Below are 53,484 nucleotides of genomic sequence, written 5' to 3'. Positions count from 1 at the left end.
TGGCGGCTCACCCTGGCGGGTGCGGTCTTTGCCGTGCTGCCCGATGCCGACTTCGCCCTCGTCACGCTCGGGATCGACCGGTACGGCGGCCCCTACGGGCACCGGGGCTTCACGCACTCCATCGGCTTCGCCCTGGCCCTGGGGGCCTTTGGCGCCCTGTGGGCGGGGCCCGGGCGAGGCCGGCAGCTCGGCGCGGCGGCCTTCCTGGCGCTGTGCACGCTCTCGCATCCCTGGCTCGACGGCTTGCTGGACCGGGGCATCTGCAACGCCTGGCTCTGGCCGCTCGACGACGCGCGCATCTGCCTGGACTGGCGGCCGGTACCGATGCGTGGCGTGCCGCTGTTCGGCATGGAGCGTCTGCGCAGGGAACTGATCTGGATCGGCATCCCGCTGGTCGTGTCCAGCCTCGCGGCGGTGTGGCTGCGCTGGGGCTGGCGGCGACTGCGCACTGCCGCTCCCACAATGCCCGCTCGCACCGTAGCTCGCGGGGCAAAGGCATTCCCATGAGTGGCATGCCACGCTACATGGCGCCTCGGCCGATGCAGCGCGCCGCTTCGGCCGCGCTGCATCGGGAACTAATCGCCACGCGCGAGGCCCTGCGATCGGGCGCTCACCTCGACCGGGCACCGCGTGAACAGCGCGAACGCCGCGCCCTGGCCGCTCGGGTGTTCCTGCTGGCGCTGCAATTGCGCTGGCATGGGTGCTCAGAGCCGTCCGTCAGAAGCCCAACACCTTCACCATCGCCGCCGCCCGGGGCCGGCTGATCCGAGGGTGCGGGCTCAGCCGCTCAGTCCAGCGGCAGCGCGCTCGTGCACTTCAGCTCGTTCAGGCAGATGCTGGAGCGCACGCTGCTCACGCCCGGCAGCTGCGCCAGCGTGCCGAGCAGGAAGTCCGACAGGCTCTTGAGGTCGTGCGCCACGATCTTGCAGACGTAGTCGAAATCGCCCGTCACCGCATAGCACTCCAGCACCTGCGGCATCTTGCCCACGGTGCGCTGGAACTTCAGCACCTCCTTGTGCTGCCCGCGCTCCATCGACACGTGCACGAAGGCGGTCACGCCCAGGCCCAGCCGGTGCGCGTCCAGCCGTGCCTCATAGCGCTGGATGTAGCCCGCGCTCTCCAGCCGCTTGTGGCGCCGGTTGCTCTGCGCCGGCGAGAGGTGCACCGCTTGCGCCAGCTCCTGGTTGCTGATGCGCCCGTTGGCCTGCAGGGCCGACAGGATGCGCCGGTCCAGCCGGTCGAGCGATGAGGGATGCAAGGAATCTTCGGTCAAGTCGTTGTTCATGCAAGGGTTTCTTCAATGGAAGGCAATCCGTGGCCCGATATGAGAGCAAATTGTCTCCGATACGGCGCAAACTGCACAGCTGTTGCCAGGGCCACGTTCGAGCCCGCACACCACAACGAAGGAGACCACCCCATGACCCCCCTGGATGCACAAACCGCCCGCGAGCAACTGAGCCATCTGCCCGCCTGGGCGCTGGACAGCGAGCGCGGCGCGATCTCGCGCAGCTTGCGTTTTGCCAACTTCGCCGAGGCCTTCGGCTTCATGGCGCAGATGGCCCTGGTGTCGGAGCGGCTGGACCACCACCCCGAGTGGTTCAACGTCTACAACCGCGTGGACATCACCCTCACCACGCACGACGCCAACGGACTGTCGGAGCGCGACATCACCTGGGCCAGGGCCGCCGACGGCGCCTACGCCGCGTTCACGCGCAACGGAGGCTGAGATGCTGACCGACACCGCCGCACCCAAACACGGCCTGGCCGCCGGAGACGCCGGCCGCCCCGAGAACGCCGACTGGACCATCTCGCAAGGCTGGGAGCACTACACCCCCGCCGACCACGCCACCTGGAAGACGCTGTATGAGCGCCAGACGAAGCTGCTGCCCGGGCGCGCCTGCGACGAGTTCGTGCAAGGCATGCGCGACCTGCCCATCGGCGCCGATGAAATCCCCGACTTTCGCCACCTCTCCGAGGTGCTGATGCCGCGCACCGGCTGGCAGGTGGTGGCCGTGCCGGGCCTGGTGCCCGACGACGTGTTCTTCGACCACCTGGCCAACCGCCGCTTCCCGGCGGGCAACTTCATCCGCAAGCCGCACGAGCTGGACTACCTCGAAGAGCCCGACGTGTTCCACGACGTGTTCGGCCACGTGCCCATGCTCATGAACCCGGCCATCGCCGACTTCATCCAGGCCTACGGCCAGGGCGGCCTGCGGGCGCAGAAGCTGGGCAACCTGAGTCAGCTCGCGCGGGTGTACTGGTACACGGTGGAATTCGGCCTGCTGCAGCAAGGCGACGGCCTGCGCCTGTATGGCTCGGGCATCGCCTCGTCCTACACCGAGTCGCAGTTCTGCCTGGACAGCCCCTCGCCCAACCGCATCCGCTTCGACCTGGAGCGCGTGATGCGCACCAACTACCGCATCGACGATTTCCAGGAAACCTATTTCGTGATCCGCGATCTGGACGAACTGCTCGAATTCACCCGCATCGACTTCGCGCCGCTGTACGAAAGCGCCACGCGAGCCCCCGAGCTGCAACCCGGCGACGTGCTGCCCACCGACCAGGTGTTCAGCCGCGGCGACGGCAGCTACCACCACGCCAGAAAACAAGGAACCGCCACATGAGCAAAGTCGTGATCGTCACCGGCGCGGCCGGCAACCTCGGGCAGGCCGTGGCCCACGCCTTCGGGGCGCGGGGCTACCGGCTGGCCTTGTTCGACCTGAACGCCGAAGCGCTGCGCCGTGCCTACGGGCCCGACAGCGCCGACCAGCTGTGCGTGCCACTCAACCTGCTGGACAAGCTCCAGGTGGAGGCGGCGGTGCAGCAGGTGGCCGGGAAATTCGGCGGTGTTGACGTGTTGTGCCACCTGGCCGGCGGCTTTCGCATGGGCGAAGAGGTGCACACCACCAGCGCCCAGACGCTGGACTTCCTGCTCGACATCAACCTGCGTGCGCTGCTGCCCATCAGCGCGGCCGTGGTGCCGCGCATGGTGGCCGGGGGGGGCGGCGGGCGCATCGTCACCGTGGGCGCCATGGGCGCGCAGCGCGGCGGCGCGCAGATGGGCGCCTACGCGGCGTCCAAGAGCGCGCTGATGCGCATGACGGAGTCCATGTCGGCCGAGCTCAAGGGCCGGGGCATCAACGTCAACTGCGTGCTGCCCTCCATCATCGACACCCCGGAAAACCGCGCCGCCATGCCCGATGCCGACCCCACGCAGTGGGTGGCGCCGCAGGCGCTGGCCGACGTGATGGTGTTCCTGGCCTCCGACGCCGCCCGCGCCGTGCACGGCGCGTCGATTCCCGTCACCGGGTTGGTCTGATCCGCTCAGGTCGCCGGGTAGGCGGAGTACTGGTCGGCCACCGCCCACCACCGCCCGTCCTCTTTCACGAAGAAGTACATGTCGCGCCCGCCCATGTGAACCGTCTGGCCGTTCATGTCGAAGGACATGTCGAAGTCGTAGGCGACGACGGCCGAATCGCCATAGACGTGGATGACGGGATCGATCTCCGTCCAGTGGTGGATGCGGGTGGACGTGGCGAAGCCCTTCCAGCCCGCCACGCAGGCCGCGCCGCCGTTGATGCGCTCGCGCTCGGTGGCCGTGATGGCGATCATGTTGCGGTGGAAATAGCGCGCAAGGTCGTCCGGGTCGCCCTGGGTCCAGGCGTCGTTGAGGGCGCGCAGTGTGGTCCAGATGTCCTGCTGTACCGGGTCGTTGAATGGGGGCGTGGGCATGGTGCGGCTCCTTGGGGGTGTCGGTCAGTTGATGTGAAGCAGAGACTGAAAGCCGTCGCTCGCCAGCGTCTGGCGCAAGCCCGAGACCAGATCGGGAGCGTCGACAAACGGGTGATCGCGGTACAGAGCGGTGTTGGTGTCGCCCACCAGGCGCTCAAACGCCTTGCGGCCCTGGACTGAAATGTCCTTGATGCGGATGTAGTGCGATCTGGCGAACACCAGTTGCCCGGGGTCCACCACGCCGTCACGCACGAAAGCCCGGGTCTTGCGCGCGCAGCGGCAGGGGTTGCGCGGGTTCACCAGGCCGCAGCGGTCTTGCATGAAGGCGCTCAGGTCCTTGCGTGCACGGGACAGCAACTGGCGGAAGTTGTCTTTGCTGATGTCCAGCACCTGGCTGCCCACGGTGTCGTTCACCTCGAACACCTCGCCCAGCACGAACACCAGACGCTGTTGGCGGTCCAGGCACAAAAGCATGCCCATCATGCAACTGAGTTTGGCTTCTTCCACCAGCAAATGCCGCTCGGGCGCGGAGCCATGCTCGGCGCCCAGGTCTTCGTCCGAGGCCTGCGCCAGGTAGTCGGCATAGCAGTCAAAACCCTGTACCGCGATCTCCGGGCGGCTGCGCTTGCGGTCCAGAAGGAGGTTGAAGGCGATGCGGTAGGCCCAGGTGCTGAAGGCGCTGTGGCCTCGAAAAGTGGACAGGTGGGTGACGATCTTCAGCAGACTTTCCTGTGTGGCTTCTTCGGCGTCCTGCGGTTGCTGGAGCATGCGCAGCGCCACGTTGTACAGCCACGCCTGGTGGCGGCGCAGCAAGGTGTCCAGCGAAGCCACGTCGCCCGACAGCGCGAGCTCCACCAGGCGCTCGTCGGTGGTGTGCGTGGCGGGGGCGTGACCCACGGGAAGGGGCGGGGCAGAGGGCTTTTCGTGTTCCATGCCTGATTAGACGGGATGGCGGCCCCCACTGTGACAGTTGCCCGAGCGGCTGAGGCCGCCCGTGCACCGTCACACCGCCGTGTCGCTCGCGGCGGTGGCGGGTGCCGCGCGTTCCAACAGCGGCGGGTGCGTCACCAGGCTTTTCAACGTCGGCTGGGCCTGGGCCAGCACCGCTTCGGGTGGTCGCGGTCGGCACAGTTCGGCATCCATGGCGAAGGCGGCTTCGATGGCGCTGGCCATGGCGAGCAGGCGGTCGTCGGCGCGCAGCGGGGCGATGAGCTGCAGGCCGAAGGGCATGCCCTGTTCGTCCACGCCGCAGGGCAGCGACAGCGCGGGGTTGGTGGCCAGGGTGACCATGTAGGTCAGCCCCAGCCACTCGTAGTAGTTGCGCATGGCCTGGCCATCGATGCACTCGGCGTACAGCTCGCTCCAGGGGAAGGGCGAGATGGGGGTGACCGGGGCCACGATCAGGTCGACCTGCTCGAAGGCGCGTTCAAAACGCCGTGCGATGCGCGTCTGTTCCAGGTGGGCCCAGGCGCGGTCGCCCAGTGTGATGGCGTGGGCCATTTCCACGTTGGCGCGCACGTTGGGGCCGAGCGACTGCGGGTCTTGGCGGTAGGTGTCGGCGAAGGCCGCCACGAAGCTCTCGGCGCGCAGGATGTCAAAGCAGCGGTGGCCGTCGGGCAGGCTCAGATCCAGCGGCTCGCAGGAGCGGGTGTGGCGCGCGAGCGCGGCCACGCGCTGGCGGAATGTGCGGCGGATGGACGGGTCCACCGCGCAGGCGCCGAAGTCTTCCACCGTGCCGATGCGCAGGCTGGCCAAGTCCAGCTCCCGCACGGGCCAGCCCTGGCAGACGCCGGACACGCTGAGCGGGTCCATGGGGTGGCGGCCCACGCTGGCCGAGAGCATGAGCGCGGTGTCGGCCACCGTGCGGCCCATGGGGCCAAGCACCGAGATCACCGACCAGCCCAGCGGGCGCGCGTCGTTGGCCACCACGCCGGGCGAGGGCCGCAGGCCCACCACGCCGCACAGCGCGGCCGGGATGCGCAGCGAGCCGCCGGTGTCGGAGCCGGTGCACAGGGGCAGCATGTCGGTGGCCAGCGCGGCGGCCGATCCGCCCGACGAACCGCCCGCGTTGAGCAGCGGGTTGAAGGGGTTGCCGGTGGCGCCCCATACCGGGTTGCGCGTGTTGGCGCCGGCGCCCATGTCCGGCACGTTGGTCTTGGCGGTGACGATGGCGCCGGCCGCGCGCAGCCGGGCCACGAGCGCGTTGTCTTGCTGGGGCACGTTGCCGCGCCGCCCCACGTTGCCGCTGGTGGTGAGCAGGCCGGCGGTGTCCTGCAGGTCTTTCACACCCAGGGGCAGGCCGTGCAGCGCGCCCAGCGCTTCGCCGCGCAACACCTGGGCCTCGGCGGTTCGGGCGGCGGCGCGGGCGCGCTCGTGGTCGGTGGCGCAGATCGCGTTCACCGCCGGGTTCACCGCTTCGATGCGCGCGATGCAGGCTTCGAGCAGCTCCACCGGCGAAATCTCTTTGTTGCCGATGCGTCGGCGCAGTTCGACCGCGCTCAGATGGACCAAGGACATCCGTTCACTCCAGGGGGATGTTGGCCTTGTGCACGTAGGCGCGCAGCAGCGGCAGTTCGCGCGCCACGCGCGTGTCGTAGGTGCTGCCTGGCTCGTAGGCCACTTCCACGCCGATCTTCTCCAGCTCGGCCCGGGTGGCCGGGTCTTTCACCGTGTCGGCCAGCGCCTTGCCCAGGGCCGCACGCACCGGCTCGGGCAGGCCACGCGGCGCGACGATCGCGATCCACGGCACCATCTCGTAGTCGGGGAAACCAGCCTCGGCGATGGTGGGCACGGTGGGCATCTGTGGCGAGCGTTTCTTGGACGTGACCGCCAGCGCCTTCACCTTGCCCGCGGCCATCTGCGGCATGGCGGCCACGTTGGTGTCGAAGCTCAGCGGGATCTGCCCGCCGATCAGGTCCGTCATGGCCGGGGCGCTGCCCTTGTAGGCAATGTGCACCAGGTTGGCGCCGGCCATCACCTTGAGCATTTCGCCGGCCAGGTGCGCGGTGGTGCCGTTGCCGAAAGAGCCGAAGTTCAGCCCGCTGGGCTCGCGTTTGGCCAGGGCCAGCAGTTCGGGCAGGTTGCTCGCCGCCACCTTGGGGTTGGCCAGCAGCACCAGCGGCGAGCTGCCGATGGTGCCGATGGACTCGAAGCCCTTCTGCGGGTCGTAGGGCAGCTGGCGCTTGATCGCGGCGTTCACCGTGAAGGTGGTGTTCGACGAGATCAGCAGCGTGTAGCCGTCGGCCGGCGCCTTGGCCACCAGCGTGGCGCCGATGGCGGTGCCCGCACCCGGGCGGTTTTCCACGATCACGTTTTGCCCCAGGCGTTTGCCCAGCGGCTCCATGAGCTTGCGGGCGATGGTGTCGGTGGCGCCGCCGGGCGGGTAGGGCACCACCAGGGTGACGATCTTTTCAGGGTAGGCGGCGTGCGCCAGCAGCGGCAGGGCCAGCAGGGCGGCGGCCAGGCGCGCGGTGCGCCGTGTGAACGTGATCAGCTTCATGGGGCTTTCCTTCGGGGGGTGGGTGGGGGAGCCAGGCGCTCGCAGCGTTGCACCAGCAGGCCGGCCAACTGGTCCAGCTGGGCCGCCATGGCCGCGTCGGCCGGGCCGAACAGGCGCACCAGGCCCATGCCGCGCAGGGTGGACATCACGAGATCGATCAGGGCCGGGGTGTCGGGCGAGGCCGACAGCTCGGGAAACACGGTGAGGAAACGCTGGCGGAGCTGGTCCTGCTGCGTCTGGCGCAGGCCGGCGATGTAGCGCGTGATCTCGGGGTCGGCGCCGCAGCCCATGTAGACCTGCCAGGCCACCAGAAAACGCTCGGGCTCGTAGATGCGTTGCCACAGCAGTTGCAGCGTCTGCCGGGCGCGCTCGCCCAGGGGCAGCTCGGCCGCCGGCCACCCGGGCGCGTTGTAGTCGCTGGCCGCCACCAGTTCGTCCACCACCCGCATCATCAGCACCGACTTGGTCCCGAAGTGGTGCTGAAACGCCCCCGGCGTGAGGCCGGCGGCCTTGGCCACTTCAAACACCGAAGCACCCTGGTAACCCTTGTCGCGCACCACCTGGATGGCGGCCCGGATCAGCTGCGCGCGCGTGGCTTCGCTGCGTTCGGCGTGGTGGGCTCGGTTGCGCGTCTTGGCGGGCGTGGGGGTGTCGGTGGTCATGAAGAAAGAATATGCATTACGTGTGTAATGTGTATTGGGGTTTCCCCTTCACTTGGTGCAAAACCCCCTTCGCGGTGGTGGATGGAAAATATGATGATCGTCATATGCTTGGCTACAATGCCGCCATGGCAACCGCACCCGGCCGCAAGGCCCTGACCCATGAACGCATCGTCGACACCGCGGCGCGGGCGATCCGGCGCGCTGGCTTCGCTGGGGTCGGCGTGGCCGACATCATGAAAGAGGCCGGCCTGACGCACGGCGGCTTCTACGCCCACTTCCCGTCGCGCGACGCGCTGCTGGTCGAGGCCCTGGCCCATGCCGGGCGGCAAAGCGCCGAGCGCCTGAGCCAGGGCCATGCCCTGCGCCAGGGGCGCGGCGCCAGCCCGTTCCGCGCGCTCGTTGACAGCTATCTCTCGGACCGCCACCTGAGCGGCACCGAAAACGGGTGCGCGGTGGCGGCGCTGGTGTCAGAGATGCCGCGCCAGTCGGCCGACGTGCGTGCCGCGGCCGTGCAGCGCGTGCGCAGCCTGGTGGCGCTGGTCGCACAAACCCTGCCTGCCGACACGGCGCCCGACAGCGCCGCCGCCATCGCCAGCCAGATGGTGGGCGCGCTGCAGCTCGCGCGGGCCCTGGGTGACAACGCCGAAGGCCGGGCCTTGCTGGCCGCCAACCGCAACGCCTTGCTGGCGCGCTACGACGCTCCCCCACCGGCGGCCTGAGCCATGTCCGCCATGCACCCGCCCGCCAGGGCATTCCTTTCGGCTTGATCAGAAATATGACGGTCGTCATAAAAATGAGCGCCGCACCGGGCCGTTCCCAAGCCAGCCCGCACCGCAGTGCAACACACGGAGACACCCCATGACCGCAACCATCGCCCAGGCCCGCGTGCAGCAGATGCTGCACGCGCCGCTGCTGCCCACGCTGCTGCGTCTGGCCACGCCCAACGTGATGGGCCTGTTCGCGACCACGATCGTGATCGGCTACGACGGCTACATCCTCGGCCGGCTGGGGCCCGACGCGCTCGCCGGCATCGCGCTGGTGTTCCCGCTGTCCATGCTGATGCTGCAGATGTCGGCGGGCGGCATCGGCGGCGCGACCACCGCCGCCGTGGCGCGGGCCCTGGGCGCCGGGCGCAGCCAGGACGCCAGCCGCCTGGCGCAGCAGGCGCTGCTCCTCGCCGCCCTGCTGGCGGGGTTGTTCATGCTGGTCATGCTCGGTTTCGGGCGCGGCATCTTTGGCACCATGGGCGGGCGCGGCGCCGCGCTCGAAGCCGCGCTCGTGTATTCGAACGTGCTGTTCAGCGGCGCGCTGCTCATCTGGTCCACCAACGTGCTGGCCGCCGTGGTGCGCGGCGCGGGCAACATGGTGCTGCCCTCGCTGATGCTGCTGGGCACGGCGCTGCTGCACCTGGCGTTGTGCCCGCTGCTGGTGTTCGGCTGGGGGCCGGTGGCTGGCCTGGGCATGGCCGGCGCGGCCGCCAGCACGCTGGCCGTGAATGCCGTCGCCACGCTGGTGATGGCGGCCCACCTGTGGCGCCGCGATGGCGCCGTGCAACTGCGGGCCTCGCCCTGGCGCCTGCACCTGCCGCTGCTGCGCGACATCCTGCGCGTGGGCCTGCCCGCTTCGTTGAGCCCGGTGATCAGCAACGCCTCCATCGCCGTGACCACGGCCTTCGTCGGCAGCTACGGCACGGCCGCGCTCGCGGGCTACGGCGTGGCGGCGCGGCTCGAATACATCCTGGTGCCGATCGCCTTCGGCTTCGGCACCGCGCTGACCGCGATGGTGGCCACCAACATGGGCGCGGGGCAGACGGTGCGCGCGGTGCGCGTGGCCTGGGCCGGCGGCGCGCTGGTGGCCGCGATCACAGGTGCCATCGGCCTGGCCACGGCCATCGCACCGGCGTTGTGGATGGGTCTCTTCACCACCGATGCCGACGTGCTGGCGGTGGGCGCCACCTACCTCAACATCGTGGGCGGCTGCTACGCCTTTTTCGGGCTCGGCCTTGCGCTGTTCTTTGCGTCGCAGGGGGCAGGCCGCATGTTCTGGCCGCTGGCGGGCAGCATGGGCCGCCTCGTGATCCTGGTGGTCGGCGGCTGGCTCTGCGTGCACGTGTTCCAGACTCCTGCGAGCGGCCTCTTTGCCGTCGTCGCACTCAGCCTGGTCGTCTACGGTTCCACCCTCGCCATCGCGATCCGCATGGGGAGCTGGGCGCGCTGATGTCGGCGGGTAACATGCCCGCATGACCCGACTGCACACCGAGTACCAACGCCTGTACCTGCCCCCCGGCGTCGGGGTGGACGACACCGCGCCCCCGCGCTTCATCGACAGCGACGGTCGCACGCGCACCATGGTGCTGGCGCTCGGCCACCCGGCCGACTGGGCCAGCCTCTCGCCCGTCTGGCGCGGCGTGCAGGCCGATCTGGCTCTGCCCGCGCCGGCCATCGCCGTCAATGGCGTGGACGCCTTCGAGCTCTGGTTTTCACTGGCCCAGCCCGTGTCGGTGGCCGAGGCCGCCGCCTTTCTGCAGGGCCTGCGCCAGCGCTACCTGCCCGAGCTCGCGCCCAAGCGGCTGCGCACGCTGCCGGCCGGCGCGGGCGACGCGCCACCCGCCGCGTGGATTCCCGCGCTGCAGGCCGCCACCGGCCAGTGGTCCGCCTTCGTCGCGCCGGATCTGGCCGCCGTGTTTGGCGACGACCCGTCGCTCGACTTCCAGCCTGGCAACGACGCCCAGGCCGAGTTGTTGAGCCGCCTCGTCAGCACCCCGCTGGACGCATTTCAAACCGCGCTGGCGCTGCTGCGGCCCGCAGCGCAACCCGCCGCCACCACGGCCGTGCCCGCGAGCGGCGCGGCCGCATCCCCGCAGGCCACGCCCAGCGCCACCCACGCCGCGCTGGCCGGCCCGTACCAGGACCCCCAGCGCTTCCTGCTCGACGTCATGAACGACCCCACCGTGGCGCTGTCCCTGCGCATTGAAGCCGCCAAAGCCCTGCTGCCGCACGGCGCCCCTGGGGCTCCCGCCGGCGCCGCCTGAGCCATGGGCCACACCGGCATGCCCCAGGCCAGCGAGCTGACCCCCGCATCCTTGATCGCGCAAGCGCTCAGCAACCCCGTCAACGCCGAACTGTTGCAGCGGCTGGACAGCCTGCGCCTGCCCCAGTGTCACCTGACCGCCGGCTGCCTGTTTCAGGCCGTGTGGAACCGGCAGACCGGCCGGGCGCCCGACTGGGGCGTGAAGGACTACGACGTTTTCTACTTCGACGCCACCGACCTCTCGTGGGAGGCCGAAGACCGCGTGATCCGCGCCGTGCAGGCGCTCACCGCCGACCTGCGCGTGGCCGTGGAAGTGAAGAACCAGGCGCGCGTGCACCTGTGGTATCGCAACCGCTTCCAGGCCGACTACCCCCAGCTCACCCGCACCACCGACGGCATCGACCGCTACCTCATCGCCTGCACCTGCGTGGGCATCGACACCCGCAGCCGCGCCCTGTACGCGCCCAACGGGCTGGACGAACTGCAACGCGGCATCCTGCGCATGAATCCGCGCTTTGCGCAGCCCGCCATGTTTCGCGACAAGGCGCGCAGCTACCAGGAACGCTGGCCGTGGCTGAGCATCGTTTGAGCATCGACCACCTCTTCGTGTGCATCGAGCCCGGCGGGCCCGAGATCGACGCCCTGCAACGCATGGGCCTGCAAGAGACCTACCGCCGCGCGCACCCCGGGCAGGGCACGGCCAACGTGTGCTTTGCGTTCGACAACCTGTACCTGGAGTTGCTCTGGCTCACCAGCGAAGCCGAAGCCCGCAGCCCGGCCATCGCGCGCACCCGCCTGTGGGAGCGCAGCCAGTGGCGCCCGCTGGGCGCCTGCCCGTTCGGCATGGCGTTTCGCGGCGACCTCGCCAGCGCGGGCGTGCCCACCTGGGACTACCGGCCGCCGTACCTGTCAGCGGGCATGGCCATCCCGGTGGCGACAGCCAGCGACGACCCGGCGTTGCCCATGGTCTTCGTCTCGCCCGGCCACGAGCGGCCCGTCGAATGGCCTTCCGCGCGGCGCGGCACCCTGCAACAAAGCGGCGGCTGGGGCGAGGTGCTGTGGGTGGACATCGGCCTGCCGCCACGCGCCGCTGCGGCTTCGCTGCTGCGCACTGTGGCGTCCGCCAGCAGCCCGCTGTGCATCACCGCGCGGCAAGACGGCCGCCACTGCCTGCGCCTCGCGTTGGCCGATGCGCAGGGGCAGCACACCCACACGCTGGACCTCGCCTCCACCGGCCTCGGGCGCTGGCGCGTCTCGCTCATCGACGAAACGCTGCCCGCGCGATCATGGCAACGCGCCTGGGCCGCCCTCGGCCTGACCGCGCCGGATGGCCTGATGCAGCGCCTGCTGGACGCCTGGGCCGAACCGCAGCGCCACTACCACACGCAGCAGCACCTGCGCGAATGCCTGGCCCTGCTGGAACCCGCGCTGTGCCTGGCGCAACACCCCGGCGAAGTCGAGCTCGCGCTCTGGTTCCACGACGCGGTGTACGACCCGCAGGGCAAAGACAACGAAGCCCGCAGCGCCGACTGGGCCACCGAAGCCCTAGCCCAGGCTGGCGCGGGCAGCGCGGTGCAGCAGCGGGTGCGCGCGCTCATCATGGCCACCTGCCACGACGCCGAACCGACCGACCCCGACGCCCGCCTGCTGGTGGACATCGACCTCGCCATCCTCGGCGCCGAGCCGGTGCGCTTTGCCGAATACGACGCCCAGGTGCGCGCCGAATACCGCTGGGTGCCGAGCTGGCTCTACCGGCGCAAACGAAAGGAAGTGCTGGCGGGGTTTCTGGCGCGGTCAACGATCTTTGGGACCGAGCGGTTTCGGGAACGGCCTGAGGGGCAGGCGCGGGAGAACCTGCGAAGCGCTGTGTAGGTGAAGGGCTGGTTGCGAGCCAGGGCAGACTACAGCCCAAGCCTTCATGTGCCGGGTGGCGGCTCTGGAGATCAACACCTGCCCTCATTGCCGCATGGGGCGGCTGCGTCTGGTGCAATAGCTGGCACCGCAGGCAGTGATAGCCCCGCACCGTGCCGCTGTCTGTCGAAGGCCGCCATGAGCGCGGGGTGACACCAAGCCGCGATGAAGGATGGGAGGACACCACTCAGCGCGGGCTCTGGGCCATCATGCGCATTGGTGGGTGTGAGCCAGTGCACGTGCACGATCAGGGTTGTCGCAGCGACGCTGCACCGCCGCGTTGGACTCACACGCAGACACACGAGCGTGGAGAGCCGCACACAATCGGCCAGTAAGTCGGCATCTGTCATTGCCCGCTTCAGCAGTTAAAACTTACACTGCTTATCCAGAAGAAGAAGACCATGCCGCCGCTTCGCGCGGTTCAGTTCAACAAGGTTTATCAGCCGCAAAGGGATCCCATGCTTGCTTCACACGTCGTTTCGCGGCTGATAAACGCTGTTCGTCGGGCCTTTTCTACTAAGGCGAGCCACGCATGATTCTTGAACAGACAACACTCGACTTCTTCATAAAGAACAAGGATGCGTTTCTTGTGATGGCTGGTTTAGGTGCCCTGGCGACGACCTCATTAACCGCTATGTTCAGCCTTCTTGGCGCAATCCAAGCGAAGAAGATTGATGAAAGAATCAAGAGGCAAGAGGCAATTAGAAAGCTTCTAGAGGATGGCATGATCGGCATTGGTGAGAATATGCATGAGATTCTCGCCACGGCCGATATCCTGGTTAAGAAGTTTCAGCTAACAGCGCACAAAAACGATCCCTCTCTTGAGAGATCAATCCAGCAATACAAAGATCGAATAGATAACAATAAAAAGCATCTACAAAAAGCAAAGACCGTTTACCGCTACAAGCTTTATGGCTTAGACGAGGGACTATCGGCCATAGCGCGAGTGGCTGATTGGGTAAAACGACTGAGAGACAACATCGAGCTTGCAAGTGCCATGCTTAAGCTGGCAGATGAAATCAGAAAGTTGATTGATCGAGAAATTATCTATTGCTATCGAAATGGCGACTACCCAAGAAAAATTACACTGCTTATCATAAAATTTTATGCTTGGCGTATTAGGCGCTCTTGGAATGAACGCGCCTAAAGGCTCAATCCATCATTCCAGCGGACAGCCCCTGGCGGCCGCTGAGTTCAAACGTTTGACGTCACAAGCGAGTGCATTTGCAATTTTGACTATTTTGCAAGAATGGGGTAGGAGAGTTGATTGGGATATGACTGAGTGGTATCAGTTCTTAACAATTATCGGGGAGGACGTATGAGCGCAAAGAAGGATCAGAGATTTGCCCTAAAAAAACCACACCTCAAGATTACGCGGCGAATCTTGGTTGGGGCATCAGAACATGAACGGCGACCGTTGCTGGAAGACGTAAAGCGGAAAATCCGAGAAGGGATCGATGAAGTTTTACATACAGCGCAGTCGCTACGAAAAGACCATGGAGTCTTGCTTCCTATCTTGTCCCCGGAGTGGGACTGGGTTCCTATATGTGAGGTCACCCCGTCACACACAATCTCCGCTTTTGAGGGAAACAAGTCGGAAGTTCGCGTAACGCTTCATCTGGATGAGCTTATTGATAACACGACGACCATTGAGCTAGATGGTCATGGCATATCTCACCTAATTGGTATATCGATAGATGGAAACCAGATTCCAAAATTGGAGCGGTCAGACAACGGCGGGATGCTTGCTGTGGTTAAGTCTTCGGTACCCACATTGCCTTTCCTGCTCCATGATGTCTTACTTGATATGGCAATGATTCATGCAAGGGCTCAGCCGTGGACAGGCATACGAGATCACTTGAGCGCCCAGGTCGTGGCAAGCGTTAAAGCGCAGTTCGCGCAAAAAAACAATCTGATTGGCCATGCTGCTTATGGTTCAGGAGAAGGTAATCGTTATTTCCCGCTCGCGGCATTCGCACGAACAGTGACCCCCAGAAATCGCTCGGCAAACAGCGATCTAGACCTAACATCGTATGTTGCTCTATGGTCAAATTTTGCCTCGTTCGCCAAGCAGACGGCTAATTTACCGATCCCTTGCGAAAGAGAGCATATTGCTGAGCGGATAGCCCGCTCGCACGTAAATGGCGGTCAGCTTTCTATCGCGAAGTTAGCCCGCGACATCGGTCAGCTAGCCACTGGTCACTATTGTCTCTACTTCTTAACTCGTGAAGCTGATAGCAAGGCAAAAGTTGTCGAACTAAGCACCTTCTTTCATACATCAAAAGCCCACTTTCGGACGCAACGTTGGATTATCTACCAACGTGATAAAGTTGCTCGACAAGCGGCAATCTTGTTGCATGAGCGGTATATTAGCGTATTTCCATTCTATGTGGGAGAGGAATGATGGCTGTCGATACACAAAATTTCGTAGCCTATGTTGATCTTCTCGGAATAGGCGACGCGAGTCTTGGCGATGGAGACTCCTATTACGATCAATTGCGTCGTTTTCGCTTGGCGTTGTGCGATGCCGTAGACCGACATCTTGACAAGAGCGATGAAGTCTTTGCCTTCAGTGATTGCGCTTTCGCCAACAGCTCAAGCCTTGACCGACTTGGTTCGTATCTTGCGCGGCTACAGTACGTGCTTTGGGATTACAACATCTTCTTGAAGGGTGCTATTTCTCAAGGGGAGCGTGATCATTTCGAGTTTGCAGCCCTTCCAAAACAAAGCAAAGAAATAGTCGCAGATCGTAAGCGAAAGCTGCATGGCTATTGGTTTCCGAAGGCATTTGTCTATCCAGCGTTGCTCGAAAAGAATCTCAAAGGGGTTGCAATTCAAGTCCACGGGAGTGTCAGTGATGAAAAGTGGCTTGAAGTCAATACGACTACTTCAGCCTATTTTCCGACTGACGCAACCAAGAAGCCTATCGTAATCCGGGATATTCGAATTCCAGAGGAACATTTGCCAGCGCTTAATAATTTACTAAAGACATACATGCTCATGAGCCATGGCTCGCGGCGGGTAAGTCGCTACTACGTGCCGCTGATAGTGACTTGGATCAAGAGCTACGATTACTCAAAAATTGGATTCGACTCAAGGACATCGGAGTACTCAGATATCCCTCTACCGGTTAAACATCTTGTGTTCAACCCCAAGATCGCATTTGAAGTAACTGCGCTAGTTGGCGGCGACGTTATCTTCTACTCGTTGCTAGCAAAAATTGCTGTCGAGTGTCAAGTCGAAAAGCTTACTGCGAAGGTCTTTGATTACATCGCTGGCAACAAGCGACTTAGGGCGGCAGCCGAACACATACCGGATGAGATTTGCCCGCTACTAATACGGCAAAGGATGATAGACACGAGGATTCATCATCTATTTAAGACCGGAAAGTGACGTCCAACCCTACGGTCCACCGGACGCTGCGTGATAAAGCCGCGCAGCGCCGGTGACCTTCGGGTTAACCCACATGCTGACACTGGCCGAAGCCCTAGATGACGCTGCTGCGCTGGCTGAATTCAGTGGAGTTCAAGTAATGAGCGTCACGAGTCGCGGAGCCTCTGGGCAGACTCCATTGCATTGGATGGCTGCACTGGGCGATGTCGCTGGAATCGACGTGCTTCTTGCTGCTGGAGCTGACATAGACGCTGCGGATTTCCAAGGCGCCACGCCGCTTCACGAGGCAGTCTCCTCGCGGCAACATGCAGCAGTCCGGACCTTGTTGCAGCGCGGAGCCCGAGCCGACATTCAAAACTCTACTGGCAGAACTCCCTGTGACTCGGCAGAGGAGGAAGGGTACGCTCCGGTATTGAAGGTCTTCAACGATGCAGGTTAACTTGTCAATCGACACGGACGTGCAACTGCAGGAGGCGGCTTCGCCGCGAGTGTTGATGGTCCGTTCATCTTCGCGTTGGATGACTGCTTCGCCGACATAGCAACGGCGGTTCATGGCTGATACCCGCCCGACACTTGAGTCTTGCCGTGCAGGCCCTGGAAAAAAACTTGTACTCGCCTGTCGAAACTCAATCCCTTGGATCGTCGTTGAAGGGGAGCACGTCACCGAATGCGCTCCCCCTCACTCGCAGCAACGACTGAAAGGAATTCAAATGTCTGCTCAAGAACCCATCAAAGGTCCGGCTTCCTACTTTCCATCCATCGAGAAGAAGTACGGCAAACCCATTGCCCACTGGATGCAAGTCCTTGAGAAAGCCGGGCCGCTCAAGCACATGGAACTCGTCGGCCATCTGAAGGCCGAGCATCAGCTGGGGCACGGCCACGCCAATGCGCTGGTCGCGTGGTTTGTGGCACAAAAGAAGTAGGCAGCAAGCTCGCTTGCGAGAGGAACACCATGAGCAAAGTATTCGTCAACATTGGGCTGAGCCTCGATGGCTACATGGCACCGGAAGGCATGACCATGGGCAAGCCTGAATACAAGAACTGGGGCGCCAAGTGGGGTGCGCTGATGGCCTGGGTCATCAATCAACAATATTTCCGAGAGAACCTCAAGCTCGGGCCAGGGGGCGAGACCGGCCCGGTCAATGACCTGCTTCGCAGCACCACGGAGCGCATCGGTGCCAACGTCATGGGCAAGCGCATGTTCGACCAGGGCGAGGTCGCCTGGCCAGAAGAGGCGCCGTTTCACACGCCGGTCTACGTGCTGACCCACGAGAAACGCGAACCTTGGGTGCGCCCCGGTGGGACGACGTTTCACTTCATCAATGACGGGCCGGCGCGTGCCCTGGAGCTGGCGCGGGAAGCCGCAGGTAGCCGTGATGTTCGTATCGCGGGTGGGGCGGACGTGATCCAGCAGTATCTGAACCTGGGTGTCGTCGACGAGCTGGAAATCGCCTTGGCACCGGTGTTGTTCGGCAGCGGGCGGCGTCTCTTCGAGAACCTGCGCGACCCGGGGCCACAGTTTCGCATCGACAGGGTTCTTGATGGACCAGCCGCCACACACTTGCGCTATGTGCGCCAGTGAGGGCGGCCAAACCACCGAAGCACAGCAACACAATTCACTGCCATCAATCATGAAAGCGCCATGACCATGAAGACCACAGAAACCGAAGCATTGCTCCAACTGCTCCAGACCCGCTTCGAGAAACACATGCACCGGCATGCCGGGGCGGCTTGGTCAGACGTGCGCGCCAGGCTCGAAGGCCATCCCGATGCGCTGAAATCGTTGCAAGCGATGGAGGCCACGGGCGGCGAGCCGGACGTTCTGGGGGAGGCCACGGATTCCGGTCACATCGTTTTCTGCGACTGTTCCCCGGAAAGCCCCACGGGGCGCAGAAGCACCTGTTTCGACGCCGAAGCGCGTGCCGCCAGGAAGGAAAACAGGCCCGAGAGCAGCGCGGCCGAGATGGCCGCTGCGATGGGCATTGAGCTGCTGACGGAGGAGCAGTACCGGGCGCTGCAGGCGCACGGTGAGTTTGACTTGAAGACGTCCAGCTGGCTCCAGACGCCGCCGGAGGTCCGGGCGCTCGGTGGGGCCCTGTTTGGTGACCGGCGCTACGGCCGGGTGTTCATCTATCACAACGGCGTGCAGTCGTACTACGCGGCCAGGGGTTTTCGGGGTTGGCTGCGGGTCTGAGTCTTGGCGTGCCGACCGCCCGGCGTTGGCCAGGTTTCTGAACTATCCTCCCGAGACATGATAAAAGTCGCCCAGCTGTTGATGTCTGCCTGCCTGTTGGTCGGCTGTGCGTCTTACGACCCCATCGTCGCGCCTGACCTGGAGCCGGGTCGCCTACCGCCGCCCGACGTCACGCTCAGTATTGCCGGCCTGGGCCCCTGCACCGACAACCCGGACCGCAGCCTGCACCTGAAAGCGGGCGAGCCGGTCACCGTGCTGGTCCACGGCTGTTTCGGATCTTCGGGCCAGTTCCGTGCGCTGGCACAGGTGCTGGCCTTCCAGGGCCAGCAATCGGCCTGCTTCACCTACGACGACCGCGCGGCGCTCGACGACAGCGCGGGTGCCCTGCGCAGCGCCGCCACGCAACTCACCGCGCTGTCTGGCGGCCCACCCGTCACCGTCGTCGGTCACAGCCAGGGCGCACTGATCGCACGCAGAGCGCTGACCGATGCAGTGGAGCCGGCACCGTCATTGCCAGCCCCCCAGGCTGTGAACTGGCGGCTGGTGACCATCTCCGGTCCGTTCTCCGGCATCGACGCGGCCAGCACCTGTGGCAAGAACTGGCTCTACCCTCTGACGCTGGGCCTGTTGCCGCTGAGCTGCCACATCTTCACCGGCCCAAAGTGGAAAGACATCACGTTTTCGTCAGACTTCATCACCGAGCCCGGTCAGCTGCTGGCGGGGGTCAACTACCTGAAGATAGACACCGCTGAAGAGGGCACTTGCCGCCGCGAAGCCAACGGCCGTTGCCTGGAAAGCGATGACATTTTCTCGTTGGCCGAGCAACGCAATGCACGGGTCGAAACCGGCGCCGCAGTGGACCGCGTGCAGGTGCAGGCCGGCCACGTGGAGATCGTGGGCGACAAGCTGCGGGCGCCGACCAAGCTGATCACGGTACTGCAAGACAAGGGGGTGCTGCGCCTCGTAGCCGCCAGCCGCAGGGAAGCGTTTGAGCGGATGTTGGCGGTGGCGTATGGCCTGCAGTCGGATGCCTTGCGCAGGCCGGCGGTCTCCCGTTGATGCTCTGTTCATGAGCCACCGCACAACAAGCGGCTGAACCGGTTCATGCGACGTGGTTATTTCAAGGTGGATACGACGTGGTGGCTGGACGCAGAGAAGATGGCGGGCCGCGATCTGAAGTGGCAACGCCATGGCCATTCAGAAGACCGGGTCCACCAACACCGAAAGGATCTCGATGACCACCGCACTTGCTCTCATCATCAAACACAAGACGCAGCCTGGCCAACGCGAGGAAGTTCGAAAGGTCTGGGAGAAGCACATGGCCCCAGCCATTGCGGCCAACCCGGGCCATACCGCTTACTTCTACTGCTTCGACAATGCAGACCCCGATTCCATCTGCGCATTCCAGCAATACTCGAGCGCTGAAGCGTCCCAAGACTTCCTGAAAACGAGCACCTACGCCGCGTATCTGAAAGACGTGGAGCCTTTGCTGGTCGGTCCTCCCCAAGTCACGGCGCTCACGCCCATGTGGTCCAAAGTGGCCTAAACCCTTGCGGGCGCCCCCATCGTTGAAACAGAGGGCAACAAGATGAAGATGGTTCTGACGTCGGCGACGAATCCCGATGAGTACATGGCTTGTCTCGGCGGCTGGCAACAAAGCTATGCACAGGCCTTGCGCTCGGTGGTTCGCAGCGCCGCACCCGAGCTGGAAGAGCGGCTGAAGTGGGGCCACATCGTCTACTTCGCCCATGGCCCGGTGCTGCTCATTCGGGCGGAACCCACCCGCGTGTTGTTTGGTTTCTGGAAAGGTCAGCGCCTGCGGCACATCGAGCCCCGCCTGAGGCCAGGCGGGAAGTACCAGATGGCCACCCTGGAGCTGAAAGAGGGCACGCCGTTCCTCCAGGAAACCGCTGTTCGTCTGGCCACGGAGGCTTCTACACTCGCCCGTCATGAGTAACCCCGTCTCGAACCTCGCTGAGCTGCTTCAAACCATGCAGCCCTCGCTGAACGAGGGGGTCTACGTCTTTGCTTCCGTGCCGCCAGACACCGACACCCGCTCGCTGGAGCCGATCGCCACGTTTCGGGAAGCCGAAGGCCTCACGCTCATCGTGGAGGAACAGCGGGCGCTGAAGGCGGGGCTGCCCGTGTTGTTCCGCGCCGCGTGGATCACGCTCACGGTGCATTCCGATCTCCAGGCCGTGGGGCTCACGGCCGCCGTCGCCGCCGCGCTGGCCCTGGCCCACATCAGCTGCAACGTCGTGGCCGCGGCGTTTCACGACCACATCTTTGTGCCCGTCGAGTCGGGGGGCGAAGCACTGGCCGCCTTGCAGCAGCTTCAGCGGCGCAGCGGCCAGGGTGCCGGGTAGGCCTTCGGCCAAGAGCTTGCCTCGCCTGGCAACGGCCTTCAGCGCCGCGCCAGATCGTCCAGCAGGAACCGCGCCGTCGCCACGTTCGTCGCACACGGCACGTTGTGCACGTCGCAGGCACGCAGCAGCGCGCTGATGTCGGGTTCGTGGGGCTGGGCGGTCATGGGGTCGCGCAGGAAGACCACGGCGTCCACCTCGCCCATGGACAGCCGCGCGCCGATCTGCAGGTCGCCGCCGAGCGGGCCGCTGAGCAGGCGTTCCACGTTGAGGCCCGCTTCCGCCTGCAGGCGGGCGCCGGTGGTGCCGGTGGCCATGAGCGTGTGTTGTCGCAGCAGCGGCGCGAACTCGGTGGCCAGGGCCACCATGTCGTTCTTTTTCATGTCGTGGGCGACGAGGGCGATTCTCATGGTGGGCGGCTCGGGTTCGTTGTTTCGTCAGCGGGTGGGCAGGCCGTGCTGCTGCCGCAGGTGCTCCAGCAGTTCGGCGCAGGCGTCTTCGATGATGTCGAGCACGTGCTCGAAGCCGGCCGCGCCGCCGTAATACGGGTCGGGCACGTCGGGCGAGTTCACGCGGCGGCTGTGCTGGGTGAGCAGGCGCACCTTGTGGGCGTGTTCGGGCGGGCACAGGTCCAGGGTGTCGCGCAGGTTGGCTTCGTCCATCACCAAGACGTGGTCGGCGGCGGCGCAGTCGCTGGCGCTCAGGCGGCTGGCGCGCAGGTCCGACAGGTCGTAGCCGCGCCGGGCGGCGTGGGCCTGGCTGCGTTCGTCGGGCGGGGCGCCCACGTGGTAGCCGTGGGTGCCGGCGGAGACGACGGTGATGTGTTCCTCCAGGCCCGCCTGGCGAACGCAGTGGCGAAACACGCCGTGCGCGCTGGGGCTGCGGCAGATGTTGCCCATGCAGACAAAGAGCACGCGCACGGGCGGCGCGGCGGGCTTCTCTGGAGCGCTCACTGGCCGGCTTTCTCCATGGCCTTGGCCATGGTCTTGCCCAGCTCCACGCCCCATTGGTCGTAGGCGTTGATGCCCCAGATGGCGGCCTGGGTGAACACCTTGTGCTCGTACAGCGCGATCAGCGCGCCCAGGCTGCGCGGGGTGAGCGCGTCGAGCCAGATGGTGCTGCTGGGCACGTCGCCCTTGAAGGCGCGCTGGCTCACGAAGACTTCCGCCTGTTCGGCGCTCAGCCCTTCGGCCTGCAGGGCGGCCAGGGTGTCGGCTGCGTTGCGGCCCACGGCCAGGGCCTGGGCCTGGGCGCGCAGGTTGAGGTTCACCACGCGGTGGTGTTCGGCGGCCAGGGGCAGGGGGGTGTCTTCGCTCTGCACGCCGATGAATTCCACCGGCACGCGGTGCGTGCCCTGGTGCAGCAGCTGGAAGTAGGCGTGTTGCCCGTCGATGCCCAGGCCGCCCCAGAGGATGGGGCCGGTGTCGGTGTCGCAGGGCTGGCCGTCTTTGCGGGTGCGTTTGCCGTTGCTTTCCATGTCCATCTGCTGCACGAAGGGCGCGAAGCGCACCAGGCGGCTGGGGTAACACGAGAGTAGCTGGGTGGGGCAGTGCAGGAAGTTGCGGTTCCACACGCCGCTCAGGGCCAGGACGATGGGCAGGTTCTGCGCCAGCGGGGCGCTGCGGAAGTGCGTGTCCATGGCCTGGCCGCCGGCCAGGAATTCGCGGAACGCGGACGAGCCGATGGCCAGCGCCAGCGGCAGGCCGAGCGCGGACCACACCGAGTACCGGCCGCCCACCCAGTCCCAGAAGGTGAAGGTGTGTTCGGCGGGGTAGCCGGCGGCGCCGGACTTCTGCGGCGCGGCGGTGATGGCGACCAGGTGCGGGCTTTGCGCCGCGCCGGTGATGCCCGCGTCTTCCAGCCAGCCACGCGCGGAGGCGGCGTTGGTCATGGTTTCTTGCGTGGTGAAGGTCTTGCTGGCCACGATGATGAGCGTGGTGAGCGGGTTCAGGCCGCGCAGCGTGCTGTGCAGCGCCCAGGCGTCGGGGTTGCTGACGAAGTGCACGCGCACGCCCGGGCCCTGGGCGTGGTGGCCGTCGCTGCACCACGGGGCCAGCGCGTCGGCCGCCATGCGTGGGCCGAGGTCGGAGCCGCCGATGCCGATGTTCACCACGTCTGTGATGGCCAGGCCGGTGCTGCCTTTGACTTCACCGGCACGCACACGGTCGGCGAAGGCGCAGACGCGGTCCAGCTCGGCCTGCACCTGCTGCTGGATGTCCGCACCCCAGGGCGCATCGTTGCCGGTGGCGCCGGGTGTGCCGCGCAGCGCCACGTGCAAGACGGCGCGCTGCTCGCTGGTGTTGATGGTGTCGCCGCGGAACATGGCGTCGCGCTGGGCTTCCACGCCGGCCTGGCGGGCCAGGTCCATCAGCGCGGCCCACACGGCGCCGTCCAGCGCCTGGCGGCTGAAGTCGATCTGGATGCCGGTGCCGCTGGCGGCGACCTGCATCTGCTCGCGCCCGGGGGCGGCGAGGCGTTCGCGCAGGTGGGGCTGGGGTTCGGCGGCGAGGGCGGCGAGCTGTTGCCAGGCGGGGAATTGGGTGGGGTTGGTCATGTGCGATCCCTTTGAATGGTTTGAGTTTCGCATGCTCGCCAGTGGGGTTTTCGACGTGGCAGCGGAGGTGCGAGACGGGCCAGGATGCCGCAGAACCGGCCTCGCCGGGCCGCTGGCATCGCCCCCTGGGGGTGACGCAAGCGGCGCGGGGGGAACCTACCCCGCCGCCAGCGCGGTGGCTTCGCGCGCCAACTGCGTGATGCGCTTCCAGTCGCCCGCGGCCAGCGCGTCGGCCGGCGTGAGCCAGGAGCCGCCGGCCATGGCCACGTTGGGCAGCTTCAGGAAGTCTTTCAGGTTCTCGGGGCTCACGCCGCCGGTGGGACAGAACATCACGTCGGGGATGGGCGCGCCCAGCGCCTTGAGCATGCCCAGGCCGCCGGCCTGCTGCGCGGGGAACAGCTTCATCAGCGTGAAGCCCTGTTCGCGCCGGTGCATCACCTCGCCGGGCGTCATCACGCCGGGGATGAAGGGCAGCCTGGCGGCTTTGACGGCTTCGACCAGTTCGTCGGTGCAGCCGGGCGAGAGCGCGAAGCTGGCGCCCGCGTCGATCACGCGCTGCACTTCGGCCACGCGGGTCACCGTGCCGGCGCCGGTGTGCATCTGCGGCACGGCCTTGGCCACGGCTTCGATGCTGGCGAGCGCGGCGTCGGAACGCAGGGTGATTTCCATCACGTCGATACCGCCTTCAAGCAGGGCGTGGGCCAGCGGCACGGCGTGGGCCGGGTCGCTGAGCACGATGACGGGCACGACGCGGGAGGTGAAGGCGGGGCGGGAGAAACAGGTGGTGGTCATGGGGGTGTCCAGTTCAGGGGCGGTCGCCAAACAAGGGAGAGGCGCCGGATTCCGCAGTGCTCGCGTGCGCGCGGAACAGGCCAAACAGTTCACGGCCGGTGCCGTGGGCGTTGTGGCTCAGGTCGGGATGGTGGATGTTGCGCGCGGCCAGTGTGGCGGCGTCCACTTCCAGCTCTAGCACGCCGCGCTCGCAGTCCAGCGTGATCCAGTCGCCGTCCATCACGCGGGCAATCGGGCCGTCGGCCAGGGCTTCGGGGCTGAGGTGGATGGCGGCGGGCACCTTGCCCGAGGCGCCGCTCATGCGGCCGTCGGTGACCAGGGCCACCTTGAAGCCTTTGTCCTGCAGCACGGCCAGCGGCGGCGTGAGCTTGTGCAGCTCGGGCATGCCGTTGGCGCGCGGGCCCTGGTATCGCACCACGGCGATCAGGTCCTTGTTGATCTGGCCGTTGTTGAACAGGGCCAGCAGATCTTGCTGGTCGCTCACCACCACGGCCTGGGCACGCACCACACGGTGCTCGGGCTTCACGGCCGACACCTTGACCACGCTGCGCCCCAGGTTGCCCTTGAGCAGGCGCAGGCCGCCGTCGGCGCTGAAGGGTTCGGCCACCGGGCGCAGCACGCTGGTGTCGCCGCTGGTGGTGGGCACCGGGCGCCAGGCGAGGGCACCGTCGTCCAGCCAGGGTTCGTTGACGTAGGCCGTGAGGCCCGCGCCCATCACCGTCATGACGTTGGCGTGCAGCAGGCCGTGGGTGAGCAGTTCGTGCATCAGGAAGCCCATGCCGCCGGCGGCGTGGAAGTGGTTCACGTCGGCGCTGCCATTGGGGTAGACGCGCGCCAGCAGTGGCACCACGGCGGAGAGTTCGGCGAAGTCGTCCCAGTCGATCAGCACGCCGGCGGCGCGCGCCATGGCCACGAGGTGGATGGTGTGGTTGGTCGAGCCGCCGGTGGCGAGCAGGCCGATGATGCCGTTGACGATGGTGTTGACGCTCAGGATGTCGGCCAGGCAGACCGCGGGCTCGCCGGTGCGGCCGGTGTTGGCCACGGCGCGCTGCATCGCGGCCTGGGTGAGGGCGTCGCGCAGCGGCGTGCCGGGGTTCACGAACGACGCGCCGGGCAGGTGCAGGCCCATGATCTCCATGAGCATCTGGTTGCTGTTGGCGGTGCCGTAGAAGGTGCAGGTGCCGGGGCTGTGGTAGGCCTGGGCCTCGCTCTCCAGCAGCGCCTCACGGCCCACCAGGCCCTGCGCGTACTGCTGGCGCACCTTGGCCTTGGCGTCGTTGGAGAGGCCCGAGGTCATGGGGCCGGCGGGTACGAAGACCGCGCTCAGGTGGCCGAACTGCGCCGCGCCCATGAACAGGCCGGGCACGATCTTGTCGCAGATGCCGAGGAAGAGCGCGGCGTCGAACACGTTGTGCGACAGCGCCACCGAGGTGGCCAGCGCGATCACGTCGCGCGAGAACAGCGAGAGCTCCATGCCCGCGGCGCCCTGCGTGACGCCGTCGCACATGGCGGGCACGCCGCCGGCCACCTGCGCGGTCACGCCCAGGGCGTGCGCGTACTCGCGCAACCGTTCGGGGTAGTGCTCGTAGGGCTGGTGGGCCGAGAGCATGTCGTTGTAGGCGGTGACGATGCCCACGTGTGGCGCGCGCTCGGCGTGGATCTTGAGCTTGTCGTTGGCAGGCAGGGCGGCCGTGGTGTGCGCCATGTTGGCGCAGCCCATGCCGCTGCGCTGCGTGCCGGTCTTGCGCTGCGCGGCCATGCTGGCGAGGTAGGTGGCGCGGGTGGCAGCGCTGCGCTGGGCGATGCGCTCGGTCACGTGGGCGATGGTGGGGTGCAGGGGGGTTGTGTTCATGAGGCGTTTCCTGTTCATGTCATCCAGACGCTCACGGGGGTCTGGGTCTGGTTGATCACCAGCGAGATCGGAAGTGCCGCGTCCGCCTGTTGGGCGGCTCGGCGGTAGACGGCGAGCTTGTTCTCGCCAGCGATGGACAGCACCAGCTCACGCGCGGCCAGCAGGGCGCTGAGGGTGAAGCTGATGCGCGCATGCGGCGCAGTGTCGGGCACCACCCAGGCCAGGCGCTGATCGGTGGCGATGGCTCGCGCGTAGCCGGGCGCGGCGGGGAACAGCGAAGCGGTGTGCGCGTCTTCGCCCATGCCGAGCACGGCCACGTCCAGCGGCCAGGGCAGGGCGGCGATGCGTTCTTCGGCGTCGCGCACCAGCGCGTCCAGCACTTCGGCATTGAACTTCGGCGCGAGTTCGCGGAAGAACGGCACGAAGCGGGCAGCCGAGGCGCGGCCTTGCAGCAGGTGGCGGGCCACCAGGGCGGTGTTGCTGTCGGCGTGGTCGCGCGGGACCACCCGCTCGTCCACCAGCACGACGGTCACTTTCGCCCAGTCCAGGTCCTGCTCGCACAGGGCTTCAAACATGGGAATGGGCGACTTGCCGCCCGACACCGCGAGGCTGGCCTTGCCGCGCGCGGCGATGGCGCTGCGCAGGGCGTTGGCGATGTGCTCCGCGAGGGCCGCGGGGGGGGCGTTGGGGTGTTCGGTTACCGCCATCAGGACTCCTCTACCCAGGAAGAGCCTTCGCGCGCCATCAAGGCGGAAGACGCCGCCGGCCCCCAGCTGCCCGCTGTGTACGACTTGGGCTTTTCGTTGAGCTGTTGCCAGCCGTTGATGATGGGCTCAACCCAGCTCCAGGCGGCTTCCAGTTCGTCGCGGCGCATGAAGTGCGTGAGGCGGCCTTTGATGACGTCGATCAGCAGGCGCTCGTAGGCTTCGGCGCGGCGCTCGGAGAAGGCGGTTTCCAGGTCGAGGTTCAGGCTCACCGGGCGCAGGCGCATGCCGCTGCCGGGCTCCTTGGCCATCATCTGCAGCTGGATGTGTTCTTCCGGCTGCAGGCGGATCATCAGGCGGTTGACCGACTGGCGCGGCGAGTCCTGGAAGATGGTGAAGGGCAGGTCGGCGAACTCGATCACGATCTCGGACTGGCGCGCCGCCATGCGCTTGCCGGTGCGCAGGAAGATGGGCACGTTGGCCCAGCGCCAGTTGTTGATGTGGGCCTTGAGGGCCACGAAGGTTTCGGTGCTGCTGTGGGGCGGGACGTTGGCTTCCTGCAGGTAGCCCAGGGCGGCGCCGCCGTTGGCCGCGCCCGCGGTGTACTGTCCGCGCACGGTGTCCTTGGCCACGTCGGCCATGGTCATGGGGCGCAGCGAGCGCAGCACCTTGAGCTTTTCGTCGCGCACGGCGTCGGGGTCGAGCGACACCGGCGGCTCCATGGCCACGATGCACAGCAGCTGCAGCAAGTGGTTCTGCACCATGTCGCGCATGGCGCCAGTGCCGTCGTAGAAGCCGGCGCGGCTGCCCACGCCCACGCTCTCGGCCACAGTGATCTGCACGCTCTTGATGTAGGGGCTGCGCCAGAGCGGTTCGAAGATGGTGTTGCCGAAGCGCAGGACCATCAGGTTCTGCACCGTTTCCTTGCCCAGGTAGTGGTCGATGCGGAAGATCTGCTGTTCCTGGAAATACTGGCCCACGTCGTCGTTGATCTGCCGCGCCGAGGCCAGGTCGTGGCCCAGCGGCTTTTCCAGCACCACGCGCGAGTTCGCGTCGATAAGGCCGGCACCGGCCAGGTTGGCGCAGATGCCCACGAACAGGCTGGGCGCGGTGGCCAGGTAGTACACGCGGTCCGAGCCGGGCTGCAGGGCGGCGCCGAGCGCGGCGTAGTCGGGCGCCTGCGTGGCGTCGAGGGCGACATAGTCCAGCCGCTCCAGGAACCCCTGCCACGAGGCCATGTTGTAGGCCTTGGCCTCGATGAAGCCGGGCACTTTTTCCTGGATGAATTCGACGAAGGCGGCGCGGTCCCAGGGCTGGCGGCCCAGCGCGTGGATGCGGGTGGACGCGGGCAGGTTGTTGTGCAGGTGCGCCATGTACAGCGCGGGCAGCAGCTTGCGCACCGAGAGGTCGCCCACCCCGCCAAAGATCACCAGATCGAGTGGGGAAGCCGCGGCGGAGGGGGGCGTGGAGGTGGTCATGTCTCTAATTTAGTTACGCGAATGATGGGATTTTAATGTAATCAAGTTACATGCAGGTTACCGGTTGTGATCGGATTTTTCGCGGGTTCCGACGCACCGGTGACCTGGGTTCAAAGCGCATTGAACACCGGCGGCACGGCGGCCACGCGCGCCACCACCTCGGCCAGGCTGGGTGGCACGCAGCCGGTCTGCATCACGCACAGGCTGGCGCTGGCCACGGCCCGGCCCAGGATGTGGTGCACGTCTTCGGCGTCCAGCGCGATCTGGTCGGCGTGGCGGGCGGCCTGCACCACCGGGCGTTCGAGCAGGGCGGCCAGCAGGCCGGCCAGGAAGCAGTCGCCCGCGCCCACGGTGTCGGCCACTCGCACGGGCTGCGGCTCGGCGGCCTGCCAGCCGCGGCCGTCGCGGTGCAGCAGCACGGCGCCTCGGGGCCCGAGCGTGAGGGCCAGCCAGGTGGCGGGCGTGGCCCGCAGCAGCTCGCGGGCCCCCTGCAGCGGGTCGGCGGCGGTGAAGCCCAGCGTGACCAGATCGTCGTCGCTCACCTTGACGAGGTGGGCCTGGCCGAGCGCGGCCATGACGCTGGCCTGGTAGGCCGCCATGTCCGGCACGATGGCCGGGCGCAGGTTGGCGTCGACCGCCACGAAGCGCCCGGCGGCGCGTTGGGCCATGAGCCAGGGCAGGTATTTGGCGCTGTCGTCGGCCACCAGGGCCAGGCAGCCGGTGGCCACCAGCTTGAGCTGTGTTTCGGCCGCGCACTGGCGGGTCATGTGGGTGGCATTGACCTGGCGGTCGGCCACGCCGTCTCTGTAGAAGCTGTAGCTGGCCTTGCCCTGTTCGTCCAGGCCCACCACCGCCAGCGAGGTGGGTTCGTGGGCCGGGGTTGCCTGCGCCAGCGCCACGCCCGCCTGGTGGATGCCCTCGGCCAGCAGGCGGCCGAAGCGGTCGCCCGAGAGCGGGTTGAGGTAGAGCGTGCCCACGCCCTGCAGGCCCAGGGCACGGCTCAGGTTGTAGACCGCGCCCCCGGCGCAGGGGCGCAGCCGGCCGTCGGCCTCTTCGATCAGATCGATCAGGGCCTCGCCGGCGGTGGCGACATGTAACGGTTGCTGCTGTTTAGGGAAAACCATAACTAAATCCAGTTGATTTATTAACCTGAAGCGAAATATAGTTCAGCCACTCCGCAGCGCCCACCGTGTAAACCCCAAGGGGGCTGGCTGCCGAGGTTTGAGTCCCGTTTGTCCGTCCATCATCCATCCCTTCGAGGAGACACCTGTGAAAAAACTCGTTCCCGCCTTCGCCTTCACCGCCCTGGCCCTGGCCGTCGGCATGGCTTCCGCCGCCGAACCCGTGATCGGCCTGATCACCAAGACCGAGTCCAACCCCTTCTTCGTGAAGATGAAGGAAGGCGCCACCGCCGAAGCCACCAAGCTCGGCGCCAAGCTGTTGTCGGCCGCGGGCAAGACCGACGGCGACAACGCCGGCCAGGTGACCGCGATGGAAAACATGATCGCCGCGGGCGCCAAGACCATCCTGATCACCCCCAGCGACGCCAAGGCCATCATCCCCGCCATCAAGAAGGCGCAGAAGCAGGGCGTGATGGTGATCGCGCTGGACAGCCCGACCGACCCGGCCACCGCCGTGGACGCGCTGTTCGCCACCGACAACTACAAGGCCGGTGTGCTGATCGGCCAGTACGCCAAGGCGGCCATGGGCGGCAAGAAAGCCGTCATCGCCACGCTCGACCTGTTCCCCGGCCACCCGGTGGGCGCCCAGCGCCACAACGGCTTCCTGAAGGGCTTTGGCCTGACCGCCCCCGACGCCAAGAGCAACAACCTCGGTGGCGCCGCCGCCGGCGTGGCCTGCATGGCCGACAGCTTCGGTGACGCAGCCAAGGGCCAGACCGGCATGGAAAACTGCCTGCAGAAGAACCCCGGCATCAATCTCGTCTACACCATCAACGAACCCGCCGCCGCCGGTGCCTACAAGGCGCTCAAGGCCGCTGGCAAGGAAAAAAACGTGGTCATCGTCTCGGTGGACGGCGGCTGCGCCGGTGTGAAAGACGTGGGCGCGGGCGTGATCGCCGCCACCAGCCAGCAGTACCCGCTGAAGATGGCCGCCATGGGCGTGGCCGCGGGTGTGGAATACGCCAAGACCGGCAAGAAGGTCAGCGGCTACACCGACACCGGCGTGACCCTGATCGCGGACAAGGCGGTGGCCGGCGTCGACAGCAAGGACGTGAAGACGGGTATGGACCTCTGTTGGGGTAATAAATAAGGGACACCCCCCTGCGCCGCTTTGCGGCTTCCCCCCTCTCTGGCGCCTTCGGCTTGGAGGGGGGACGGCACCTCGGGCCGGCGGAGCCGGACCCTTGGTGCCCCTGGTGGGGGATCGCCTCGCTTCGCTTGGCGACTTGCGCCTTCTCTGTTCCTTTGACTGAGTGAGCCTGCGTTAGACGGGTACTCCGTGAGCATCGCCCCGGACTGAACGGGGAGTTGCTGCCACCACATTTCTTCTGATTGGACGGGCTACCGCCATGAACTCCCTCAAAGCCAAACTTCCGCCCATGGGCACGCTCGGGCCTTTCATTGCCCTGGTGGTTGCCTGCGGGTTCTTTGCCACGCAGAGCGACCGCTTTCTGTCGCTGCAGAACTTCTCGCTGATCCTGCAGCAGGTGATGGTGGTGGGCACCATCGCCATCGGCCAGACCCTCATCATCCTGACCGCCGGCATCGATCTGTCGTGCGGCATGATCATGGCGCTGGGCAGCATCGTGATGACCAAGATGGGCGCCGATTTCGGTCTCTCCGCGCCGGTCGCGATCACGCTGGGCATCGGCGCCACGGCGCTGTTTGGCCTGGTCAACGGCCTGCTGGTCACCAAGGCCAAGCTGCCGCCCTTCATCGTCACGCTGGGCACGCTGAACATTGCCTTCGCCATCACCCAGCTGTACTCGGGCTCGCAGACCGTCACCGAGGTGTCCGACGGCATGACCTGGCTGGGCAACTCGTTTCGCATCGGCGAGACCAACATCCTCTACGGCGTGGTGCTGATGCTCGCGCTCTACCTGATCACCTGGCTGTTCCTGCGCGAGACCGCGCCGGGCCGCCACATCTACGCCGTGGGCAACAGCCCCGAGGCCACACGCCTCACCGGTATTTCCACCGACAAGGTGCTGCTGGGCGTGTACGTGCTGGCCGGGGTGTTCTACGGCATCGCCTCGCTGCTGTCCGTGGCACGCATCGGCGCCGGTGACCCGAACGCCGGGCAGACCGAAAACCTCGACGCCATCACCGCCGTGGTGCTGGGCGGCACCAGCCTGTTCGGCGGCCGCGGCATCGTCCTGGGCACCCTGGTGGGCGCGCTCATCGTGGGTGTGTTCCGCAACGGCCTCACGCTCATGGGCGTGTCCTCGGTCTACCAGATCCTGGTCACGGGTGTGCTGGTCATTCTTGCCGTGCTCACCGATCAAATGTCCCGCAAAGGAGCCCGCTGATGTCTACCGCACCCAATGCCCAAAGCCCGCTCGTGATCCAGGCCAAGGGTCTGGTCAAACGCTACGGCCAGGTCACCGCGCTCGACGGTGCTGACTTCGAACTGCGTGCCGGGGAAATCCTGGCCGTGATCGGCGACAACGGCGCCGGCAAGTCCTCGCTGATCAAGTGCCTGGCCGGCGCCACGATTCCCGACGAAGGCGAGATCTACCTGGACGGCCAGCGCGCCCACTTCAAGAGCCCGATCGACGCGCGCCGCGCCGGCATCGAGACGGTCTACCAGGACCTCGCCGTGGCCCCGGCCATGACGATCGCCGAGAACCTGTTCCTCGGCCGCGAAATCCGCCGCCCCGGCTTCCTCGGCAGCGTGCTGCAGGTGATCGACAAGAAGAAGATGCTGGCTGAAAGCATCGCGCGCATGAACGACCTGAAGGTCGGCATCCGCTCCATGACGCAGGCGGTGGAAACGCTCTCGGGCGGCCAGCGCCAGTGCGTGGCCGTGGCGCGCGCTGCGGCCTTCGCGCAGCACGTGGTCATCATGGACGAGCCCACCGCGGCGCTGGGCGTGAAGGAGGGCAACATGGTGCTGGAGCTGATCCGCCGCGTGCGCGACAAGGGCCTGCCCGTGATCCTGATTTCGCACAACATGCCGCACGTGTTCGAGATCGCCGACCGCATCCACATCGCCCGCCTGGGCAAACGCGCGGCCGTGGTCGACCCCAAGCACATCAGCATGAGCGACACCGTGGCCGTGATGACGGGCGCGAAGTCGGTCGACGAGTTGCCTGCGCAAGCTCTGGCGCACTGAAAGACCAAGATGCTCAAAGGCATTGATCCCTTGCTCAGCCCGGACCTGCTCAAGCTGCTGGCCGAGATGGGCCACGACGATGCGGTGGTGCTGGCCGACGCCAACTTCACCGCGATGAGCCTGGGCGCGGGCAAGCCGGTGCTGCGCCTGCCGGGCATCGGCATGGTGCGCACGGTGCAGGCCGTGGCCAGCGTGTTGCCGCTGGCCGAGGACGTGCCGCACCCGGTGGCCTACATGCAGGTCGGCGGTACCGAGGCTGGCTACCGCTCCGCCCTGCAGCGCGAGACGCTGGCGGTGCTGGCCGCCGAAGGCCTGCGGGACGACCAGGCCGAGGCCGTGGAGCGTTACGCGTTCTACGAGCGTGTGAAAAAGGCCTACGCCATCGTCGTCACCGGAGAGCTGGAGCCCTGGGGCAATTTCATCTTGCGCAAGGGCGTGCTCGGCAGCAGCCTGCGGGTGTAGGCATGTCAAACTCGGCGGCTGTGAACGACCCCAAACCGACCGAATCCGCCGACGGGCCTGCCGCCGAACCCAGCCCGGAACCCGCCGACAACCCCCGGTTGCGCCCGCGCGGCTCCAACCAGGTGGGCATGCGCCAGTTCAACGACCGCGTGGTGCTGCAGGCCCTGCGCGTGCACGGCAGTTGCCCCAAGGCCGAGTTGGCGCGGCTCACCGGCCTCACGGCCCAGACCATCGGCCTGATCACCGCCCGGCTCGACGAAGACCAGTTGCTCACGCGCGAAGCGCCGGTGCGCGGGCGGGTGGGCCAGCCTTCGGTGCCGATCGGCCTGAACCCCGACGGTGCCTTCGCCGTGGGCATCAAGATCGGGCGGCGCAGCGCCGACTGGCTGCTGGTGGACTTCACTGGCCACGTGCGCGAGCGCCTGGTGCTGGACTACCCCTTTCCCGACAGCGAAACCCTGCTGCCCGCCATCGGCGAGAACCTGAACCGCCTGCTCGACGGGCTGGGCGCGCTGCGCAGCCGCGTGGTGGGCGTGGGCGTGGCCGCGCCGTTCCAGCTGGGTGGCTGGCACCGCATGCTGGGCCTGACCGAAGCGCAGTCGCAGGCCTGGAACCAGATCGACCTGGCCGCCGAGGTGCAGCGCCTGACCGAGCTGCCGGTGAGCTACGCCAAGGACACCGCCGCCGCCTGCGTGGCCGAGCTGCTGCAGGGGCGCGGGCGCGACCTGCACAGCTACCTCTACCTGTTCATGGACACCTTCGTGGGCGGCGGGCTGGTGATCAACTCGCACCTGCACCGCGGCACCCACGGCAACGCCGCCGCGGTGGCTTCCCTGCCGTTGCAGGTAGCGGTGCCCCACATGAAGGAGCTGCCCGCGCAACTGATCAGCCAGGCCTCGCTGTGGGACCTGGAACAGCGCTTTCGCGAACACGCGCTCGACCCCATGGCCGCCTACGATGCGCGCGCCATGCAGGCGCCCTGGTTGCCCTACACCCGCGAGTGGATCGCCCGCGCCGCGCTCGCGCTGGCGCACTGCATCGTGTCGGGCACCGCCTTTCTGGACCTGGACGCGGTGGTGGTGGACGGCTCCACCGCCGCGCCCTTGCTGCAAGGCCTGCTGCTGCAGACCACCGAGGCGCTCAAGGCCTACAACTGGGAAGGCCTGCAGCAGATGCCGCGGCTGGAGCTGGGCAGCATCGGCTCGGACGCGCGCGCGCTCGGTGGCGCGCTGCTGCCGCTGCACGCGTGCTTCGCGCCGGACCGGGACGTGTTCCTGAAGGTCTGACGGTCTGGAACCCCCTTTGACGGGTAGCGCGAAGCGCTGCGGGGGTGTTTCCCTTCAAGCCTGTAGGAAGAGGCCGCCCCAGGGTTCGAACACGATGGTGCCGCCTTCAATGCGGGCGCCGCCCAGGCCGCTGCCTTCGAGCACACGGGCGTTCGACCAGTCCGCGGGCAGTGTGAGCGAGGCCGGGGTCTCGCTGAAATTGAAGGCGCAGAGCACGCGTTGCGAGGCTGCGGTGCGCACGTAGGCCAGCACCTGTTCGCTCACGGGCAGCAGGTCCATGTCGCCCTGCCACAGCGCGGGCTGATCGCGCCGCCAGTGGAGCAGCTGCGTGAAGTAGCTGAGCAGTGAGCCGGCGTCACCCCGCTGGCGGTCCACCGCGAGGGGCCGGTGCTCCGGCGGCACCGGCAGCCAGCAACGTTCACTGTCGGAGAAGCCGGCGTGGGGCGCCTCGGCGGTCCAGGGCATGGGGGTTCTGCAGCCGTCGCGGCCCTTGACCTCGGGCCACATGCTGATGCCGTAGGGGTCCTGCAGGTCTTCAAATGCGATGGTGGCTTCGGGCAGGCCCAGCTCTTCGCCCTGGTACAGGCAGATGGTGCCGCGCAGGCTCATCTGGAAGGCCGCGGCCAGGCGCAGCAGGCACGGGTCGGGGTGCTCGCCACCCCAGCGCGTGCTCACCCGCGCCACGTCGTGGTTGGACAGCGCCCAGCAGGGCCAGCCGTCGCCCGCCACGCGCTGGAACTGATCGATCACGTTGTGCAGGAAGGGCGCGCCGTGTGATGCGCCGAGCAGGGTGAAGCAGTAGGCCATGTGCAGCTTGTCGCTGCCACCGGTGTAGTCGGCCATCATGGTCAGCCCGGCCTCGTCGCCGATCTCGCCGACCATGGTGGTGTCGTGGTACTGGTCCACCAGGCTGCGCAGGCGTCGCAGGAAACCCAGCGCTTCGGGCTGGCTCTTGTCGTACCGGTGGTGCTGCCACGAATAGGGGTTGGACGAGGGGGCCGAAGGGTCTTCGACCAGCGGCACGCCGCGCCCCGGGTTGTCGCGCAGGGCCGCGTCGTGGAAGCAGAAGTTGATGGCGTCGAGGCGGTAGCCGTCCACACCGAGCTCCAGCCAGAACTTCACGGTGGCGAGCAGCGCGTCCTGCACCTCGGGGTTGTGGAAGTTCAGGTCGGGCTGGCTGCTGAGGAAGTTGTGCAGGTAGTACTGGCGCCGGCGCGTGTCCCACTGCCAGGCGCTGCCGCCGAAGATGGAGAGCCAGTTGTTGGGTGGGGTGCCGTCGTGGCGGGCATCGGCCCAGACGAACCAGTCGGCCTTGGGGTTGTCGCGGCTGGCGCGGCTCTCGACGAACCAGGGGTGCTGGTCGGAGCAGTGCGAGAGCACCTGGTCGATCATGACCTTGAGGCCCAGCGCGTGGGCGCGGGCCAGCAGGGCCTTGAAGTCGCCCAGGGTGCCGAACATCGGGTCCACGTCGCAGTAGTCGCTGACGTCGTAGCCGAAGTCCTTCATGGGGCTCTTGAAGAAGGGCGAGAGCCAGATGGCGTCGGCACCGAGTGCGGCAATGTGGTCCAGGCGCCGCGTGACGCCGGCCAGGTCGCCGATGCCGTCGCCGTTGCTGTCCTGGAAACTGCGTGGGTAGACCTGGTAGATCACGCCGCCGCGCCACCACGGGTGGTGCTGGGAAAAGGTTTGAGAGTTCATGGATTGGATGAACAGGAGGGGAGGAATTTCAGCGCTTGGGGGCCACGCCAGTGGAGCGCTGCATAAGGGCCTGCAGCCAGCGGGCGCTGTGTTTTGGGGTACGGGTCTGCGTGGCGTAGTCCACGTGAACGATGCCGAAACGCTGGCTGTAGCCCTCGGCCCACTCGAAGTTGTCAAGCAGACTCCAGACATAGTAGCCACGGATGTCAAACCCCGCTTCGATGAGGGTGGACAGCTCGGCCAGATGTGTCTGCAGGTAGTGCGTGCGCATCACATCGTGGCACTCGCCCTGGCTCACGCCGGTGTTGTCGGCGGCACCGTTTTCCGTGATCCAGATCGGCGGCAGGGGCCACTGGGCGCAGAGCTTGCGGACCATCCGGCCCAGTCCCGATGGATAGATTTCCCAGCCGATGTCGGTCAGGGGATGCTCGGCCCCGGTGGGGGGGACGATGGCATAACCCCGGCGGGTTTCGCTGGCGCTGGCGGGCGCGCGTGCGACCGAGCGGGTGTAGTAGTTGAGGCCGATGAAGTCCAGCGGCTGCGCGCAGATGGCCAGGTCTTCACTGCGGCGCTCGTGCGCCCGCGTGCCGATCTGGGCCAGCATCTCGGCGGGCCACTCCCGGCCGAACAGGGGGTTGAGGAACACGTCGTTGCGTTCGAGTTCGGCCAAACGCGCGGCCGCCACGTCCGCGGCGGCGGCGCTGGCCGGGTCGCAGAGTTCGGGGTTGAGCACGATGCCCAGCGCGGTGTCCGACCGCACCGCGCGCCAGGCCTGCACTGCCAGGCCGTGGGCCAGCATGAGGTGGTGGGCCGCGACCAGCGAGGCCTCGCGGTCTTGCAGGCCGGGGGCGAACACGCCCCGGTCGTGGCCCAGAAAGGCGCTGCACCAGGGTTCGTTGAGCGTGGCCACGCGCGGCAGGCGGTCGCCCAGCTCGCGCGCGATCAGGTCGGCGTAGTCGGCGAAGCGCTGCGCGGTGTCGCGGTTCAGCCAGCCGCCTTCCAGGTGCGAGGGCAGGTCCCAGTGGAACAGGGTGGCGTTGGGGGTGATGCCGTGCCGCTGCAGCTCGTCGAGCAGGCGCCGGTAGAAGTCCAGGCCCGCCGGGTTGGGGCGGCCTTGCGCGTCCATCACGCGCGTCCAGGCGATGGAGAAACGGTAGTGCCGCAAGCCCAGCGAGGCCATCAAAGCGACGTCTTCGGGGTAGCGGTGGTAGTGGTCGCAAGCCACCAAGCCGTCGCTGGCGTCCTTGATGCGACCGGGCTGCGCACAGAAATCGTCCCAGATGCTCGGCAGCTTGCCACCCTCGTGGGCGCCCCCCTCGATCTGGAAAGCGGCGGTGGCACAACCCCATTCGAACGAAGAAGGGAAACTCAAAACATCGGTCATCGTTGATTCACAAGAAATGGGGGCGGAGAGAAATGTCCGTTCCAGTACACGCCGAAGATCCGGCTCCGCCGGTCAGAGGGCGTGGTCCCCCTGGGGGGAAGCCGCGCAGCGGCGCAGGGGGGAGCAATGCTCACGGCGCAGGGGGGCTCTACTTCACCGAGCCGGAGAGAAGGCCGCGCACGAAGAAACGTTGCAGCGAGAAGAAGACCAGCACCGGCACGGCGATGGAGACGAAGGCGCTGGCGGTGAGGATTTCCCAGCTCTCGCCGCGCGAGCCGAGCAGGTCGTTGAGCCGGATCGTCAGCACCACCTGGTCGGGGGACTTGCCCAGGAACACCAGCGCGATCAGGAAGTCGTTCCAGACCCAGAGGAACTGGAAGATCGCAAAACTCGCCAGCGCCGGGATGGACAGCGGCAGCACGATGCTGGTGAAGATCTGGAAATGCGTGGCGCCGTCCATGCGCGCGCTCTCGATGATGTCGCGCGGCAGCGAGGCGATGTAGTTGCGCAGCAGGTAGATGGCCAGGGGCAGGCCGAAGGCCGAGTGCGCCATCCAGATGCCCAGGTACGACTTGGACGGCATGCCCAGCGTTTCGCCGAGGTCGTTGTACAGCCGCAGCAGCGGGATGAGCGACATCTGCAGCGGCACGACCAGCAGGCCCACCACCACCACGAACAGCCAGCGCCGGCCGGGGAACTCCATCCAGCTGAAGGCGTAGGCGGCGAAGGCCGCGATCAGGATGGGGATGAAGGTCGCGGGAATGGTGACCTTGAAGGTGTTGAGGAAGGCATCGCCAACGCTCTCGGACGCCACCACCTTCTGGTAGTTGGTGGTCGTGAAGGAGGGCGGCTTTTCGGCCACGAAAAAGATGCGCACGCCGCGCGAACTCTCGTAGGCCTGGTTCAGCACCATCCGGTAGCTGCCGTCGGCGGCCACTGTGAGCGTGCCGTCGGGCCGGCCGTCTTCGTCGTCGAACACCTGGGCGTCGGCCAGCTCGACCGTCTTGCCGACGCGGAACTCGCCCGGGTTGGACGACTTGAGCGAGAAGCGGCTGAGCTTGACCGACGCGCCTTCGGGAAACAGGCGCCCGGCGATCACGAACTGGTCGCCCTCGGGCACCACGCTCTGGGCGCCGCCGGTGCGGCGCATGTCGGCCCGGGTCTGGGTGGACAGGGCGGTCCACCAGCCGCTGCTCACGATCTGTTCGCGGTCGCGGAAGCTGGAGACCAGCAGGCCGAAGGTCGGCAGCACCCAGGCCAGAACGATCACCAGCAGCAGGGCATGGGCGGCCAGTGTGGCGGGGGAGAGTTTGAGTTTCATCGTTGGGCCTCCTCGGCGCGGAAGCGGCGGATGTTGAAGGCCATCACCGGGATCACGGCCAGCATGAGCACCATGGCCAGGGTGGAGCTGCGCCCGTAGTCGCCGCCGCCGCGGAACATCCAGTCGTACATGAGGTTGGCCAGCACGCTGGTGTCCCACTGGCCGCCGGTCATGGCCATGACGATGTCGAACACCTTGAGCACCGTGATGGTGATGGTGGTCCAGACCACGAGGATGGTGGACATCACCTGCGGCACCATGATGGCAAAGAAGATCTGCAGCTCGCTGGCGCCGTCGATGCGCGCCGCTTCGAGGGTGTCGTTGGGCACGCCGCGCAGCGCCGCCGAGAGGATCACCATGGCGAAGCCGGTCTGGATCCAGATCAGGATGGCCATGAGGAAGAAGTTGTTCCAGAACGGCAGCGTGACCCAGGCCTGGGGCGCAAACCCCATGCCGGTGACGATGGCGTTGAGCAGGCCGATCTGTTCGGCGTCGGGCCCACGGAAGTCGAACACGAACTTCCAGATCACGCTTGCGCCGACGAAGCTGATTGCCATGGGCATGAACACCAGCGTCTTGGCCACATGGCCCCACCACACGCGGTCGGCCAGCACGGCCACCACCAGGCCCAGGGCCGTGGACACGGCGGGCACCACCAGCAGCCACATGAAGTTGTTGCGGATGGTGATGAGGAAGTTGTCGTCCTTGAACACCCAGACGTAGTTGGCCAGGCCCACGAAGGTCTGGCCGATCGCGTCGAAGAAGCTCAGGCGGAAGGTCTCGAACAGTGGATAGACGAGATACACGCCCAGCAGCAGCAGGGCAGGCGCCAGGAACAGCCAGGGCTGAACGTTGGAGCGAATGGCCTCGCGCCGGTTGCGCGTCGCAAAGGGCAGGGCAACGATGCGGTCGAGCACGAAGTTGCTGCCTGCGAAATACAGCAGACAGAAACCGACGCTGACCACCACGGCGAGCAGGGTCTGGAAGATCGATTCACTCATGGTGGTCCGTGGTCATTGGAGAAAGCAGGAAAGGACAACTGCAAATATGGACAACTGAAAACGGGCATCCGGAGCGCGTGTCCGAACCCAGGATGCCGCGGAACCGGCTCCGCCGGGCCGCTGGCATCGCCCCCTGGGGGGTGACGCCGAAGGCGGCGCGGGGGGAGCCGTTCCTGGGGGTTACTTCAGAGCTTCCCAAGATTTCTGGATGTCATCAGCCACCGCCTGGGCGGACTTGCCACCCGAGTAGTCGACCATGCCCTTCCAGAAGCTGCCGGCACCCACGGCGCCGGGCATCAGGTCGGAGCCGTCGAAGCGGAAGGTGGTGGCGCCTTGCAGGATCTCGCCTTGCTTGCGCAGGGCCTTGGTCTTGTACTGGCCCAGGTCGGCGCCCTTGTGCGGGGTCAGGAAGCCGCCTTCGGCCATCCAGATCTCGTGGGACTGCGGGTGCTGCAGGTACTCCATGAAGGCGCGGGCGCCCTTGCTGTCCTTGGTGATCGTCATGATCGTGCCGCCGCCCAGGACCGGGTTGCCCAGCTTCTTGCCGGCGTAGGACGGGAAGTAGAAGAAGTCGGCGTCTTCGGCCTTGCCTTCGGGGAAGAAGGCGGGGATGAAGCTGGCCTGGCGGTGCATGTAGCACTTGGGTGGGGTGCCGAACAGGCCCTTGGGGCTGTCCTTGAAGCTCACGGTGGCCACGGCCTTGGAGCCACCGTCCACGTAGGCGTCGTTGCGGGCGAACCAGCCATAGGCCTCGATCGCCTCGACCACGCGCTTGTCGTTGAACTTCATCTTGTTGCTGGTCCAGTCGTCGTAGACCTGCGGGCTCTGGGTGCGCAGCATCATGTCTTCCACCCAGTCGGTGGCGGGCCAGCCGGTCGCAGCGTCACTGCCCAGGCCAATGCACCAGGGCTTGCCGCCGTCGGCGGCGATCTTCTTGGTCAGGTCCTGCAGCTCCTCCATGGACTTGGGCACCTTGTAGCCCTTTTCCTTGAAGTTCTCGGGGATGTACCAGACCAGGCTCTTGACGTTCACGTTGTAGAAAAAGCCGTAGAACTCTTCCTTGCCGGCCTTGTTCTTGTAGGTGCCCAGATCGGCCCAGGAGCTGCCGGCGGCGTAGTTGGCCTTGACCCAGTCGCGGGCCTTGTTGCCCAGCGGCGTCAGGCCACCGACGGCGGCCATGTTGGCGGCCAGGCCGGGCTGCGGAAAGACGGAGAGGTTGGACGGCGAGCCGGCCTTGATGTCGATCACGATCTGCTGCTCGGAGCTCTGCGAGCACGAGTGCTTCACCGTGGCGCCGGTGGCCTTCTCGAAGTTGGCGATGACCTTCTTGAACATGCCTTCTTCGGCGCCGGTCCAGGGGCAGGTGATGGTGACCACCTCGCCCTTCAGATCGGGTCCCTTGTAGTCGGCGGCCATGGCCGCGCCACTCAGGGAGGTCAGGGCCAGGGCGGCGGCCCCGGCGATGGTGCTTGTCTTGAACATCTTTTGTTGCTCCTCTGTCGACATCGCGGACCATCCGCGACGCCATGGGTTGGATATCCCCGGGGTGGGGTCCGTCAAATGCGCAGCCCCGCCGCATCGAAGCGGTACAGGTGCTCCGGCTGGTGACCCAGCCTCAGGCGCTCGCCCGGCTCCACCGAGATGGAACCGTCGATGCGCGCTGTCAGATCGCCCAGCGGACCGGCGTCCACATAGGCAAAGGTTTCATTGCCCAGCTGCTCGGCGTGGCGCAGCGTGCCCTCCAGCTGGCCCGCCGCGTCGATGCGCAGGTGCTCGGGCCGGATGCCGACGGCATGGGCGTCGAACTGCTGGGCGTAGCCGCCTTCGATGAAGTTCATCTGGGGCGAGCCGATGAAGCTGGCCACAAAGCGTGTGGCGGGGCGGTGGTAGAGCTCCAGCGGCGCGCCCACCTGCTCAATGCGGCCCTTGTTGAGCACCACGATCTTGTCGGCCAGCGTCATGGCCTCGACCTGGTCGTGGGTCACGTAGACCATGGTCGCGCCCAGGCGGCGGTGCAGCGTGGCCAGCTCCACGCGCATCTTGGTGCGCAGGGCCGCGTCCAGGTTGGACAGCGGCTCGTCGAACAGGAACACCTTGGGGTCGCGCACGATGGCGCGGCCGATGGCCACGCGCTGCCGCTGCCCGCCCGACAGGGCCTTGGGCAGCCGCTCCAGGTATTCGGTGATCTGCAGGATCTCCGACGCCTCGCGCACGCGCCGGTCGATTTCCGCTTTCGGAACCTTGGCGATCTTCAGGCCGAAGGCCATGTTGTCGTAGACCGTCTTGTGCGGGTAGAGCGCGTAGCTCTGGAACACCATGGCCACGCCGCGCTCGCTCGGCGGCAGATCGTTCACGGTCTGGTCGGCGATGGTGAGGGTGCCGGCGGTGATGTCTTCCAGGCCCGCGATCATGCGCAGCAGCGTGGTCTTGCCGCAGCCCGAGGGGCCGACGAACACCACGAATTCGCCTGGCTCGATGTCCAGATCCACGCCGTGGATGACATGGACCTTCCCGTAACTCTTCTGGATGTTGCGCAAGCGCAGATTGGATTGGCTCATGGACGTGTGACGGGTCGCGGGAACCTGATGGTTGGGGGGTGAATTTAGCCTCTGGACGGAATTAAAGCACCAATGCAAACGATTGCATGTCGGTAATTACCCTTAGATGTCGATGTTTGCCGTTGGTCGGTCGATCGGACGGTTCTGCGAGGCGCGCGCAAGAGCAGGGGCGGCGCCTTGTGCGCCCCGTGATCGCATTCTTCTGGAAAACCGGGAGCAGGCCCGGTCAGACCCTGCTAAAGGCTGCTGTCGCGGACGATCAGCTCGGTGGGCAGGACGATGTTGCGGCGCGGCGCGCCGGCGATGGACTCGAACAGCAGCGCGACCAGCGCCCGGCCAGCCTGTTCGATGGGTTGGCGCACCGTGGTGAGCGTCGGGTGGACGTGCATGGACAGCAGGATGTCGTCGTACCCGACCACACGCACCTGCCCGGGGATCGGCACCCCACGCTCGCGCAGCGCACCCATGAGCGATATGGCGGTCACGTCGCTGCAGGCAAAGATCGCGTCGAAGTCCAGATGCTGGTTGAGCCAGCCTTCGATGGTCTCCCGGATGCGCGCATCGCCAAACAGGTAGTGTTGTCGCAGGCGGGGGTCGGCTTCGATGCCCGCCTCTTGCAGGGCCTGCGTGTAGCCCTGAAAGCGCAGGCCCGCCTCCGGGTGGGACGTGTCGCCAAAGAAGGCGATGCGGCGGCAGCCTTTTTCGATCAGGTGGCGGGTGGCGAGGTAGCCGCCCCGCAGGTTGTCGCCCCCGACCACCGGGTACGAGGCGCCTTCCAGGTTCGCGCCCCACACGGCCATGGGTATGCCCTGCTGCGCCAGCTCATTGAGGTGGTCGTGCAGAGAGAGCTGGCCGATCACGACCAAGCCGTTGACCTGGCCCGACTCCACCATCGAGCGCATCTGGTCCTCGCGGTTTTCCTGCAGCCGCGTCAACAGAAGGTTCATGCCGAGGTCGTTCACCGTATCGGTCAACGAACCCAGGATGCCCAGCACGAAAGGGTCCGAGATCATCTGCGTGCTGTCGCTCAGCAGCACCACGCCGATGGTCTGCTGATCGCCCTTGCGCAGGTTGGCCGCGCCCACGTTGACGCGGTAGTGGAGCGAGCGCGCCAGTTCGGTGATGCGGTTGCGCGTGGCCTCGGGGATGAGCGAGCTGCCGCTGAGTGCGCGCGAGACGGTGGAGGTGGACACGCCCGCCATGCGCGCGATGTCGATCATCTGTACGCGCCGGCGCCCCTTGTCTGGCGGCATGAGCGGCGCGGGGCTGGTATCGGTCTCGGGCGTTGTCGGGGGGAGGGATGGAGGAGTGCGTGACATCGTTTCATTATTTCATCCTGCACGGGGCGCAGCGGTCGCGCAGTGGATACCCCGGCACCGCGTTGGCAAAAAAAACGCCCGGGCTTGGAAGCACCGGGCGAAACTGATTGCCTTGAAGAAAACGGTGCGGGCTGGGCCTGGCCCCTCGCCCGCGAAACGCGTGGGTCAGAACGCGTAGTTGATGCGCACGCGAGCGGCGAACTGGTTGTCGGTGCCGGTGCCGCCCTTGGCGAAGCTGACGGCCGGGGTGATGGTGGCGCCCTTCACGCCGAACAGCGGCAGCGAATAGGCTGCGTAGAAGGTGGTGTTCTTGGCCGAGTTGGCACCCTTGTCCATGATCACGCCCACGCCGGCCGGGCCGAAGGTGGCGTTGACGCCGAAGGACTTGTCGTCTTCCATCTTGGCGAAGTTCAGGTTCAGGCTGCTGTCCTTGTCCAGCGCGTAGCCCATGGACAGGCCGACGCCGTTGGTGCTGTCGCCGCCGCCGACGACCTTGACCGATTCCACACCAGCGCGCAGGGTGATGGGGCCGGTGGTGTAGCTCACCGCGGGGCGCACGCCGCGGACCGCGTCGGTGTCCTTGCTGTAGACCAGGCCCACTTCAATGCGGGCGGGGCCGGCGTTGAAGCCCAGTGCGCCGTGCGCGGTGTCGCTGCCGAAACGGCCACGCAGCTTGTTGGCGTGGTAGCCACCGTAGCCGCTGTTTTCAACCACGGTGTCCTTGCCCAGGGGGAACAGGTCCATGGCTTCGAAGCGGCCCATCTTGATGTCCATGCCGGCGTTGCCGAACTGCACCCACATGTCGTCGGTGGCGGTGTCGCCGTCTTTCTTCAGCAGCAGGCTGGCGCGACCTTGCACAAAGGCGTCACCGTTGGTGGCCTTGGCGCCGACATTGACCTCCACCCGGCCGCCCATCGACAGGTCGCTGTCGCGGGCGTTGGTGGCGGGCGCATCGACCGCGTTGGTGTAGGTGGTGTCGAGTTCCAGGTTGGCGTCGAATGCGACATCAGCGTGGGCGGCGGCGGCGGTGGCACAGAGGGCGGCCAGGGCAGCCAGTTTGAAAACGTGAGACATGTGTTGCTCCGGGGGGATTTATGGTTGAAGGCCCTTTTCCGCCGTCGGCGCACGTGAAACAAAACGCAACAATCGGAAAAGGTGGCCGTATTCGATCATTCCGACAAACGTTTGCATTTGGTGAAAACCCTCGAAACGCGGTACGTAACCGCAACGTAACTGCCAAATTTGTTGTGATGCGACAGGCATGGAAAGCCCTGATAGTGCAAAGGATTGCATTACGCTAGGCAGGGTTTTTAGGTCGTGAAAAATGCCGTTACCGGACGGCTGTGGTAGGTGTTTTGAGGGGTTTTCGGAGGTCCGTTGGGCGTGCGTCTTGCCGCCATGGTCGAGGCGAGACGGCGCCTCGTGGGCGGGGCGGCCCATGGGGGGCCGGGTGGGGCCGGTGGGCGCGCTCAGCGGCCGACGCGTGGCGTCAAGTGCAACCCGACGCCGTCAGCCGCAGCACGCGTTGCGCCCGCGCCGCAGCCGCTTCGGAGTGCGTCACGAGGACCAGCGCCGCGCCGCTGTCGGCGGCCTGCTGCTGCAGCACGGCCATGACCTGCGCGGCGGTGCCGGGGTCCAGGTTGCCGGTGGGTTCGTCGGCCAACAGCAGGCTCGGGCGGTGCACCAGTGCGCGGGCGATCGCCACGCGCTGCAACTGGCCGCCCGAGAGCTGGGCCGGCAGGCGCTCGCCCAGACCGCCCAGGCCCACCGCTTCGAGCATCTGCGCCACGCGCGCCGGGTCGGGGCGCTTGAGCAGCAGCAGGGGCAGGCCCACGTTCTGCGCCACGTCCAGATGCGGCAGCACGTGAAAGGCCTGGAACACGAAGCCGAGGTGCGCGCGCCGCCAGTGGGCGCGCTGGGTTTCGCTGAGCGTGCCGAGGTCGACGCCGTTGTGCGTGATCGTGCCTTCGCTCCAGTCGTCCAGCGCGGCCAGGCAGTTGAGCAGGCTGGACTTGCCCACGCCGGATTCGCCCACGATGGCAATGAACTCGCCCGGCTCCACGCGCAGGTTGACGTGGCTGAACACGGAGGAGTCGCCGTAGCGTTTGTGCAGGTTCTGCACCAGCAGGCTCGCCGGGTTCACCGGAGTACCTTCGCCCTGCGGGCTGCGGTGCGAGCTTGCTTGGGAGCGGCCCGGCGCGGCGCTCATGCTCCATGCCCCCAGACCAGGAACACCACCACCAGCAGCACCAGCCAGAGCAGATGGCCCAGCGTGCAATAACAGCGCAGGCTTGGCGGCAGGCGGTGGATCAGGCGGCGCAGCATGGTGTGAAGTGGGTGGAGCGGGGCCTCTCAGCCGTTCAGGCCGCGGCCGGTGGACCGAGCAGACCCTGCACCGATTGCAGCACGCGCGCCAGGGCATCGGGCGCGTCGCAGGCGATGATCTGGCGCCCGGGCATGGAGCGTAGCCAGGTGAGCTGGCGTTTGGCGAGCTGGCGGGTGGCGAAGATGCCGCGGTCGCGCAGTTCGGCGAGGCCGGCATCGTCCAGCGCATCACCCGCCGCGTCCAGCGCCTCCCAGGCCTGGCGGTAGCCCACGCAGCGCATGGACGGCAGCTCGGTGTGCAGGTCGCCGCGCGCGCGCAGCCGCCGCACTTCGTCCAGAAAGCCGGCGGCGAGCATAGCGTCGAAGCGCTGCGCGATGCGCGCGTGCAGCCAGGCGCGGTCCAGGGGTTCGAGCGAGAGCAGGGCATGGGGGGCCAGCGGGCTGCGGTGCGCCGTGCCGCCGGTCTGCAGCGCCGACAGGGGCTGGCCGGCAATCTCGAACACTTCGAGCGCGCGCTGGATGCGCTGCGAGTCGTTGGGAAACAGGCGCGCGGCCGTCACCGGGTCCACCTGCGCCAGTTCGGCGTGCAGCGCGGGCCAGCCGAGCGCGCGGGCGCGGGCCTCGATGCGCGCGCGCACGTCGGCGTCGGCGCGGGGCATGTCGTCCAGACCCTGCGTGAGCGCCTTGAAATACAGCATGGTGCCGCCCACCAGCAGGGGCGTGCGGCCGCGCGTTGCGATCTCGTCGATCAGCCGCGTGGCATCGGCCACGAACCCGGCCGCGCTGTAGGTCTCCAGCGGGTCGCGTATGTCGATCAGGTGGTGGGGCACCTGGGCCAGTTCGGCCGGCGTGGGCTTGGCGGTGCCGATGTCCATGCCCCGGTACACCAGTGCCGAATCGACGCTGATGATCTCCACCGGCCAGCGCTGGGCGATGGCCAGCGAGGCCGCGCTCTTACCACTGGCCGTTGGGCCGGCGATGGCGAGGCAACTGACCAGCGATGGTGGTCCGCTCATGGGTTGGCACGAGAGGGTTCAGTCGAATCGGGCTGCTGTTGGCCAGCTTCCAGCACACACCGTGGAACCGGCTTTGCCGGGCCACTGGTGTGGTCCCCCTCGGGGGGGAAGCTGCGAAGTGGCGCAGGGGGGGCGCCCTCGCCATGGCGCTGGACGAGCGTCCAGGCCGTGGCGGCGACCAGCACGCTCCAGAACCACACGCCGTTGGTCAGCGGCAGCACGGTGCCCGCGCCGTCCCCGGTGGCGGCCAGGCTTTTGCCCAGCCAGCCGCCCATGAAAAAGGCGGCCACCATCATCAGGAAACCGCTAAGCGCCGAGGCCGCGCCGGCCGCCTGCGGAAACGGGCTCACCGCGCCGCTCTGGCCGCAGGGCTGGTGCACGCCGTGGCCGAGCATGAACAGGTAGAACGGCAATATGATGGCCCACAGGCTCTGCGCCCCCAGCAGACCGAGCACGCCCATGAGCGTGCCGCCCGCGAGCGTGAAGAACCCGGCGATCGCCACCGTGCGGCGCACGCCGAAGCGCGGCAGCAGGCGGCGGCAGGCGAGCGTGCCCACGATGTAGCTCAGCGACATGGTGAACATCAACAGGCCGTAGACGGTCTTGCTCAGGCCCAGCACCTTGATGAAGACGAACGAGGACGCCGCCAGGAAGGTGAACAGCCCGCCGTAGGTGGTGGTGGCCAGCAGGGCAAAGGCCCAGAAGGTGGGGTGGCGCGCGATCCGCCCCCAGGTGCGCAGCAGGGTGGCGGGCTCCAGCGCGCGCGGGTTTTTCTGCGGCAGGGTCTCTTCGAAGCGCCACACCAGCAGGGCCAGTGTGATGGCGCCGAACACGGCCAGCGCCATCAGGGCCACGCGCCAGCCGAACTGCTGGGACAGCAGGCCGCCCAGTGGCGCGCTGCCGCAGGCGATCACGCCCAGCCCGGTGAGCCCTTTGGACATCATCCGCGCGCCTTCGGTGGGGGCGTACAGGTCGCGCACGATGGCGCGCGCGCACATCACCCCCGCGCCCATGGCGATGCCTTGCACGATGCGCCAGACGATGAGCTGTTCCATCGACGGTGAAAACGTGCTGCCGATCGACGCGACCACGAAGAGAGCCGTGCCCAGCAGCAGGATGGGGCGGCGCCCGAAGCGGTCCGACAGCGGGCCCCACACCAGTTGCGACAGGCCGAAGGCGAGCAGCAGCGAGGTGAGCGTGAGCTGTGCCTGCGACATCGAGGCACCAAAACCGTCGGTCAAGGCGGGCAAGGCGGGCAGGTACAGATCGGTGGTGATGGGCTGAAGACCCAGCAGCAGCGCGAGCACCAGCACGATCAGGCCGGGCGACATGGAGGAGGGCTTGGCGGACATCCGGTCGAGGGTAGCAGAAGCGGACCGGGCCGACGGGTTGCCGGAGCGCCACCCCGATGCCTGAAACAACGCCACCCAGGGCACCGCCGGGCTGGCTCTGCCAGACGGCCAGTGCCGCCCCTTGGAGGGTGACGCGAAGCTGCGCGGGGGTGTTCTATTTCAGGCCGAAGAGCTCGCTCAGCGCCGCCCGGTACTGCGGCTGGCCCACCGAGTTGGTGTTGTGGTGCGAACCGCCTTCCACCAGCACGAAGGCCTTGCGCCCGGTGGCGGCCTCAAACAGGCGTCGCCCCAGCGCGGGCTGGATCAGCCGATCCGAGTCGCCATGCACCACCAGCAGCGGCGAGCCGATGGTGGGCACGCGCTTGACCGCGTCGAAGCGCTGGGTGATCAGCGGCCCCACCGGCAGCCAGCCCCATTTGAAGGTGCTGACCACGTCGGGGATGGAGGTGAAACTGCCTTCGACCAGGGTGCCCGCCTCGTCCTTCACCTGGGCGGCGAGTTCGATGGCGATGGCGCCGCCCAGCGAGTGGCCGAAGATGTAGCGCGGCCGGCCCGGGTAGTGCTGGCCCAGCCAGTCCCAGGCGGCGCGGGCGTCTTCGTAGACCATGGTTTCAGAAGGTAGCCCCGGCGAGCTCTTGCCGAAGCCGCGGTAGTCGATGGCGAGCACCGAAAAACCCAGCTCCTGCATGCGGCGCGCCCGGAAGGCCGATCCGGTCACGTTGAAACGCGCACCGTGCAGGTAGAGCAGCACCGGGGCGTCCGGCCGGGTGCTGAAGTCGTCATGCGCCAGCCACAGCCCATGCAGCTTCACCGGCTGGGCGGTTTCCTGCGAGGGGAAGCGGATCCAGACATCGTCCATGCCCGCGGCGGCTTCGGTGCCGCGCGACCAGCTGCGGTCGGACGGCTGGAAGATCCAGGCACGCTGCCGCTGGTCAAGCGTGGCGCAGCCGGTGAGCACGGCGGCCGCGGCGAACAGGGCGATCAACAAGCGCTTCATGGCCAGGAGTGATGCGGTCCACGGTCAAAAGTTCAAGGCAGAATGAACGAAGCCAGCGCACAACCCCCGCCACGCCCTCACTGGACGACCAGCCATGACCGACAGCGTGTTCACCCGCAGCCTCCGCCGCGAGACCCCGGCGGCCATCGTGTTCGAGGACGAACACGCCATCCCCTTGACCGATGCGGGGCGGGAGGCGCCGCCCAGCGGACGGCACGGAGGACTCCATCTGGCCGCTGTTCTGGCCATGGCCGCTGGGCTGCTGGCCTGCGGCGAGGCGCCGCCCGCAGGCTGGTCGGGTTATGTCGAGGGCGACTATGTGCACGTGTCGTCTCCGGTGGGTGGGCGGCTCGACAGGCTGGCCGTGCGGGCGGGCGACCGGGTGCGCCAGGGCGATGCGCTGTTCGCGCTGGACGCCCAGGCCGAACAGGCGGCGCAGGCCGAAGCCCGGGCGCGCCTGGCCGGCACCTTGGCCCAGGCCGCCAACACCACCAAAGGCCGGCGCAGCGACGAGGTGGCGGTGACCCGCGCCCAGCTGGCGCAGGCCCGGGTCCAGGCCGCGCTGGCGCAGACCGCCTGGGCGCGCCAGCGCGATCTGGTGGCCCAGGGTTTTGTGTCGCAGGCCAGTCTGGACGCCGCCAAGGCCGCGCTTGACCAGGCGAAGGCCCGGGTCGCCGAGCTGGAGGCCGCCCTGCGCGTGGCGGCCCTGCCGGCGCGCAGCGACGAAACCGACGCCGCCCAGGCCCAGGCCGAGGCCGCGCGCCAGGTGCTGCGCCAGAGCGACTGGCGGTTGGCCCAGAAGCAGCAGTCCGCGCCCGCCGATGCCCTGGTGGCCGAGGTGTTTTTCCGCGTCGGTGAAACCGTGGCGCCGGGGCAGCCGGTGCTGTCGCTGTTGCCACCGGGGGGCGTGAAGGCCCGGTTCTATGTGCCCGAGACCGAAGTCGGCGCGCTCGCCACCGGGCAGTGGGTGGCCCTGGCCTGCGACGGTTGTGGCGAGGCGATTGCCGCGCGCATCACCCGCATCGCCAGTGGCCCGGAATTCACGCCGCCGGTGATCTACTCCAACGCCCAGCGCGCCCGGCTGGTGTTTCTGGTGGAGGCCGCGCCGCGCCCGGCCGACGCTGCGCGGCTGCGCCCCGGCCAGCCGCTGGACGTGACCCGGTTGGCGCAGGAGCCGAAGTGAACGCCCTCGCCATCGACGTGCGCGGCCTGACCAAGCGCTACGACGGTCGCGCCGTGGTGGACGACGTGACCCTGCAGGTGGGCCAGGGCCGCATCTGCGGTTTCCTCGGGCCCAACGGCAGCGGCAAGACCACGACGATCCGCATGCTCTGCGGCCTGCTGCGCCCCGACGCGGGCGAGGGTCAGTGCCTGGGGCTGGATTTCCGCCGCGAGGCCGCCGCCATCAAGCGCCAGGTGGGCTACATGACGCAGAAGTTCGGCCTCTACGACGACCTCTCGATCCGCGAGAACCTGGACTTCGTGGCCCGCCTGTTCGAATTGCCGCAGCGTCGCGCATCGGTGGACCGGGCGCTGGATCAACTGGGCCTGGAGGCGCGCCAGCGCCAGCTCGCCGGCACGCTCTCGGGCGGCTGGAAACAGCGCCTGGCGCTGGCCGCCTGCCTGATCCACGGGCCGCGCCTGCTGCTGCTCGACGAACCCACGGCCGGTGTGGACCCCAAGGCCCGGCGCGACTTCTGGGACCAGATCCACCGCCTGGCCGCGCAGGGCATCACGGTGCTGGTGTCCACCCACTACATGGACGAGGCCGCGCGCTGCCACGACCTGGTCTACATCGCCTACGGCAAGGTGCTCGCGCGCGGCAACGAGCGCGAGATCGTGGACGCAGCGGGCCTGAGCGTCTGGGCGCTCGAAGGCACGGCCGAGCAGGGCCTGAGCGAACGCCTGCGCGCGCTGCCGGGCGTGCAGAACGTCGTCGCTTTCGGCAACACGCTGCACGTGGCCGGGCGCGATGCCGCCTTGCTGGCGCAGTCGCTCGGCGCCTTCCTGGGCGAGAGCGGCGTGGTGCTGCGCGAGGCGCGGGCCAACCTGGAGGACGTGTTCATCAGCCTGATCGACCAGGCACAGGACAACTTCGGCCACGGCCCGCACGGAGGTACGCGGTGAAGTGGTTTTCGCCCGCGCGCACCTGGGCCGTGTTCATCAAGGAGTTCCAGCAGATGCTGCGCGACCGGCTCACCTTCGCCATGGCGGTGGGCGTGCCGGTGATGCAGCTGGTGCTGTTCGGTTACGCGATCAACACCGACCCCAAGGGCCTGCCCACGGCGGTGGTCGCGGCCGACGCCGGCCCGCTGGCGCGCAGCCTGGTGGCCTCGCTGCAGAACACCGGTTATTTCAAGGTGGTGCACCAGGGCACCAGCCAAGCCGAGGCCGATGCCCTGGTGGCCGCGGGCGAGGTGCAGTTCATGATCGTGATCCCGCCCGGTTTTTCGCGCGATGTGGTGCGCGGCGAACGCCCGGCGGTGCTGGTCTCGGTGGACGCCACCGACCCTTCGGCCTCGGGCAACGCGATCGCCGCGCTCGGCGAGATGACGAACCTGGCCCTGCGCCACGATCTCACCGGCCCGCTGCAGACGCTGCAGAAGGGCGCGGCGCCGTTTGAACTCCGAATCCACCGGCGCTACAACCCCGAGGGCCTGTCGCGCTACAACATCGTGCCCGGCCTGATCGGCACCATCCTCACCATGACCATGGTGATGCTGACCAGTCTGGCCATGACACGCGAACGCGAGCGCGGCACGATGGAAAACCTGCTCGCCACGCCGGTGCGGCCGCTGGAGGTGATGGTGGGCAAGATCCTGCCCTACGTGGTGATCGGCTATGTGCAGCTCGGCGTGATTCTGGGCGCGGCCTGGCTGCTGTTCGAAGTGCCCATGGTGGGCAGCTTCGTGTTGCTGATGGCGATGATCGGCGTCTTCATGGTGGCCAACCTGGCGGTGGGTTTCACCTTTTCGACCATCGCGCGCAACCAGCTGCAGGCGATGCAGATGACCTTCTTTTTCTTCCTGCCGTCCATGCTGCTCTCGGGTTTCATGTTCCCGTTCCGCGGCATGCCGGTCTGGGCGCAATGGCTGGGCGAGGGCCTGCCGCTGACGCACTTCCTGCGCATCGTGCGCGGCATCATGCTCAAGGGCAACCAGGCTCCACAGCTCTGGACCGACCTCTGGCCCATGCTGCTGTTTCTGGCCGTGGCCGGCGCCGTGGCGCTCAAACGCTACCGCCAGACCCTGGATTGACATGACCCACCCCAACCGGCGTGAGATGTCCTACCCAGGGCATCGCGGAACTGGCTCCGCCAGGCCGCTGATGCCGCCCCCTTGAGGGGGGCGCGCGCAGCGCGGCGGGGGTGTTTCAAATCCGCGCGATGACGCGCACCACCACTTCGCGGTGGGTGCGAAAGCCCATGCGCTGGTAGAGGCCGAGGGCGCCGGTGTTGTCGCTCACCACATGCAGGAACGGGGTTTCGCCGCGTGCGAGCTGGCGTGCGATGAGCTTGAGCATCAGGCGTTTGGCCAGCCCGCGGCCCTGGAAGTCCGGGTGGGTGCAGACGCCGCTGACCTCGCGCAGCGCGCCGGCAAAGCTGCGTTCGCCGGCCATGGCCATGAGGCGTTCGCCGTCGAACAGGCCGAAGTATCCACCGAGCTCGATGGTGCGCGGGCCGAACGGCCCGGGGCGGGTCAGATCGGCCAGGGCCAGCACCTGGTCCAGGTGTTCCGGGCCAATGGGTCGGGCATCGGGCGCTTCGTCCTGCGCGGGGGCCTCGCCGGCCCAGACCATCTTGTGCATGGTGGCCTCGGCCTCGATCACCCAGCCCGCGGGCGCCGGGCCCGACCAGCCGGCGCAGTAGAAATGTTCGCCGGGGCCGCAATGCGGCGCCAAGGCATCGAAGTCGGGGCGCTCGGGGTCGGCAAAACCGACGATGGGCGAAAAACCCGGAGCGTAACGGCGCGCGCTGCCCGAGCCGACGGCGCAGTGCGCCTGCGGGCCGACCATGGCGTGCCAGAAGACGTTGTCGAGCAGCGGGTGCATAGTGGAGACCCTGGGTTCAGCGTCCGCGCAGGAACAGCGCGTCCAGCTCTTTCATGCTGACCTGGCGCCAGGTCGGGCGGCCGTGGTTGCACTGGTCGGAGCGTTCGGTCACTTCCATCTGGCGCAAGAGCGCGTTCATTTCGTCGAGCGTGAGGCGCCGGTTGGCGCGCACCGCGCCGTGGCAGGCCATGGTGGCCAGCAGTTCGTTGCGCGCGCGCTGCACCACGGTGGACGCGTCGTGCTGGCTCAGCTCGG

At 67.0% G+C, this 53,484-nt stretch carries 57 protein-coding genes and 1 pseudogene (2 of these 58 running past the window's edge); 29 read left to right on the top strand and 29 right to left on the bottom strand.

Features of this window, described 5'->3' with window-relative positions:
- On the top strand, positions 1–507 hold the 3' portion of the coding sequence (locus HTA01S_RS01815) for a metal-dependent hydrolase (RefSeq protein ID WP_068166843.1). 69 nt of this gene lie to the left of the window's left edge; the window shows 507 of its 576 coding nt (coding positions 70–576); its start codon lies beyond the left edge, outside the window; its stop codon occupies positions 505–507.
- A 68-nt stretch (positions 508–575) separates the two neighbouring features.
- Here the strand turns inward: HTA01S_RS01815 and HTA01S_RS26135 are convergent, their stop codons facing one another.
- Together HTA01S_RS26135 and HTA01S_RS01810 are read right to left on the bottom strand one after the other, a co-directional pair.
- Positions 576–698 carry a hypothetical protein gene (locus tag HTA01S_RS26135; protein ID WP_279338542.1) on the bottom strand — a complete coding sequence of 41 codons (123 nt, stop codon included), beginning with the start codon at positions 696–698 and terminating at the stop codon, positions 576–578.
- Between the two features lie 89 nt (positions 699–787).
- Positions 788–1,285, bottom strand: coding sequence for an Lrp/AsnC family transcriptional regulator (locus tag HTA01S_RS01810; protein WP_068166842.1), 498 nt, complete (start codon positions 1,283–1,285; stop codon positions 788–790).
- A gap of 132 nt (positions 1,286–1,417) precedes the next feature.
- Between HTA01S_RS01810 and HTA01S_RS01805 the strand changes: the two genes are divergently transcribed.
- Genes HTA01S_RS01805 through HTA01S_RS01795 form a run of 3 tightly spaced genes read left to right on the top strand, consistent with a single transcriptional unit; the run spans position 1,418 to position 3,319 of the window.
- The gene (locus HTA01S_RS01805) at positions 1,418–1,726 is read left to right on the top strand and encodes a 4a-hydroxytetrahydrobiopterin dehydratase (protein ID WP_068166841.1); all 309 of its coding nucleotides are present in this window, start codon (positions 1,418–1,420) and stop codon (positions 1,724–1,726) included.
- A gap of 1 nt (position 1,727) precedes the next feature.
- A complete protein-coding gene (gene phhA / locus HTA01S_RS01800) occupies positions 1,728–2,624 on the top strand; it encodes a phenylalanine 4-monooxygenase (protein WP_068166840.1) in 897 nt (298 codons plus the stop codon).
- On the top strand, positions 2,621–3,319 hold the full coding sequence (locus HTA01S_RS01795) for an SDR family oxidoreductase (protein ID WP_068166839.1): 699 nt from the start codon (positions 2,621–2,623) through the stop codon (positions 3,317–3,319). The genes phhA and HTA01S_RS01795 overlap by 4 nt, the downstream gene beginning before the upstream one ends.
- Positions 3,320–3,324: 5 nt before the next feature.
- On the opposite strand, the gene HTA01S_RS01790 is transcribed toward HTA01S_RS01795, so the two are convergent.
- From HTA01S_RS01790 to HTA01S_RS01770, 5 genes are all read right to left on the bottom strand, one after another.
- A complete protein-coding gene (locus tag HTA01S_RS01790) occupies positions 3,325–3,732 on the bottom strand; it encodes a nuclear transport factor 2 family protein (RefSeq protein ID WP_068166838.1) in 408 nt (135 codons plus the stop codon).
- Between the two features lie 24 nt (positions 3,733–3,756).
- Positions 3,757–4,665 carry an RNA polymerase sigma factor gene (locus tag HTA01S_RS01785; RefSeq protein WP_084235769.1) on the bottom strand — a complete coding sequence of 303 codons (909 nt, stop codon included), beginning with the start codon at positions 4,663–4,665 and terminating at the stop codon, positions 3,757–3,759.
- Between the two features lie 69 nt (positions 4,666–4,734).
- Complete coding sequence (locus HTA01S_RS01780; RefSeq protein WP_068166836.1) at positions 4,735–6,249, bottom strand: amidase; 1,515 nt, start codon at positions 6,247–6,249, stop codon at positions 4,735–4,737.
- A gap of 4 nt (positions 6,250–6,253) precedes the next feature.
- Positions 6,254–7,231, bottom strand: a complete 978-nt coding sequence (locus HTA01S_RS01775) for a Bug family tripartite tricarboxylate transporter substrate binding protein (RefSeq protein WP_068166835.1) — start codon at positions 7,229–7,231, stop codon at positions 6,254–6,256.
- The gene (locus tag HTA01S_RS01770) at positions 7,228–7,893 is read right to left on the bottom strand and encodes a TetR/AcrR family transcriptional regulator (protein ID WP_068166834.1); all 666 of its coding nucleotides are present in this window, start codon (positions 7,891–7,893) and stop codon (positions 7,228–7,230) included. Before HTA01S_RS01770 ends, HTA01S_RS01775 begins: the two co-directional genes overlap by 4 nt.
- Positions 7,894–8,018: 125 nt before the next feature.
- Between HTA01S_RS01770 and HTA01S_RS01765 the strand changes: the two genes are divergently transcribed.
- From HTA01S_RS01765 to HTA01S_RS01705, 17 genes and pseudogenes are all read left to right on the top strand, one after another.
- A complete protein-coding gene (locus HTA01S_RS01765; RefSeq protein WP_068167118.1) occupies positions 8,019–8,612 on the top strand; it encodes a TetR/AcrR family transcriptional regulator in 594 nt (197 codons plus the stop codon).
- 139 nt (positions 8,613–8,751) lie between these two features.
- Entirely contained in the window at positions 8,752–10,110 is a 1,359-nt protein-coding gene (locus tag HTA01S_RS01760) for an MATE family efflux transporter (protein WP_068166833.1), read from the top strand.
- 22 nt (positions 10,111–10,132) lie between these two features.
- Entirely contained in the window at positions 10,133–10,924 is a 792-nt protein-coding gene (locus HTA01S_RS01755) for a hypothetical protein (RefSeq protein ID WP_068166832.1), read from the top strand.
- A gap of 3 nt (positions 10,925–10,927) precedes the next feature.
- On the top strand, positions 10,928–11,512 hold the full coding sequence (locus HTA01S_RS01750) for a nucleotidyltransferase family protein (protein WP_245637964.1): 585 nt from the start codon (positions 10,928–10,930) through the stop codon (positions 11,510–11,512).
- Positions 11,494–11,727: pseudogene (locus tag HTA01S_RS26130) on the top strand (VOC family protein); the annotation flags it as partial. The gene HTA01S_RS01750 and the pseudogene HTA01S_RS26130, both read left to right, overlap by 19 nt.
- Positions 11,728–12,183: 456 nt before the next feature.
- Positions 12,184–12,795, top strand: a complete 612-nt coding sequence (locus HTA01S_RS25825; protein ID WP_068167116.1) for an HD domain-containing protein — start codon at positions 12,184–12,186, stop codon at positions 12,793–12,795.
- A 571-nt stretch (positions 12,796–13,366) separates the two neighbouring features.
- The gene (locus HTA01S_RS01740) at positions 13,367–13,981 is read left to right on the top strand and encodes a hypothetical protein (RefSeq protein WP_068166831.1); all 615 of its coding nucleotides are present in this window, start codon (positions 13,367–13,369) and stop codon (positions 13,979–13,981) included.
- A 171-nt stretch (positions 13,982–14,152) separates the two neighbouring features.
- Positions 14,153–15,238: a hypothetical protein gene (locus HTA01S_RS25055; protein ID WP_157571929.1), complete on the top strand. Its 1,086-nt coding sequence runs from the start codon at positions 14,153–14,155 to the stop codon at positions 15,236–15,238.
- Positions 15,238–16,227, top strand: a complete 990-nt coding sequence (locus tag HTA01S_RS25050; RefSeq protein ID WP_157571928.1) for a hypothetical protein — start codon at positions 15,238–15,240, stop codon at positions 16,225–16,227. The genes HTA01S_RS25055 and HTA01S_RS25050 overlap by 1 nt, the downstream gene beginning before the upstream one ends.
- A gap of 73 nt (positions 16,228–16,300) precedes the next feature.
- The gene (locus HTA01S_RS26230; RefSeq protein WP_157571927.1) at positions 16,301–16,666 is read left to right on the top strand and encodes an ankyrin repeat domain-containing protein; all 366 of its coding nucleotides are present in this window, start codon (positions 16,301–16,303) and stop codon (positions 16,664–16,666) included.
- Positions 16,667–16,937: 271 nt separating this feature from the next.
- The gene (locus HTA01S_RS01735; RefSeq protein ID WP_068166830.1) at positions 16,938–17,150 is read left to right on the top strand and encodes a DUF4287 domain-containing protein; all 213 of its coding nucleotides are present in this window, start codon (positions 16,938–16,940) and stop codon (positions 17,148–17,150) included.
- 29 nt (positions 17,151–17,179) lie between these two features.
- The gene (locus tag HTA01S_RS01730; protein ID WP_068166829.1) at positions 17,180–17,809 is read left to right on the top strand and encodes a dihydrofolate reductase family protein; all 630 of its coding nucleotides are present in this window, start codon (positions 17,180–17,182) and stop codon (positions 17,807–17,809) included.
- A gap of 60 nt (positions 17,810–17,869) precedes the next feature.
- Positions 17,870–18,421 carry a DUF4256 domain-containing protein gene (locus HTA01S_RS01725; RefSeq protein ID WP_245637963.1) on the top strand — a complete coding sequence of 184 codons (552 nt, stop codon included), beginning with the start codon at positions 17,870–17,872 and terminating at the stop codon, positions 18,419–18,421.
- A 57-nt stretch (positions 18,422–18,478) separates the two neighbouring features.
- Positions 18,479–19,480, top strand: a complete 1,002-nt coding sequence (locus HTA01S_RS01720; protein ID WP_068166828.1) for an esterase/lipase family protein — start codon at positions 18,479–18,481, stop codon at positions 19,478–19,480.
- A 130-nt stretch (positions 19,481–19,610) separates the two neighbouring features.
- Positions 19,611–19,967, top strand: coding sequence for a putative quinol monooxygenase (locus HTA01S_RS01715; RefSeq protein WP_245637962.1), 357 nt, complete (start codon positions 19,611–19,613; stop codon positions 19,965–19,967).
- A gap of 42 nt (positions 19,968–20,009) precedes the next feature.
- Complete coding sequence (locus HTA01S_RS01710) at positions 20,010–20,378, top strand: DUF1801 domain-containing protein (protein ID WP_068166827.1); 369 nt, start codon at positions 20,010–20,012, stop codon at positions 20,376–20,378.
- Complete coding sequence (locus tag HTA01S_RS01705) at positions 20,371–20,787, top strand: ACT domain-containing protein (protein WP_068166826.1); 417 nt, start codon at positions 20,371–20,373, stop codon at positions 20,785–20,787. Before HTA01S_RS01710 ends, HTA01S_RS01705 begins: the two co-directional genes overlap by 8 nt.
- A 38-nt stretch (positions 20,788–20,825) precedes the next feature.
- On the opposite strand, the gene HTA01S_RS01700 is transcribed toward HTA01S_RS01705, so the two are convergent.
- The 8 genes from HTA01S_RS01700 to HTA01S_RS01665 all read right to left on the bottom strand — a co-directional run bounded on the left by HTA01S_RS01700 (position 20,826) and on the right by HTA01S_RS01665 (position 29,288).
- Positions 20,826–21,194, bottom strand: a complete 369-nt coding sequence (locus HTA01S_RS01700) for a methylglyoxal synthase (RefSeq protein WP_068166825.1) — start codon at positions 21,192–21,194, stop codon at positions 20,826–20,828.
- Between the two features lie 27 nt (positions 21,195–21,221).
- Positions 21,222–21,683, bottom strand: coding sequence for a low molecular weight protein-tyrosine-phosphatase (locus tag HTA01S_RS01695; protein WP_068167113.1), 462 nt, complete (start codon positions 21,681–21,683; stop codon positions 21,222–21,224).
- A 50-nt stretch (positions 21,684–21,733) separates the two neighbouring features.
- Positions 21,734–23,338, bottom strand: coding sequence for a glucose-6-phosphate isomerase (gene pgi, locus HTA01S_RS01690; RefSeq protein WP_068166824.1), 1,605 nt, complete (start codon positions 23,336–23,338; stop codon positions 21,734–21,736).
- Between the two features lie 156 nt (positions 23,339–23,494).
- A complete protein-coding gene (locus HTA01S_RS01685) occupies positions 23,495–24,130 on the bottom strand; it encodes a bifunctional 4-hydroxy-2-oxoglutarate aldolase/2-dehydro-3-deoxy-phosphogluconate aldolase (protein WP_068166823.1) in 636 nt (211 codons plus the stop codon).
- 13 nt (positions 24,131–24,143) lie between these two features.
- Complete coding sequence (gene edd, locus HTA01S_RS01680; protein WP_068166822.1) at positions 24,144–25,982, bottom strand: phosphogluconate dehydratase; 1,839 nt, start codon at positions 25,980–25,982, stop codon at positions 24,144–24,146.
- Positions 25,983–25,996: 14 nt separating this feature from the next.
- Positions 25,997–26,689, bottom strand: a complete 693-nt coding sequence (gene pgl, locus HTA01S_RS01675) for a 6-phosphogluconolactonase (RefSeq protein WP_068166821.1) — start codon at positions 26,687–26,689, stop codon at positions 25,997–25,999.
- Entirely contained in the window at positions 26,689–28,164 is a 1,476-nt protein-coding gene (zwf, locus tag HTA01S_RS01670; protein ID WP_068166820.1) for a glucose-6-phosphate dehydrogenase, read from the bottom strand. Before zwf ends, pgl begins: the two co-directional genes overlap by 1 nt.
- Before the next feature lie 110 nt (positions 28,165–28,274).
- Positions 28,275–29,288: a PfkB family carbohydrate kinase gene (locus tag HTA01S_RS01665; RefSeq protein WP_068166819.1), complete on the bottom strand. Its 1,014-nt coding sequence runs from the start codon at positions 29,286–29,288 to the stop codon at positions 28,275–28,277.
- A gap of 199 nt (positions 29,289–29,487) precedes the next feature.
- Here HTA01S_RS01665 and HTA01S_RS01660 point away from each other — a divergent pair, with 199 nt between their 5' ends.
- The 5 genes from HTA01S_RS01660 (at position 29,488) to HTA01S_RS01640 (ending at position 34,208) form a co-directional block, all read left to right on the top strand.
- Entirely contained in the window at positions 29,488–30,435 is a 948-nt protein-coding gene (locus HTA01S_RS01660; protein WP_068167112.1) for a sugar ABC transporter substrate-binding protein, read from the top strand.
- Positions 30,436–30,694: 259 nt separating this feature from the next.
- Positions 30,695–31,654, top strand: a complete 960-nt coding sequence (locus tag HTA01S_RS01655; protein WP_068166818.1) for an ABC transporter permease — start codon at positions 30,695–30,697, stop codon at positions 31,652–31,654.
- Positions 31,654–32,460, top strand: coding sequence for an ATP-binding cassette domain-containing protein (locus HTA01S_RS01650; protein ID WP_068166817.1), 807 nt, complete (start codon positions 31,654–31,656; stop codon positions 32,458–32,460). The genes HTA01S_RS01655 and HTA01S_RS01650 overlap by 1 nt, the downstream gene beginning before the upstream one ends.
- A gap of 9 nt (positions 32,461–32,469) precedes the next feature.
- Positions 32,470–32,922, top strand: coding sequence for an RbsD/FucU family protein (locus tag HTA01S_RS01645; RefSeq protein ID WP_068166816.1), 453 nt, complete (start codon positions 32,470–32,472; stop codon positions 32,920–32,922).
- A 128-nt stretch (positions 32,923–33,050) separates the two neighbouring features.
- A complete protein-coding gene (locus tag HTA01S_RS01640; RefSeq protein ID WP_245637980.1) occupies positions 33,051–34,208 on the top strand; it encodes an ROK family transcriptional regulator in 1,158 nt (385 codons plus the stop codon).
- 54 nt (positions 34,209–34,262) lie between these two features.
- On the opposite strand, the gene HTA01S_RS01635 is transcribed toward HTA01S_RS01640, so the two are convergent.
- The 12 genes from HTA01S_RS01635 to HTA01S_RS01580 form a co-directional block, all read right to left on the bottom strand.
- Positions 34,263–35,906 carry an alpha-glucosidase family protein gene (locus tag HTA01S_RS01635; protein WP_068166815.1) on the bottom strand — a complete coding sequence of 548 codons (1,644 nt, stop codon included), beginning with the start codon at positions 35,904–35,906 and terminating at the stop codon, positions 34,263–34,265.
- Positions 35,907–35,934: 28 nt separating this feature from the next.
- Positions 35,935–37,290: a GH1 family beta-glucosidase gene (locus tag HTA01S_RS01630; RefSeq protein ID WP_068166814.1), complete on the bottom strand. Its 1,356-nt coding sequence runs from the start codon at positions 37,288–37,290 to the stop codon at positions 35,935–35,937.
- A gap of 148 nt (positions 37,291–37,438) precedes the next feature.
- The gene (locus HTA01S_RS01625) at positions 37,439–38,611 is read right to left on the bottom strand and encodes a carbohydrate ABC transporter permease (protein WP_068166813.1); all 1,173 of its coding nucleotides are present in this window, start codon (positions 38,609–38,611) and stop codon (positions 37,439–37,441) included.
- On the bottom strand, positions 38,608–39,612 hold the full coding sequence (locus HTA01S_RS01620) for a carbohydrate ABC transporter permease (protein ID WP_068166812.1): 1,005 nt from the start codon (positions 39,610–39,612) through the stop codon (positions 38,608–38,610). Before HTA01S_RS01620 ends, HTA01S_RS01625 begins: the two co-directional genes overlap by 4 nt.
- A 180-nt stretch (positions 39,613–39,792) precedes the next feature.
- Entirely contained in the window at positions 39,793–41,094 is a 1,302-nt protein-coding gene (locus HTA01S_RS01615; RefSeq protein ID WP_068166811.1) for an ABC transporter substrate-binding protein, read from the bottom strand.
- 74 nt (positions 41,095–41,168) lie between these two features.
- On the bottom strand, positions 41,169–42,170 hold the full coding sequence (locus HTA01S_RS01610; RefSeq protein WP_068166810.1) for an ABC transporter ATP-binding protein: 1,002 nt from the start codon (positions 42,168–42,170) through the stop codon (positions 41,169–41,171).
- 236 nt (positions 42,171–42,406) lie between these two features.
- Positions 42,407–43,489, bottom strand: a complete 1,083-nt coding sequence (locus HTA01S_RS01605) for a LacI family DNA-binding transcriptional regulator (RefSeq protein ID WP_245637961.1) — start codon at positions 43,487–43,489, stop codon at positions 42,407–42,409.
- Between the two features lie 165 nt (positions 43,490–43,654).
- A complete protein-coding gene (locus HTA01S_RS01600; RefSeq protein ID WP_068166808.1) occupies positions 43,655–44,563 on the bottom strand; it encodes a carbohydrate porin in 909 nt (302 codons plus the stop codon).
- Between the two features lie 415 nt (positions 44,564–44,978).
- Positions 44,979–45,698 carry an ABC transporter ATP-binding protein gene (locus HTA01S_RS01595; protein WP_084235763.1) on the bottom strand — a complete coding sequence of 240 codons (720 nt, stop codon included), beginning with the start codon at positions 45,696–45,698 and terminating at the stop codon, positions 44,979–44,981.
- A 151-nt stretch (positions 45,699–45,849) separates the two neighbouring features.
- A complete protein-coding gene (gene miaA / locus HTA01S_RS01590) occupies positions 45,850–46,830 on the bottom strand; it encodes a tRNA (adenosine(37)-N6)-dimethylallyltransferase MiaA (protein WP_068166807.1) in 981 nt (326 codons plus the stop codon).
- The gene (locus tag HTA01S_RS01585; RefSeq protein WP_218017296.1) at positions 46,827–48,182 is read right to left on the bottom strand and encodes a multidrug effflux MFS transporter; all 1,356 of its coding nucleotides are present in this window, start codon (positions 48,180–48,182) and stop codon (positions 46,827–46,829) included. Before HTA01S_RS01585 ends, miaA begins: the two co-directional genes overlap by 4 nt.
- A 154-nt stretch (positions 48,183–48,336) precedes the next feature.
- On the bottom strand, positions 48,337–49,179 hold the full coding sequence (locus HTA01S_RS01580; RefSeq protein WP_068166806.1) for an alpha/beta hydrolase: 843 nt from the start codon (positions 49,177–49,179) through the stop codon (positions 48,337–48,339).
- Between the two features lie 94 nt (positions 49,180–49,273).
- On the opposite strand from HTA01S_RS01580, the gene HTA01S_RS01575 reads away from it, so the two are divergent.
- From HTA01S_RS01575 to HTA01S_RS01565, 3 genes are read left to right on the top strand one after another with little or no spacing between them, the layout of a single operon-like run.
- Entirely contained in the window at positions 49,274–50,362 is a 1,089-nt protein-coding gene (locus tag HTA01S_RS01575; protein WP_245637960.1) for an HlyD family secretion protein, read from the top strand.
- On the top strand, positions 50,359–51,306 hold the full coding sequence (locus HTA01S_RS01570; protein WP_068166805.1) for an ABC transporter ATP-binding protein: 948 nt from the start codon (positions 50,359–50,361) through the stop codon (positions 51,304–51,306). The genes HTA01S_RS01575 and HTA01S_RS01570 overlap by 4 nt, the downstream gene beginning before the upstream one ends.
- Positions 51,303–52,436: an ABC transporter permease gene (locus HTA01S_RS01565; protein WP_084235762.1), complete on the top strand. Its 1,134-nt coding sequence runs from the start codon at positions 51,303–51,305 to the stop codon at positions 52,434–52,436. The genes HTA01S_RS01570 and HTA01S_RS01565 overlap by 4 nt, the downstream gene beginning before the upstream one ends.
- A gap of 115 nt (positions 52,437–52,551) precedes the next feature.
- Here HTA01S_RS01565 and HTA01S_RS01560 read toward each other — a convergent pair whose 3' ends face one another.
- Both HTA01S_RS01560 and mutL read right to left on the bottom strand, forming a co-directional pair.
- Positions 52,552–53,229, bottom strand: a complete 678-nt coding sequence (locus HTA01S_RS01560; RefSeq protein ID WP_068166804.1) for a GNAT family N-acetyltransferase — start codon at positions 53,227–53,229, stop codon at positions 52,552–52,554.
- Between the two features lie 16 nt (positions 53,230–53,245).
- Positions 53,246–53,484: the 3' portion of a DNA mismatch repair endonuclease MutL gene (gene mutL / locus HTA01S_RS01555; protein WP_068167107.1), read on the bottom strand. 1,762 nt of this gene lie beyond the right edge of the window; only the last 239 of its 2,001 coding nucleotides appear in the window; its start codon lies off the right edge, out of view; it ends in the stop codon at positions 53,246–53,248.

Source organism: Hydrogenophaga taeniospiralis CCUG 15921 (genome assembly GCF_001592305.1).
Taxonomy (GTDB): Bacteria; Pseudomonadota; Gammaproteobacteria; order Burkholderiales; family Burkholderiaceae_C; genus Hydrogenophaga; species Hydrogenophaga taeniospiralis.
This window is presented reverse-complemented; position numbering and strand designations above follow the sequence as displayed.

What these genes read in the sequence shown, in the direction of transcription:
- HTA01S_RS25050 (WP_157571928.1), top strand. Translation starts at nt 15,238, where the DNA reads ATGGCTGTCGATACACAAAATTTCGTAGCCTATGTTGATCTTCTCGGA.
- pgi (WP_068166824.1), bottom strand. Translation starts at nt 23,338, where the DNA reads ATGACCAACCCCACCCAATTCCCCGCCTGGCAACAGCTCGCCGCCCTC.
- HTA01S_RS01620 (WP_068166812.1), bottom strand. Translation starts at nt 39,612, where the DNA reads ATGAGTGAATCGATCTTCCAGACCCTGCTCGCCGTGGTGGTCAGCGTC.
- pgl (WP_068166821.1), bottom strand. Translation starts at nt 26,689, where the DNA reads ATGGCGGTAACCGAACACCCCAACGCCCCCCCCGCGGCCCTCGCGGAG.
- HTA01S_RS01755 (WP_068166832.1), top strand. Translation starts at nt 10,133, where the DNA reads ATGACCCGACTGCACACCGAGTACCAACGCCTGTACCTGCCCCCCGGC.
- HTA01S_RS01780 (WP_068166836.1), bottom strand. Translation starts at nt 6,249, where the DNA reads ATGTCCTTGGTCCATCTGAGCGCGGTCGAACTGCGCCGACGCATCGGC.
- HTA01S_RS01795 (WP_068166839.1), top strand. Translation starts at nt 2,621, where the DNA reads ATGAGCAAAGTCGTGATCGTCACCGGCGCGGCCGGCAACCTCGGGCAG.
- HTA01S_RS01660 (WP_068167112.1), top strand. Translation starts at nt 29,488, where the DNA reads ATGGCTTCCGCCGCCGAACCCGTGATCGGCCTGATCACCAAGACCGAG.
- HTA01S_RS01735 (WP_068166830.1), top strand. Translation starts at nt 16,938, where the DNA reads ATGTCTGCTCAAGAACCCATCAAAGGTCCGGCTTCCTACTTTCCATCC.
- HTA01S_RS01730 (WP_068166829.1), top strand. Translation starts at nt 17,180, where the DNA reads ATGAGCAAAGTATTCGTCAACATTGGGCTGAGCCTCGATGGCTACATG.
- HTA01S_RS01765 (WP_068167118.1), top strand. Translation starts at nt 8,019, where the DNA reads ATGGCAACCGCACCCGGCCGCAAGGCCCTGACCCATGAACGCATCGTC.
- HTA01S_RS01790 (WP_068166838.1), bottom strand. Translation starts at nt 3,732, where the DNA reads ATGCCCACGCCCCCATTCAACGACCCGGTACAGCAGGACATCTGGACC.
- phhA (WP_068166840.1), top strand. Translation starts at nt 1,728, where the DNA reads ATGCTGACCGACACCGCCGCACCCAAACACGGCCTGGCCGCCGGAGAC.
- HTA01S_RS01710 (WP_068166827.1), top strand. Translation starts at nt 20,010, where the DNA reads ATGAAGATGGTTCTGACGTCGGCGACGAATCCCGATGAGTACATGGCT.
- HTA01S_RS01580 (WP_068166806.1), bottom strand. Translation starts at nt 49,179, where the DNA reads ATGAAGCGCTTGTTGATCGCCCTGTTCGCCGCGGCCGCCGTGCTCACC.
- HTA01S_RS01575 (WP_245637960.1), top strand. Translation starts at nt 49,274, where the DNA reads ATGACCGACAGCGTGTTCACCCGCAGCCTCCGCCGCGAGACCCCGGCG.
- HTA01S_RS01685 (WP_068166823.1), bottom strand. Translation starts at nt 24,130, where the DNA reads ATGACCACCACCTGTTTCTCCCGCCCCGCCTTCACCTCCCGCGTCGTG.
- HTA01S_RS01615 (WP_068166811.1), bottom strand. Translation starts at nt 41,094, where the DNA reads ATGTTCAAGACAAGCACCATCGCCGGGGCCGCCGCCCTGGCCCTGACC.
- HTA01S_RS01715 (WP_245637962.1), top strand. Translation starts at nt 19,611, where the DNA reads ATGGCCATTCAGAAGACCGGGTCCACCAACACCGAAAGGATCTCGATG.
- HTA01S_RS01605 (WP_245637961.1), bottom strand. Translation starts at nt 43,489, where the DNA reads ATGTCACGCACTCCTCCATCCCTCCCCCCGACAACGCCCGAGACCGAT.
- HTA01S_RS26135 (WP_279338542.1), bottom strand. Translation starts at nt 698, where the DNA reads ATGCCAGCGCAATTGCAGCGCCAGCAGGAACACCCGAGCGGCCAGGGC.
- HTA01S_RS01595 (WP_084235763.1), bottom strand. Translation starts at nt 45,698, where the DNA reads ATGAGCGCCGCGCCGGGCCGCTCCCAAGCAAGCTCGCACCGCAGCCCG.
- HTA01S_RS01770 (WP_068166834.1), bottom strand. Translation starts at nt 7,893, where the DNA reads ATGACCACCGACACCCCCACGCCCGCCAAGACGCGCAACCGAGCCCAC.
- HTA01S_RS01750 (WP_245637964.1), top strand. Translation starts at nt 10,928, where the DNA reads ATGGGCCACACCGGCATGCCCCAGGCCAGCGAGCTGACCCCCGCATCC.
- miaA (WP_068166807.1), bottom strand. Translation starts at nt 46,830, where the DNA reads ATGAGCGGACCACCATCGCTGGTCAGTTGCCTCGCCATCGCCGGCCCA.
- HTA01S_RS25055 (WP_157571929.1), top strand. Translation starts at nt 14,153, where the DNA reads ATGAGCGCAAAGAAGGATCAGAGATTTGCCCTAAAAAAACCACACCTC.
- zwf (WP_068166820.1), bottom strand. Translation starts at nt 28,164, where the DNA reads ATGACCACCTCCACGCCCCCCTCCGCCGCGGCTTCCCCACTCGATCTG.
- HTA01S_RS01805 (WP_068166841.1), top strand. Translation starts at nt 1,418, where the DNA reads ATGACCCCCCTGGATGCACAAACCGCCCGCGAGCAACTGAGCCATCTG.
- HTA01S_RS01740 (WP_068166831.1), top strand. Translation starts at nt 13,367, where the DNA reads ATGATTCTTGAACAGACAACACTCGACTTCTTCATAAAGAACAAGGAT.
- HTA01S_RS01760 (WP_068166833.1), top strand. Translation starts at nt 8,752, where the DNA reads ATGACCGCAACCATCGCCCAGGCCCGCGTGCAGCAGATGCTGCACGCG.
- HTA01S_RS01705 (WP_068166826.1), top strand. Translation starts at nt 20,371, where the DNA reads ATGAGTAACCCCGTCTCGAACCTCGCTGAGCTGCTTCAAACCATGCAG.
- HTA01S_RS01650 (WP_068166817.1), top strand. Translation starts at nt 31,654, where the DNA reads ATGTCTACCGCACCCAATGCCCAAAGCCCGCTCGTGATCCAGGCCAAG.
- HTA01S_RS01640 (WP_245637980.1), top strand. Translation starts at nt 33,051, where the DNA reads ATGCGCCAGTTCAACGACCGCGTGGTGCTGCAGGCCCTGCGCGTGCAC.
- HTA01S_RS01700 (WP_068166825.1), bottom strand. Translation starts at nt 21,194, where the DNA reads ATGAGAATCGCCCTCGTCGCCCACGACATGAAAAAGAACGACATGGTG.
- HTA01S_RS01625 (WP_068166813.1), bottom strand. Translation starts at nt 38,611, where the DNA reads ATGAAACTCAAACTCTCCCCCGCCACACTGGCCGCCCATGCCCTGCTG.
- HTA01S_RS01775 (WP_068166835.1), bottom strand. Translation starts at nt 7,231, where the DNA reads ATGAAGCTGATCACGTTCACACGGCGCACCGCGCGCCTGGCCGCCGCC.
- HTA01S_RS01635 (WP_068166815.1), bottom strand. Translation starts at nt 35,906, where the DNA reads ATGAACTCTCAAACCTTTTCCCAGCACCACCCGTGGTGGCGCGGCGGC.
- HTA01S_RS01610 (WP_068166810.1), bottom strand. Translation starts at nt 42,170, where the DNA reads ATGAGCCAATCCAATCTGCGCTTGCGCAACATCCAGAAGAGTTACGGG.
- HTA01S_RS01810 (WP_068166842.1), bottom strand. Translation starts at nt 1,285, where the DNA reads ATGAACAACGACTTGACCGAAGATTCCTTGCATCCCTCATCGCTCGAC.
- HTA01S_RS01645 (WP_068166816.1), top strand. Translation starts at nt 32,470, where the DNA reads ATGCTCAAAGGCATTGATCCCTTGCTCAGCCCGGACCTGCTCAAGCTG.
- HTA01S_RS26230 (WP_157571927.1), top strand. Translation starts at nt 16,301, where the DNA reads ATGCTGACACTGGCCGAAGCCCTAGATGACGCTGCTGCGCTGGCTGAA.
- HTA01S_RS01600 (WP_068166808.1), bottom strand. Translation starts at nt 44,563, where the DNA reads ATGTCTCACGTTTTCAAACTGGCTGCCCTGGCCGCCCTCTGTGCCACC.
- HTA01S_RS01585 (WP_218017296.1), bottom strand. Translation starts at nt 48,182, where the DNA reads ATGTCCGCCAAGCCCTCCTCCATGTCGCCCGGCCTGATCGTGCTGGTG.
- HTA01S_RS01665 (WP_068166819.1), bottom strand. Translation starts at nt 29,288, where the DNA reads ATGGTTTTCCCTAAACAGCAGCAACCGTTACATGTCGCCACCGCCGGC.
- HTA01S_RS01655 (WP_068166818.1), top strand. Translation starts at nt 30,695, where the DNA reads ATGAACTCCCTCAAAGCCAAACTTCCGCCCATGGGCACGCTCGGGCCT.
- HTA01S_RS01695 (WP_068167113.1), bottom strand. Translation starts at nt 21,683, where the DNA reads ATGGGCAACATCTGCCGCAGCCCCAGCGCGCACGGCGTGTTTCGCCAC.
- HTA01S_RS01725 (WP_245637963.1), top strand. Translation starts at nt 17,870, where the DNA reads ATGACCATGAAGACCACAGAAACCGAAGCATTGCTCCAACTGCTCCAG.
- HTA01S_RS01720 (WP_068166828.1), top strand. Translation starts at nt 18,479, where the DNA reads ATGATAAAAGTCGCCCAGCTGTTGATGTCTGCCTGCCTGTTGGTCGGC.
- edd (WP_068166822.1), bottom strand. Translation starts at nt 25,982, where the DNA reads ATGAACACAACCCCCCTGCACCCCACCATCGCCCACGTGACCGAGCGC.
- HTA01S_RS01785 (WP_084235769.1), bottom strand. Translation starts at nt 4,665, where the DNA reads ATGGAACACGAAAAGCCCTCTGCCCCGCCCCTTCCCGTGGGTCACGCC.
- HTA01S_RS01560 (WP_068166804.1), bottom strand. Translation starts at nt 53,229, where the DNA reads ATGCACCCGCTGCTCGACAACGTCTTCTGGCACGCCATGGTCGGCCCG.
- HTA01S_RS01630 (WP_068166814.1), bottom strand. Translation starts at nt 37,290, where the DNA reads ATGACCGATGTTTTGAGTTTCCCTTCTTCGTTCGAATGGGGTTGTGCC.